The organism is Anaerospora hongkongensis, assembly GCF_004339805.1.
Taxonomy (GTDB): domain Bacteria; phylum Bacillota; class Negativicutes; order Sporomusales; family DSM-15969; genus Anaerospora; species Anaerospora hongkongensis.
In genome coordinates this window covers 288,358-346,028 of record NZ_SLUI01000003.1, presented here as the reverse complement: position 1 = coordinate 346,028, position 57,671 = coordinate 288,358, and the positions used below count along the sequence as shown (strand labels likewise).

The 57,671-nt window shown below is 45.2% G+C and carries 58 protein-coding genes, 1 tRNA gene and 3 pseudogenes (2 of these 62 only partly in view); 8 read left to right on the top strand and 54 right to left on the bottom strand.

The genetic code is table 11. The features are described from left to right. The 5 genes from EV210_RS06350 to EV210_RS06330 all read right to left on the bottom strand — a co-directional run. A protein-coding gene (locus EV210_RS06350; RefSeq protein ID WP_132077252.1) for an acetyl-CoA hydrolase/transferase family protein crosses the window boundary here: on the bottom strand, positions 1-1,330 show its 5' portion. The gene continues 8 nt to the left of window position 1, outside the view; only the first 1,330 of its 1,338 coding nucleotides appear in the window; its start codon is at positions 1,328-1,330; its stop codon lies beyond the left edge, outside the window. A gap of 92 nt (positions 1,331-1,422) precedes the next feature. Next, entirely contained in the window at positions 1,423-1,953 is a 531-nt protein-coding gene (locus tag EV210_RS06345; protein WP_132077249.1) for a 2-oxoacid:acceptor oxidoreductase family protein, read from the bottom strand. Position 1,954: 1 nt separating this feature from the next. Then, a complete protein-coding gene (locus EV210_RS06340) occupies positions 1,955-2,776 on the bottom strand; it encodes a 2-oxoacid:ferredoxin oxidoreductase subunit beta (RefSeq protein ID WP_132077402.1) in 822 nt (273 codons plus the stop codon). A 32-nt stretch (positions 2,777-2,808) separates the two neighbouring features. Next, a complete protein-coding gene (locus EV210_RS06335; RefSeq protein WP_132077246.1) occupies positions 2,809-3,942 on the bottom strand; it encodes a 2-oxoacid:acceptor oxidoreductase subunit alpha in 1,134 nt (377 codons plus the stop codon). A gap of 6 nt (positions 3,943-3,948) precedes the next feature. After that, positions 3,949-4,143 (bottom strand): 4Fe-4S binding protein, encoded by a 195-nt coding sequence (locus EV210_RS06330; RefSeq protein WP_132077243.1) that lies wholly within the window; start codon positions 4,141-4,143, stop codon positions 3,949-3,951. 169 nt (positions 4,144-4,312) lie between these two features. On the opposite strand from EV210_RS06330, the gene EV210_RS06325 reads away from it, so the two are divergent. Then, positions 4,313-5,101 (top strand): LysR family transcriptional regulator, encoded by a 789-nt coding sequence (locus EV210_RS06325; protein ID WP_243650454.1) that lies wholly within the window; start codon positions 4,313-4,315, stop codon positions 5,099-5,101. A gap of 877 nt (positions 5,102-5,978) precedes the next feature. Here EV210_RS06325 and gdhA read toward each other — a convergent pair. The 18 genes and pseudogenes from gdhA to EV210_RS06240 all read right to left on the bottom strand — a co-directional run bounded on the left by gdhA (position 5,979) and on the right by EV210_RS06240 (position 25,748). Then, positions 5,979-7,334: an NADP-specific glutamate dehydrogenase gene (gdhA, locus tag EV210_RS06320; protein ID WP_132077240.1), complete on the bottom strand. Its 1,356-nt coding sequence runs from the start codon at positions 7,332-7,334 to the stop codon at positions 5,979-5,981. A gap of 247 nt (positions 7,335-7,581) precedes the next feature. After that, entirely contained in the window at positions 7,582-8,034 is a 453-nt protein-coding gene (locus tag EV210_RS06315) for a fumarate hydratase C-terminal domain-containing protein (RefSeq protein ID WP_132077237.1), read from the bottom strand. A gap of 201 nt (positions 8,035-8,235) precedes the next feature. Beyond that, entirely contained in the window at positions 8,236-9,258 is a 1,023-nt protein-coding gene (locus EV210_RS06310) for a threonine aldolase family protein (protein WP_132077234.1), read from the bottom strand. A 48-nt stretch (positions 9,259-9,306) separates the two neighbouring features. Further along, positions 9,307-10,185: pseudogene (gene pdxS, locus EV210_RS06305) on the bottom strand (pyridoxal 5'-phosphate synthase lyase subunit PdxS). Between the two features lie 228 nt (positions 10,186-10,413). Next, positions 10,414-11,667 carry a C4-dicarboxylate transporter DcuC gene (dcuC, locus tag EV210_RS06300; RefSeq protein WP_132077231.1) on the bottom strand — a complete coding sequence of 418 codons (1,254 nt, stop codon included), beginning with the start codon at positions 11,665-11,667 and terminating at the stop codon, positions 10,414-10,416. A gap of 810 nt (positions 11,668-12,477) precedes the next feature. Continuing rightward, positions 12,478-13,614, bottom strand: coding sequence for an aminotransferase class V-fold PLP-dependent enzyme (locus EV210_RS06295; RefSeq protein WP_132077227.1), 1,137 nt, complete (start codon positions 13,612-13,614; stop codon positions 12,478-12,480). A gap of 224 nt (positions 13,615-13,838) precedes the next feature. Beyond that, positions 13,839-15,065, bottom strand: coding sequence for a dicarboxylate/amino acid:cation symporter (locus tag EV210_RS06290; RefSeq protein WP_132077224.1), 1,227 nt, complete (start codon positions 15,063-15,065; stop codon positions 13,839-13,841). Positions 15,066-15,916: 851 nt separating this feature from the next. Continuing rightward, positions 15,917-16,792: a LysR family transcriptional regulator gene (locus EV210_RS06285; protein WP_132077221.1), complete on the bottom strand. Its 876-nt coding sequence runs from the start codon at positions 16,790-16,792 to the stop codon at positions 15,917-15,919. 2,166 nt (positions 16,793-18,958) lie between these two features. Beyond that, on the bottom strand, positions 18,959-19,105 hold the full coding sequence (locus tag EV210_RS22540; RefSeq protein WP_165898813.1) for a hypothetical protein: 147 nt from the start codon (positions 19,103-19,105) through the stop codon (positions 18,959-18,961). Further along, positions 19,095-19,259 carry a hypothetical protein gene (locus EV210_RS23425; protein ID WP_165898812.1) on the bottom strand — a complete coding sequence of 55 codons (165 nt, stop codon included), beginning with the start codon at positions 19,257-19,259 and terminating at the stop codon, positions 19,095-19,097. The genes EV210_RS22540 and EV210_RS23425 overlap by 11 nt, the downstream gene beginning before the upstream one ends. Then, the gene (locus tag EV210_RS23420) at positions 19,253-19,372 is read right to left on the bottom strand and encodes a hypothetical protein (protein ID WP_132077218.1); all 120 of its coding nucleotides are present in this window, start codon (positions 19,370-19,372) and stop codon (positions 19,253-19,255) included. Before EV210_RS23420 ends, EV210_RS23425 begins: the two co-directional genes overlap by 7 nt. Positions 19,373-19,436: 64 nt before the next feature. Then, on the bottom strand, positions 19,437-19,595 hold the full coding sequence (locus tag EV210_RS06270) for a DUF2922 domain-containing protein (RefSeq protein WP_165898810.1): 159 nt from the start codon (positions 19,593-19,595) through the stop codon (positions 19,437-19,439). Between the two features lie 49 nt (positions 19,596-19,644). Then, positions 19,645-19,983 carry a DUF3870 domain-containing protein gene (locus tag EV210_RS06265; RefSeq protein WP_132077212.1) on the bottom strand — a complete coding sequence of 113 codons (339 nt, stop codon included), beginning with the start codon at positions 19,981-19,983 and terminating at the stop codon, positions 19,645-19,647. A gap of 146 nt (positions 19,984-20,129) precedes the next feature. Continuing rightward, positions 20,130-20,456 (bottom strand): annotated as a pseudogene (locus EV210_RS23415) (methyl-accepting chemotaxis protein); the annotation flags it as partial. 800 nt (positions 20,457-21,256) lie between these two features. After that, positions 21,257-22,603 (bottom strand): annotated as a pseudogene (locus tag EV210_RS06255) (pyruvate carboxylase subunit B). Continuing rightward, on the bottom strand, positions 22,578-23,156 hold the full coding sequence (locus tag EV210_RS06250; RefSeq protein ID WP_132077209.1) for an HPP family protein: 579 nt from the start codon (positions 23,154-23,156) through the stop codon (positions 22,578-22,580). Before EV210_RS06250 ends, EV210_RS06255 begins: the two are co-directional and overlap by 26 nt. Positions 23,157-23,235: 79 nt before the next feature. Beyond that, positions 23,236-24,303, bottom strand: a complete 1,068-nt coding sequence (locus tag EV210_RS06245) for a mandelate racemase/muconate lactonizing enzyme family protein (protein WP_132077206.1) — start codon at positions 24,301-24,303, stop codon at positions 23,236-23,238. 44 nt (positions 24,304-24,347) lie between these two features. Further along, positions 24,348-25,748, bottom strand: a complete 1,401-nt coding sequence (locus EV210_RS06240; protein ID WP_132077203.1) for an anion permease — start codon at positions 25,746-25,748, stop codon at positions 24,348-24,350. 163 nt (positions 25,749-25,911) lie between these two features. Here EV210_RS06240 and EV210_RS06235 point away from each other — a divergent pair, with 163 nt between their 5' ends. Beyond that, a complete protein-coding gene (locus EV210_RS06235; protein WP_132077200.1) occupies positions 25,912-26,808 on the top strand; it encodes a LysR family transcriptional regulator in 897 nt (298 codons plus the stop codon). Between the two features lie 384 nt (positions 26,809-27,192). Here the strand turns inward: EV210_RS06235 and EV210_RS06230 are convergent, their stop codons facing one another. The 9 genes from EV210_RS06230 to EV210_RS06190 form a co-directional block, all read right to left on the bottom strand. Then, positions 27,193-28,029 (bottom strand): SGNH/GDSL hydrolase family protein, encoded by an 837-nt coding sequence (locus tag EV210_RS06230; protein ID WP_132077197.1) that lies wholly within the window; start codon positions 28,027-28,029, stop codon positions 27,193-27,195. 186 nt (positions 28,030-28,215) lie between these two features. Beyond that, a complete protein-coding gene (locus EV210_RS06225; protein WP_132077194.1) occupies positions 28,216-28,632 on the bottom strand; it encodes a helix-turn-helix domain-containing protein in 417 nt (138 codons plus the stop codon). A gap of 153 nt (positions 28,633-28,785) precedes the next feature. Further along, positions 28,786-29,871, bottom strand: a complete 1,086-nt coding sequence (locus EV210_RS23285; RefSeq protein WP_132077191.1) for a methyl-accepting chemotaxis protein — start codon at positions 29,869-29,871, stop codon at positions 28,786-28,788. Between the two features lie 224 nt (positions 29,872-30,095). Continuing rightward, entirely contained in the window at positions 30,096-30,602 is a 507-nt protein-coding gene (locus EV210_RS06215; RefSeq protein ID WP_132077188.1) for a 3-isopropylmalate dehydratase small subunit, read from the bottom strand. 13 nt (positions 30,603-30,615) lie between these two features. Continuing rightward, positions 30,616-31,869, bottom strand: coding sequence for a 3-isopropylmalate dehydratase large subunit (locus tag EV210_RS06210; RefSeq protein WP_132077185.1), 1,254 nt, complete (start codon positions 31,867-31,869; stop codon positions 30,616-30,618). A gap of 50 nt (positions 31,870-31,919) precedes the next feature. Next, a complete protein-coding gene (locus EV210_RS06205) occupies positions 31,920-32,594 on the bottom strand; it encodes a haloacid dehalogenase type II (RefSeq protein ID WP_132077182.1) in 675 nt (224 codons plus the stop codon). A 58-nt stretch (positions 32,595-32,652) separates the two neighbouring features. Continuing rightward, complete coding sequence (locus tag EV210_RS06200; protein ID WP_132077179.1) at positions 32,653-34,038, bottom strand: class II fumarate hydratase; 1,386 nt, start codon at positions 34,036-34,038, stop codon at positions 32,653-32,655. Positions 34,039-34,082: 44 nt separating this feature from the next. Further along, positions 34,083-35,486, bottom strand: coding sequence for an anion permease (locus EV210_RS06195; protein ID WP_207900664.1), 1,404 nt, complete (start codon positions 35,484-35,486; stop codon positions 34,083-34,085). 37 nt (positions 35,487-35,523) lie between these two features. Then, positions 35,524-36,882 carry a pyruvate carboxylase subunit B gene (locus EV210_RS06190; RefSeq protein ID WP_132077177.1) on the bottom strand — a complete coding sequence of 453 codons (1,359 nt, stop codon included), beginning with the start codon at positions 36,880-36,882 and terminating at the stop codon, positions 35,524-35,526. Between the two features lie 210 nt (positions 36,883-37,092). On the opposite strand from EV210_RS06190, the gene EV210_RS06185 reads away from it, so the two are divergent. Beyond that, complete coding sequence (locus tag EV210_RS06185) at positions 37,093-38,958, top strand: sigma 54-interacting transcriptional regulator (RefSeq protein WP_132077175.1); 1,866 nt, start codon at positions 37,093-37,095, stop codon at positions 38,956-38,958. Between the two features lie 561 nt (positions 38,959-39,519). Here the strand turns inward: EV210_RS06185 and EV210_RS22530 are convergent. From EV210_RS22530 to EV210_RS06145, 9 genes are all read right to left on the bottom strand, one after another. Continuing rightward, on the bottom strand, positions 39,520-39,678 hold the full coding sequence (locus EV210_RS22530) for a hypothetical protein (protein ID WP_165898808.1): 159 nt from the start codon (positions 39,676-39,678) through the stop codon (positions 39,520-39,522). Further along, positions 39,675-39,833, bottom strand: a complete 159-nt coding sequence (locus EV210_RS06180; RefSeq protein WP_132077173.1) for a YvrJ family protein — start codon at positions 39,831-39,833, stop codon at positions 39,675-39,677. The genes EV210_RS22530 and EV210_RS06180 overlap by 4 nt, the downstream gene beginning before the upstream one ends. A gap of 17 nt (positions 39,834-39,850) precedes the next feature. Further along, positions 39,851-40,075: a DUF2922 domain-containing protein gene (locus tag EV210_RS06175; RefSeq protein WP_132077170.1), complete on the bottom strand. Its 225-nt coding sequence runs from the start codon at positions 40,073-40,075 to the stop codon at positions 39,851-39,853. Between the two features lie 38 nt (positions 40,076-40,113). Next, positions 40,114-40,335: a DUF1659 domain-containing protein gene (locus EV210_RS06170; RefSeq protein WP_132077167.1), complete on the bottom strand. Its 222-nt coding sequence runs from the start codon at positions 40,333-40,335 to the stop codon at positions 40,114-40,116. 193 nt (positions 40,336-40,528) lie between these two features. Continuing rightward, entirely contained in the window at positions 40,529-41,065 is a 537-nt protein-coding gene (locus EV210_RS06165; protein WP_132077164.1) for an N-acetylmuramoyl-L-alanine amidase family protein, read from the bottom strand. Between the two features lie 397 nt (positions 41,066-41,462). After that, the gene (locus tag EV210_RS06160; RefSeq protein ID WP_132077161.1) at positions 41,463-41,678 is read right to left on the bottom strand and encodes a hypothetical protein; all 216 of its coding nucleotides are present in this window, start codon (positions 41,676-41,678) and stop codon (positions 41,463-41,465) included. Positions 41,679-41,710: 32 nt separating this feature from the next. Next, on the bottom strand, positions 41,711-42,040 hold the full coding sequence (locus tag EV210_RS06155; RefSeq protein ID WP_165898807.1) for a single-stranded DNA-binding protein: 330 nt from the start codon (positions 42,038-42,040) through the stop codon (positions 41,711-41,713). Positions 42,041-42,190: 150 nt separating this feature from the next. Beyond that, positions 42,191-42,550: a helix-turn-helix domain-containing protein gene (locus EV210_RS06150; protein ID WP_132077155.1), complete on the bottom strand. Its 360-nt coding sequence runs from the start codon at positions 42,548-42,550 to the stop codon at positions 42,191-42,193. Positions 42,551-42,611: 61 nt separating this feature from the next. Further along, complete coding sequence (locus tag EV210_RS06145; RefSeq protein WP_132077152.1) at positions 42,612-42,833, bottom strand: helix-turn-helix domain-containing protein; 222 nt, start codon at positions 42,831-42,833, stop codon at positions 42,612-42,614. Positions 42,834-43,021: 188 nt separating this feature from the next. Between EV210_RS06145 and EV210_RS06140 the strand changes: the two genes are divergently transcribed. From EV210_RS06140 to EV210_RS06130, 3 genes are all read left to right on the top strand, one after another. Beyond that, positions 43,022-43,369, top strand: a complete 348-nt coding sequence (locus EV210_RS06140; protein WP_132077149.1) for a helix-turn-helix domain-containing protein — start codon at positions 43,022-43,024, stop codon at positions 43,367-43,369. A gap of 213 nt (positions 43,370-43,582) precedes the next feature. Next, on the top strand, positions 43,583-43,798 hold the full coding sequence (locus EV210_RS06135; RefSeq protein ID WP_132077146.1) for a hypothetical protein: 216 nt from the start codon (positions 43,583-43,585) through the stop codon (positions 43,796-43,798). A gap of 106 nt (positions 43,799-43,904) precedes the next feature. Next, positions 43,905-45,071 (top strand): tyrosine-type recombinase/integrase, encoded by a 1,167-nt coding sequence (locus tag EV210_RS06130; RefSeq protein ID WP_165898805.1) that lies wholly within the window; start codon positions 43,905-43,907, stop codon positions 45,069-45,071. A gap of 107 nt (positions 45,072-45,178) precedes the next feature. On the opposite strand, the gene EV210_RS06125 is transcribed toward EV210_RS06130, so the two are convergent. From EV210_RS06125 to EV210_RS06105, 5 genes are all read right to left on the bottom strand, one after another. Then, positions 45,179-45,255, bottom strand: a tRNA-Arg gene (locus EV210_RS06125). Positions 45,256-45,325: 70 nt separating this feature from the next. Next, a complete protein-coding gene (locus EV210_RS06120; protein ID WP_132077140.1) occupies positions 45,326-46,624 on the bottom strand; it encodes a polysaccharide deacetylase family protein in 1,299 nt (432 codons plus the stop codon). 63 nt (positions 46,625-46,687) lie between these two features. Then, on the bottom strand, positions 46,688-49,072 hold the full coding sequence (locus EV210_RS06115) for a heavy metal translocating P-type ATPase (RefSeq protein ID WP_132077137.1): 2,385 nt from the start codon (positions 49,070-49,072) through the stop codon (positions 46,688-46,690). A gap of 12 nt (positions 49,073-49,084) precedes the next feature. Continuing rightward, positions 49,085-49,354 carry a metal-sensitive transcriptional regulator gene (locus EV210_RS06110; RefSeq protein WP_132077134.1) on the bottom strand — a complete coding sequence of 90 codons (270 nt, stop codon included), beginning with the start codon at positions 49,352-49,354 and terminating at the stop codon, positions 49,085-49,087. 109 nt (positions 49,355-49,463) lie between these two features. Further along, on the bottom strand, positions 49,464-49,724 hold the full coding sequence (locus EV210_RS06105) for a hypothetical protein (RefSeq protein WP_132077131.1): 261 nt from the start codon (positions 49,722-49,724) through the stop codon (positions 49,464-49,466). A gap of 85 nt (positions 49,725-49,809) precedes the next feature. Between EV210_RS06105 and EV210_RS06100 the strand changes: the two genes are divergently transcribed. Continuing rightward, the gene (locus EV210_RS06100) at positions 49,810-50,463 is read left to right on the top strand and encodes a YigZ family protein (RefSeq protein ID WP_132077128.1); all 654 of its coding nucleotides are present in this window, start codon (positions 49,810-49,812) and stop codon (positions 50,461-50,463) included. Between the two features lie 12 nt (positions 50,464-50,475). Here the strand turns inward: EV210_RS06100 and EV210_RS06095 are convergent, their stop codons facing one another. From EV210_RS06095 to EV210_RS23280, 4 genes are all read right to left on the bottom strand, one after another. Beyond that, positions 50,476-52,125, bottom strand: coding sequence for a putative bifunctional diguanylate cyclase/phosphodiesterase (locus EV210_RS06095; protein WP_132077125.1), 1,650 nt, complete (start codon positions 52,123-52,125; stop codon positions 50,476-50,478). 305 nt (positions 52,126-52,430) lie between these two features. Beyond that, positions 52,431-52,664, bottom strand: coding sequence for a hypothetical protein (locus tag EV210_RS06090; protein WP_132077122.1), 234 nt, complete (start codon positions 52,662-52,664; stop codon positions 52,431-52,433). Between the two features lie 90 nt (positions 52,665-52,754). Continuing rightward, positions 52,755-53,615, bottom strand: coding sequence for a YitT family protein (locus EV210_RS06085; protein WP_132077119.1), 861 nt, complete (start codon positions 53,613-53,615; stop codon positions 52,755-52,757). Positions 53,616-53,985: 370 nt separating this feature from the next. Then, a complete protein-coding gene (locus tag EV210_RS23280; RefSeq protein WP_279388490.1) occupies positions 53,986-54,120 on the bottom strand; it encodes a hypothetical protein in 135 nt (44 codons plus the stop codon). 441 nt (positions 54,121-54,561) lie between these two features. Here EV210_RS23280 and EV210_RS06080 point away from each other — a divergent pair, with 441 nt between their 5' ends. Then, positions 54,562-55,011, top strand: a complete 450-nt coding sequence (locus EV210_RS06080) for a YmaF family protein (RefSeq protein WP_165898804.1) — start codon at positions 54,562-54,564, stop codon at positions 55,009-55,011. Positions 55,012-55,510: 499 nt separating this feature from the next. Here the strand turns inward: EV210_RS06080 and EV210_RS06075 are convergent, their stop codons facing one another. The 4 genes in view from EV210_RS06075 to EV210_RS06060 are tightly spaced (at most 41 nt apart) and all read right to left on the bottom strand, a layout consistent with a single transcriptional unit that may run on beyond the window. Next, positions 55,511-56,074, bottom strand: coding sequence for a hypothetical protein (locus EV210_RS06075; RefSeq protein ID WP_132077113.1), 564 nt, complete (start codon positions 56,072-56,074; stop codon positions 55,511-55,513). Beyond that, positions 56,067-56,507: a glycoside hydrolase family 73 protein gene (locus tag EV210_RS06070; RefSeq protein WP_132077110.1), complete on the bottom strand. Its 441-nt coding sequence runs from the start codon at positions 56,505-56,507 to the stop codon at positions 56,067-56,069. Before EV210_RS06070 ends, EV210_RS06075 begins: the two co-directional genes overlap by 8 nt. Next, positions 56,507-57,031 (bottom strand): phage holin family protein, encoded by a 525-nt coding sequence (locus tag EV210_RS06065; protein ID WP_132077107.1) that lies wholly within the window; start codon positions 57,029-57,031, stop codon positions 56,507-56,509. The genes EV210_RS06070 and EV210_RS06065 overlap by 1 nt, the downstream gene beginning before the upstream one ends. 41 nt (positions 57,032-57,072) lie before the next feature. Further along, on the bottom strand, positions 57,073-57,671 hold the final stretch of the coding sequence (locus EV210_RS06060) for a phage tail protein (protein ID WP_132077104.1). The gene runs 1,147 nt beyond the window's last position; only the last 599 of its 1,746 coding nucleotides appear in the window; its start codon lies beyond the right edge, outside the window — the gene reads right to left on this strand; its stop codon occupies positions 57,073-57,075.

The following is a 57,671-nucleotide window of genomic DNA, read 5'->3' as shown; positions in this document are numbered from 1 at the left end:
TATTACTATTCTTCCAGATTTTCATTGTCTCCGCTTGTTTGATTAAATCATCCCTAAAATTTGGATGAGCGATACTGATAATTCTCTCAGCCCGCTCCCAAGTGGAGCAACCGGCAAGGTTCACCTTTCCCCATTCGGTAACCAAAAAATGAATTTGGGTTCGAGGGTCAGTCACGATTCCGCCCACTGGCAGCGTTGGCACAACGCGGGAACAAACCTGCCCACTTTTTTTGTCAGTGAAGGACGATTGAAAACAGATAAAGCTTTTTCCGCCTCTTGCTAAATAACTCCCTGTAACAAAGTCGAGTTGTCCGCCTGTACCGCTAATGTGCCTCATTCCTGCAGTTTCGGATGAAACCTGCCCATATAAATCAACTTCCACACAATTATTCACAGATATAAAATTATCAATTTGTGCAATTATTGCCGGATCGTTTGTGTAATCAACAGGATAGGATGCTAACAACGGGTTACGCTCAACCCAATTATACAAATCCTTTGTACCGGCACAGAACGTCCAGGCGCCCTTATATTTATCCACTGATTTGCATTTATTTGTCAGCTTTCCTTTTTCGTACATTTTTAGATAGGCATCCACAAGCATCTCTGTGTGCATGCCGAGATCCTTAACATCAGATTCCGCAATCAAATTGCCCACTGCATTTGGCATAGCCCCTATACCCAACTGGATTGTTGCTCCATTAACAATCTCCTCGACAATTAGCCTTGCAACTCGTTCATCATTTTCGTCAGCATCCGTGATTGGCAGCTCGGGGATATTTATGCAGCCAGCTTCGACGATAAAGTCGACTTCTGATATATGGATACACTCCTCACGTCCGCCAAGTGAATACGGTAGTTGCTCGTTTACCTCCACAATCACAGTTTTTGCTTTTTCCAGTATAGCCCTGGTCGCGGAGTTAGATAGTGAAAAGTTAAAATATCCCTTCCCATCTATAGGGGCTACGGAGATCATAGCGACATCTACATCTAAATGATTTCGATAAAACCTGGGTTTGTTTCTATAAACCATAGGAATATAATTGCACAAGCCACGGTCATGCAACTTTCGCTCATATCCACTGAAATGCCAGCTTGAATAAGTGAAGGTCTCTCTTTCCGGGTCTGCCTCAACAACCTGCCGTGACGCCAATGCTAGAGCCCCGCGAATTTTTATATCTTGAAGGTCTTGCTTTCTGCGAGCTAATGCAGCATCTAATAACATAGGTTGTCCTAGTCCAAAACCATAGTCAATCCAATCCCCCGACTTTACAACTTCTACCGCATCACCTGCAGTAAGCAATTTCTCCTTATATTTGTTATAAAACATCGTAACATCCCTTCATTTTTTAAATACATCATTATTTTTTAGTAACAATCCCGCTAACGATTAACTTTAGCGGGATTGTCTATGGTTTAGGACTATTCTTTTATCAGTTCAATACCTAATTGAATGGCCTTTTGGTTTACTTCTTCCGTTCCTTTCGGAACACGGGCTAATACGGCTTTAGTTAGCGATTCTATGGATACCACACCCGTAATTTTGACGATAGCGCCCAGCGCAACGATGTTGGCAAACAGAGCCTTGCCCAGTCCCTCTTGGGCCGTTTGGGTGATCGGCAGTTCATACACCTTTTTATACTTTTTCTCTGGCACCTGTTGTACATACAGACTGTCTGTTATCAGTACGCCATCTTCCATAAGGTCTGTCGTATACTTCTTGCAGGCTTCCTGGCTCATCGCTAACACTACGTCCGGTTTCGTTATCTTGGGGTAATGTATCACCGTGTTTGAAATTAAAACTTCGGATTTACTTGAACCGCCGCGTGCTTCTGGCCCATAGGATTGGGATTGAACAGCCAGTTTTCCGTCCATTAATGCGGCCTCAGCCAAAATGATGCCCCCCAGGATTAACCCCTGACCGCCAGTTCCGGATAAACGAAGTTGCTGCATGTTATTTCGCTCCTTTCTGGGCTTTTGCTATTACTTTGTCATATTCCGCCGAGTACTCGGGAGCTAACTTCTTGTATAAAATACCGATAGGGAACTTGTCCACTTTTTGTTCCTCCGGTAGTTTATCATAGGCAGCAAGCATTACACCATGCTCCTTTTGCCATTTCATCATGTTAGGAGCCGAACCCATTTTATTCTGGCGCCCAAACGAAATCGGGCAGGCCGTTACGGCTTCGATAATACTAAAGCCTTCATGCTGTATACCTTGTGCGATGACATCCGACAACAGTTGGGTATGAAAGGTAGTCGCACGGGCAACAAAGGTTGCACCAGCGCCTCTGGCGAGTTCAGTTACATCAAAGGCACGATCTACCGTGCCATATTGAGCAGTTGTTGCTCTGGAATTGGTTGGAGTCAGCGGGGAATACTGTCCACCCGTCATTCCATAAATATTGTTATTATATAAAACTACGGTAATATCGATGTTGCGACGTGCTGCATGAATAAAGTGGTTACCACCAATTGCAGTAGCATCGCCGTCTCCGGTGACTACAATTACTTTGAGCCTTGGTTCGGCAAGCTTGATGCCAGTGGCAACCGGCAGTGCGCGTCCATGGGCTGAATGCACGGTATTGAAATCAAGATACCCGGAGGCGCGGCTTGAACAGCCTATGCCAGAAACTACCGCTATATTGTCTTTTTCAATGGCCAGCGTATCAACGGCCTTCACTATTGCACCTGTGACTATGCCATTTCCGCAGCCCGGACACCAAATATGGGGGAGCCGCCCTGCACGGAAATATTTATCAATCATTTGTTCCATTTCCATCTGCTGAATCATCCTCCTTACAAGCTTTATTTCAGTCCTTCAATCGTTGCCAAAAGTTCAGCCGGCGTAATGGCTTCGCTGTTATATTTAGCATGTAGCGTCACCGGCACTCGGCCTTGAACGGCGCGCTCGACTTCAATCACATACTGGCCGTAATTCATTTCCGCCACTATGATTTGTTTAACCTTACCAGCGATTTCTTGGATTTGTTTTGCCGGGAACGGCCACATGGTAATCGGGCGGAATAGGCCAGCCTTAATTCCCTTGGCTCGTGCTTCATCAATAGCAGCATAGGCTGTACGAGCAGTGCCCCCGTAGGCAACGATAGCTATCTCGGCATCTTCCATAAGGTAATTCTCATAAAGGACGATTTCATCCAGATTGTTATATATTTTGTCGTGTAAACGGTCAATGCACTTTTGAGTAGCGGCAGGCGATCCATCCGGGAAGCCGTACTCATCATGGACCAGGCCTGTTACGTGCCAGCGATAGCCTGTTCCAAACGGGGCCATCGGCGGAACCAGATTGGCATCGGGCTTGTAAGCCTTGTATTCTGAAGGTGAAACCTGGGGAAGTTTCCTCTGTGGCTTAACTACCGTATCATAGGAATCAGGAAGATCAATCTTCTCACGCATGTGTCCAACAACTTCGTCAAGCAGGAGAATGACGGGAGTACGATATTTCTCTGATAGTTCATAGGCCTTAATGGTCAGGTCAAAACATTCCGGGACACTACCGGGTGTAAGCGCTATAATGGAATGATCGCCGTGCGTTCCCCATCGCGCCTGCATAACATCGCCTTGCGCAGGTGAGGTGGGTTGACCGGTGGAAGGGCCCATACGCTGTACATTAACAATAACCATTGGAATTTCAGCGATACATGCATAGCCAATGAGCTCCTGTTTTAAAGAAAAACCGGGGCCACTGGTGGCGGTCATGACTTTCTTGCCTGTGAGGGAAGCTCCAATGATAACGCCAATACCGGCGATCTCATCTTCCATTTGAATAAACTTGCCTCCAACAGCGGGTAACATTTTCGAAAGGGCTTCCGCTACTTCAGTCGAAGGCGTGATTGGATATCCACCAAAGAATGTCACGCCAGCAGCAATAGCGCCTTCAGCGACAGCCTGGTTGCCCTGCATAAGTTTAACTCTAGACACTATGGTTCACTCCTTTGTTATTTGTGTACAAAATATGGCGAAGTCAGGGCAGCGCATCTCGCACTGGCGACACGCGATACAGTCTTTCTCACTTATAACTTCCACTTTCTCAACTTTGTTTACAGTCAATATTTTCTTGGGGCAAAACTCTACGCAAATACCGCAGCCCTTGCAGCGATTGGTATGTACTCTTAAGCTCATCTTGCTCACCTCACTTTATTATCTATATTGAAAATTATAACTGTTCTGTAACAATGCGTAAAATACCATATAACTCGGTTTATTATATCAAAAAAGTATAATACAATTGACTGGAATGTCTCTCATAGAGTATTATGCTACTTATAAAGAACCTGGGAGTGGATACGAAATGGATATCAAAGATATACAATACTTTTTGGCTATCACAGAAGAGGGCAATATATCAGCTGCGGCCAAACGGCTGCACATGGCGCAGCCGCCTCTCAGCCGACAGATCAAGCAGTTGGAAGGACAACTAGGCGTTCAGCTACTAGAACGAGGCAAACGCAAGGTAAAACTAACAGCTGCGGGACACTTATTTAGAACACGGGCCGAACAAATTACCGAACTTCTTAATACGACCACAAAAGAACTTCAAGATTTTGATAACGGAATACGTGGCGTTCTTTCCATTGGAGCGGTTACAGCTTCAGGAGCTACCTTATTGCCTAACCTTATTAAAACCTTTCGCAGTCTTTATCCTAATGTAACCTTTAGAATACGAGAGGGAGAAACCAGTCGCATAACCGAACTGCTAGACAGAGGAATTGTAGATTTAGGAATGGTTCGTCTTCCTTTTGATACGAATATTTACGAATCGATCAAACTCCCCAACGAACCACTAGTAATTCTTTACAGTCCTGAGCACCCTGGCATCACTAGTAAATCATCAGATACGATTAGCCTAGTCGACTTAAAGAACAAGCCGCTAATGATTCACCGTAAATTTGAAGAACAACTTGTTTATTACTGTCGTCAAGCCGGCTTTTCTCCCTATATTCTTTGTGAAAGTGATGATGTAATGCCCTTACTTGCTTGGGCTGATGCTAATATCGGCATTGCTGTTGTCCCACGGTCAGCAATTGGCTTGATTCCCCGAACAAATCTAATTGCCAAAGAGATTACAGATCCTCATTAGAAACGACCGCCGCGATCATATGGGTTCGAAACCGCTACATGCCAGCAACGGCTCTTCACTTTTTGAACTTGTTTACTGCAACGAATATCACTAACTCTACTTGCCGCTAGCGCCTCCGAATGCCTAGTATAACTAAAGGCTGTGGCAAACTTGAAATCTGTATGTTCCCATGTGATGTGTTGCATCGTCATCGAGTCTGATTGGCCTGGAAATACAAGGAGCGATGGCGATATTCGTGTTAACCTCAAAAGGATCGTAAAGCTGATGGGGCAATAAGGCGCCTCTTCAGTACACAAAAACCTTGAAAAGACGACCCTTCATTCCAAATAGGTGAATGAAGGGTCGTCTTTATTAATGTGCCTATTTCCAGCTACCTGTGAAGGCTATGTTTTTCAGCGGCCTCTCGAAAAGCTTTGGTGTTTTCTAGCCACGTTCAGGGAAACATACACCATTATTCCCACAGTCCGTGAACCCATGCCCCATCTGGTTTCACGGGCTGTGTTTTTTTCAGTAAAACGCAACACTCCACGTGATACGTCTGAGGAAATATATTCTTCAACGTACCGAATTCCAACTGCCCTGGCAGCGTCAACCATGGCTGAATTCCCCTGGCATACCATATATAGGATTGGGTCCACCGCTTTGATAGCATTAACTCTAGCGAAGTCAATGATTATTTCCGAGCCATACGGTGAATCAGGTCTCGCTTTTCTTCAATCTCACTCGCTATACCCTCTATTCGTACCACAGCCCCCCTCCTCATTCCTATCATGGTGCAGCCCCCTTGTGAGGGGGTGCCGCGTCAGTGTTTGTCGATACTTTTACATCAAAGGCCTCCATTAGAGATGTTTGATAAACTAATAGCCTTTTACTTTCTTTATACCGAACCTTGCGCCTTCATTGCCTCAGCGACTTTAATAAATCCGGCAATGTTAGCGCCGACAACCAGGTTGTCCTTGTAGCCATAATCTTCTGCTGCCTTGCTGGCGCTTCTATAGATATTGAGCATAATCGTTTTGAGTTTCACATCAACTTCTTCAAAAGACCAAGCCAGTCGCATGCTGTTCTGGGACATCTCGAGGCCCGAAACGGCCACACCACCAGCATTGGCAGCTTTAGACGGCCCAAGATATACGCCGTTCTCTATGAAATACTCAATTGCATCGTTTGTACAAGGCATATTTGCTCCTTCGCAAACAAATTTCACCCCGTTCGAAACAATTTTCTTGGCATCGTCAATAATGATCTCGTTTTGAGTAGCACAAGGGATAACGACGTCAACTTTAACTCCCCAAGGCTTTTCACCCGGATTGAACATCACACCGTATTGGTCAGCATAATCCTCAACCCTGTCACGGCAGGATGCTCTCATTTCTAGCAGATATTCAACTTTTTCCCCAGTGATACCGTCGGGATCATAGATATATCCGTCAGGGCCTGAAAGTGTAACTACCTTACCGCCTAATTCATTAATCTTTTTTACTGTACCCCAAGTTACATTCCCAAAACCGGATACAGCAACGGTTTTACCGTCAAAGGACGTTCCTTTGGATTTCATCATCTCCTGGCAGAAGTATGCGATCCCGTAGCCAGTAGCTTCCGGGCGGGCTAGGCTTCCGCCATAAGTAAGTCCTTTTCCCGTCAAAACGCCATTTTCATAACCGCCTTTTATTCTCTTATATTGCCCGAAAAGGTAGCCAATCTCCCTACCGCCAACGCCAAGATCACCGGCTGGCACATCTGTATTCGGGCCGATATATCGATACAGCTCCGTCATGTAACTCTGACAGAAACGCATCACTTCGGCATCAGATTTGCCTTTGGGATCGAAATCGGAGCCGCCTTTGCCACCGCCCATAGGCAAACTTGTCAGTGAATTCTTGAAGGTCTGTTCAAAACCAAGGAACTTGACGATGCTGACGTTAACTGACGGATGGAACCGCAAGCCGCCTTTGTAGGGACCGATTGCACTGTTAAACTGAACTCGGAACCCCCGGTTTACTCTTACCTTGCCCGTGTCATCCATCCAAGGTACTCGGAATATAAATTGTCGCTCCGGCTCCACGATCCGCTCAACGATTCCCAGTTCAATATATTCAGGATTCTTATCCAGAACAGGTACCAAAGAACTAAGTACTTCCTGCACTGTTTGGTGAAATTCCGGTTCGTTCGCATTTCGTTCGACAATTCGGCGATAGAGTTCGTTACAATACCTCTGTGCATTTGTAGCCATGTTACTATCCCTCTCCATTTTTATGTTTTCATTATTAGCCATTCTATTGTCATATTTGTTTGCTTACATAAAATGATGTCTGGGTGGTGTGTTTACGAGTTGACTCTTTATAGAAGCTAACTTGACCAGCTACTATATAACCTAGAGCTCTTAACTCTGGAGATTTAAAGGTATCATCGTAAAAGTGTTCGTTATTAGGAGCGCTTGTATATACCATATCGCGTCGCTATTACTCCTGCTAACTAATTTACAACCGAGTATATTGTTTTTGGCCCTCCTCGTAATAGTTGCGCCCTTCGCTATCTATAACGACAATAGCCGGTAAATCTTCGACCGTCATTTTAGCAATCGCCTCGGCCCCCAGGTCAGGATAAGCAATAACTTCATAGGTTTTTATCGTTTTGGCAATGAGTGCCGCCGCTCCGCCGGTGGCGGCAAAATAGACAGCATTGTGCTTCTTCATGGCTTCCACGACTTCCGGTGTCCGATATCCCTTGCCGATCATGCCTTTCAAACCTTGGTCGAGCATCCGGGGCGTATAGGCATCCATGCGGCCGCTGGTGGTCGGCCCCGCCGAGCCTATCGGCCGACCAGGCTTGGCCGGTGTCGGTCCCACGTAATAAACAATCTGCCCGGTAAAATCTACCGGCAGTGTTGCGCCCCATCCGTCATCCGGCCAGTCTGATAAATTACTAAACACAAGAGATTGCCCGAAAAATGGTTCTGGTGCACAAGTTCACAAAGTCAAAGGTACACCTATCTTTAGTAGAATATTAAGCTGCGATCTCCATAATTTTATTAAAGATTTTAACCTCAGCAATGGCAGATGGAAATACTTTGATTATGAGTTTATAATAGTATGCGCTCACTTATATCCTCTTGAAGCCTTATGTCCATCTCGTTACCGCGCCATTTCTATAATGCTTTCTGATGCACGAATGATGTCGTCTTTGGTCACATCATGATGTGTGACCATTCTAACTTTGTACTTTCCATATTCGCTCGCTCTAACTCCGCGTGAAACTAACCTTGCAACAAATTCGGCAGCGGTTAGCCCTAAGGGATATGTATCACACATTACAATATTGGTTTTCACTGTTTTCAGATCAATTTTAAGTCTCGTATTTTCAATAGCAATAGCGAGCATATATGCGTGTTCATGATCCTCATGTAATCGGTCAATCATTGTTTTCAATGCAACAATGCCTGCAGCAGCGATAATTCCAGCTTGCCGCATTCCGCCCCCCATAATGCGTCGATGTCTACGTGCGTTTTGGATGAATTCTTTACTGCCAACAAGTAATGATCCCACTGGTGCACAGAGTCCCTTAGAAAGACAAAACTGAACTGAGTCAGCATACTCGCATAACTCTTTAGTGTCCACATTTTGCGCAACAGCAGCGTTAAAAATCCGAGCACCATCCATATGTACAGGTAAAGAGTACTTATCTGCAACTTTCTTAATTTCTGCCAACTCAGCGACTGTATAAAAGGTGCCTCCAGCATGATTACATGTATTCTCAACTGTGATTAGAGCCGTACGTGGAGAATTAAGTTTTTTAGGTCGTATAGCATCTTCAATTTGTTCTGGCTTAAGTTTTCCAAATTCAGTAGTTAAAGGACGAGCTTGCGCACCGGAATGCGCGCTAATTCCTCCACCCTCTGATCCAAAAATATGGGCATTGGCGTCGCATATAACCTCATCACACTTTCCTACATGCGCACACACAGCTACTTGATTACCCAACGTCCCGCTCGTTACAAATAATGCAGCTTCTTTACCTGTGATTTCGGCCGCTAATTTTTCTAAGGCATTAACTGTGGGATCTTCACCATATCCATCATCTCCCACTTCTGCGTTATACATTGCTTCACGCATCTCTCTTGTAGGTTTTGTAACCGTGTCACTTCTCAGATCAATCATTTTTCTATTCTCCTAAAAATAACATAACTGTTTCTACTGATATATTAACTACCAACCTCGCTCCTGCATTCTCTCATTAGGCGCAATGGTCGAGATCTCAATGCCCACCATGGGCTCACCTAAATCTTTAGACACATCGGTCAAAACTTGGGGATCGTTATAATAGGTAGTAGCAGCAACGATGGCTTTAGCCCTCTTCATTGGATCGCCGGATTTAAAGATGCCCGAACCGACGAATATCCCATCGCAGCCCAATTGCATCATCATAGCGGCATCCGCAGGAGCGGCGATACCACCGGCGGCAAAGTTTACTACCGGCAGGCGTCCTAATGTCTTGGTCTCCAGAACCAGTTCGACGGGAGCGGCTATATTTTGGGCAAAAGCAGCTACTTCCTCGTCCGGCAGATTCTGTAGTTGACGAATTTCGCTCATCACCATGCGGATATGCTTAACCGCCTCCACAACATTACCGGTTCCCGGCTCACCTTGGTCCGGATCATAGCTGAACCCTCCCCTATGCGCCGATGGGCTTCCCCTAGGTTTTTTGCGCCACAAACAAATGGAACCTTGCTGAGATACTTATTAATGTGAAACTTATCATCTGCAGGTGTGAGAACTTCGCTTTCATCAATATAGTCAATTCCCAGGGCTTCTAGTATTTGAGCTTCAACAAAATGCCCAATCCGCGCCTTGGCCATGACAGGTATAGTTACGACCTCCATAATCCGCTGAATAATTGTAGGGTCAGCCATGCGGGCCACTCCTCCTGCGGCCCGGATATCAGCGGGTACCCGTTACAGAGCCATTACCGCGCAAGCGCCTGCCTCTTCGGCGATTTTTGCTTGTTCAGGTGTAGTAACGTCCATGATTCCCCGCCTTTAAGCATTTCTGCCAATCCAGCCGCACCCGATAAGTACCTTGTTTCATAATAATTCCTCCTGTCTACATCTCTTTTTATAGCCTATCTATTCAACATTTCTCATATATTCAGATCTAGCTTTGGCTTGAATTTTCTGTCCTAAATCCAGTCAAGCTTTTTTAGAAATTTCTAATCTCGTCAATTCAATCTTTCTTTTCGTACTGCCCCCTAGTCCATTACGCTGTGGTCCCTATTATAATTATTCTTTGTCCAATTTTCCCAGTTAGTTACACGAGCTAGAACAGCATAATCATTGCTACAATGGTGGCGATGACCATTCCTGGTGCATTTCTTTTTGCAAGATCAAACGGATTGACTCCGGCCAAACCTGCACATATAATTGTTGACCCTCCGATGGGAGACATTTTATGTCCTATTGCCCCAGCCAAAGTCGCAACACTGCCCATGTTAGCGATTTTTAAGCCGAATTGTTCAGCTTGTGGCGTGATAGCACCGTTAAATGCAAACCCAGCCGCATCGCCTGATCCCGCTAAAACTGCTAGCAAAAATGAACCGAATCCCGTTGCAACTTTTACGATGCTGGTCGAATGTGTAAGTATCTCTGTAAATTTATCCACCAGTCCTATCGCAGTCATTCCCGCTACGAAAACACCTGCCGAAATGATAATTCCAAGAATGCCTGAATAGGCGGAGCCCATACCGTCAAAAAAGGATTTGGATACTTCTGCCGGGTTTTTACGCGTCAATAATACGCCTATAACTGATCCAATGAGCATTGCCTGGGGGACTCCAACTTTAAAGCCTGGTATTAATTTGGCACTTGCAATTACTAATAATGTCAGGGGTAAAAGAGGCACCATTGCATATAGTGGATTTACGTGAAAACTTGATTGAGCTCCACTATTTTCTTCTAAAATATCGACTTTATCTTCTTTTAAGATTTTTGCGACAATCGTAAGGGCCAATGCTGCAGTAATTGCCGTTGTAATAACTGTAGTGTGGTGAATTGCTATAACATCCATTACGCCAATATTGGCAATTTTTGCAATAAACGGATTATGTGGATTCCCTGGATTTAACAAGCTCCCCCACAGACCAGATAATATGGCTGCTCCTGCTATAGCCGGATGTATTCCCGCTGAAATTAGAATAGGTATAAGAATTGCTCCAACGGCTGCTGCTGTTCCCGCTGCACTCGGAAGCGCCATGTTTACACAGAAAGTCGCAATCACAGCAGCCGGAATTAGAATGGGCCTTACACGAAGTAGAACTTTAGCCAATAAATGAATTAAATGCTTATCGCATTCTGTCAATTTCATAACGTAGGCAAACCCCATAACAGAACATATGGTTTCAATACTGCCGCTCATGATCATATTTTTGGCAAAGGCATCAAATCCCGCGAAGAATTTTCCTGATAAAATTGACATAAGGAATCCGGACGCGCATAATATCATTCGCGTTTCATATTGCTTTATAAGTAAATAAATAGTAACAATGACAATTATTAACCCAATGAAAATCAACATATTGCTTTCTCCTTTCATTCGCTTCCAGTTCATTGCTTCAGATTGACTTTAGGATATACCCACAAACCCAATTGATCTTCTACTTAGGGCCTGCTACCATTTCCTACGACGGAACCTAGAGTCATTGCTAGAAAAATCTTATTGGCCAATTTTATTTTTCGATACCAATCAATATTTTTGCCAATCCGATTTATGGACGAAACGAAATTCTTTGGCATCCAGCAACGGTTCATCCCGCACAGGGAACCCGAGAACAACGGGATGATCGAACGCTATTTCCGCACAATAAAAGAAAGTAGGTTTGGCAGCAGAACTTTGAAAGTTCGCTCAGGCTGAGTAGGCAATCACTGAGTGGATCAAATTTTACAACGCGGAGCGTATCCACTCCGCGTTGGTGTACAAGTCATCTATCAATTCAGGCAAACACTCCGGAGGTTTGTGACCTAAATCCGTCTTATTTGCCGGGGGCATTACGGCAACCTCTCACCCTGTTGCGCCGCTTCCCCTTCGCAATCTCTACTAACGCTTATGGCGATTTTTCAATTCGCCTACAATCTTCCCAGGCTAGCCTTACCAATTCTTGTGCCATTAACCTAGTCGGATCAATTGGCCCCATGCCGCCCATTATTCCTATTGTCAGCATTTTCTGTCGCCGATTCTTTCTTATTAACTCCATTTATCCAAACAGGCTATCCTCCATTCTGGAAAAACTCCGGAGTACAGCCTGCAAGGATATTTATGTTTTTGACTCACCTAATAAATACTAAAGTCGGAAAACAACCTACTAGGAAAAAACCGAACTTGATATGTTTATCTGATATCATCAATTGCCTTTAAGACATTTACCACATCGTCCATGTTGTTATATACATGGAATGACGCTCTGACAATATCACCCCGCAAAGACAACTTAATTTTTTTCTCAGTCATTTGTTCCCACACGTACTTTGGATTTTCCGGCATAAAACTTACTATGCCACCCCGCTCCGCCGTAGTGATAGGCGTAAGCACTCTATATCTTCTCTTAACCAATTCGTCGATTAATACGCCGCTTAATCCTAGAACCTTTTTTTCTATTTCATTGACACCGATGCTCATCAAAATATCCAGACAAGTATCCAAGATATAGAGACCCATATAGTTATAGTTGCCGATCTCAAACCGCCTAGCTCCTGTGGCGTAAATGATCCTATTCGGGTCCTCCTGTATAAACTCTCTCTTATCCTCTGCTGCCACGCTAAATTTTGCCAAAAAAACCGGGACAAGTTTTTCGGCAAACTCCTTCTTGCAGTACAGCACGCCCATACCATAGGTTCCCATCATGCCTTTTTGGATGCTGCCGGCCATGGCGTCGACGCCTAGTTCGGTCATATTCATGTCGATGATGCCGAGGGACTGAGCCGAATCGATGAGCAATGGCACGCCCTTCTTGTGCAGGATGTCGGCAATTTCTTTGATTTTGACTCGCGCCCCGGATCGGAACGAAATGGAGGATAAGCATACCAACCGTGTTTTCGCGTCCACTTGGGCGCATATTTCTGAGATATTGTAGTCGTATCCGGGCGAAGCGACATCGCGTATCTCTACACCCCTGGCCCGGAGATGGTTTAAGGCATACACCAGATTAGGATGCTCCAAGGCAGATATAAAGACGATATTGTCACCCGGTGCATAATCAAGCCCGTTGATAATGATGTTGAGTCCTTCCGAAATGTTCTTGGTAAAAGCGATCTCATCGGCTGTTGCCCCCACGAATGCCGCAAATTTAGCCCTGACCTGCTCCACCTTGGCGACCCATTCGTCCTTCCTCGCCCCCTCGTTCTGACAAACGCTGACAAACTCAGCGATCGTTGCCGCTACCGGATTGGACATCGGACAACGGCCTGACACATCGACATAGGTATAGTTTTTGCAGGCGGGAATTTCATTCCTTATTTTATCGATCATGGTTATACATCTCCTTTGTAATTAACTGATTACTCCGTCATGCGCTTAGACAAGCTAACATTTTCATATCTCAATTAGCCTTAAAGACAACGACTGCCCTACTACCTATTTTGACTTGTTGAGTTCGCCCTTTACTATTATTACTTTCACATCTACCATTCCACTACGTCCAATAGCATTGCCTTAGGCTCAGGAGAATGAGAATAATATACCAGCATGTTCAACTAACCCATGTTTGACAATGTTTCGGTATTCTTTTCGAATTTATCAACAATGATTACACCAGCTACATCTCCTATAACATTCAAAGCGGTAGTCCCCATATCGAATAATCTGTACAAGGAACCTACGATAGCTACAATTTCTAATGGTACATTAAACGCTTGTGCAACAATCATCAATTTGACCACGCCGGCTGCCGGTATCCCGCCACCTCCCATGGAAACCACGACCCCCAATAATACCATTTGGATCAAGTGTTCCGCAGTGAAGTCCATCCCTACCGCTTGCATACAGAAACCTATTACCACCGCGAGCATTATTGCGGATCCGTCATGATTTATCTGTGTGCCGAACGGTATCATGAAGTCAGCAGATACGTCTTTAACTTTGAATTCTTCTTTTGCGATCCTAATATTAATTGGAATGGCAGCCGTGCTGCTGCAAGCGCTGATCGCAAATACCAACGATTCGTTCATCCGTTTAAGGAATTCGATCGGGGACCAACTTGCGAACAACCAAACCGTGGGAATATAGACCGCAAATGCCTGGACTGCACACGCAACATAAAATGCTCCGATAAGTTTGGACATTGTCCCCATGAACCCTAAACCGTATGTCCCTAACGCCGATGCCATCAAGCAGAATATTCCTACCGGCGATATGTCCATTATTACGCCAACTACTGCCATGAACAATTGGCTCATAGAGTTAAACCATGCCCTAACTGGCTGTCCCTTTTCTCTAGGCATAAACACTATGGCGACACCGATCAATATTGCAATTACCAGTACCTGTAAGATATCTCCTTTTGTAAAGGAAGCAAACATGTTATCAGAAAACATCGCGAGAAAAAATGTCTTGAAATCTACTAACTTAGGTACTTCAGCTATTTTTCCGCCCTTTTCGAAGACAAAACCGAGACCCGGTTGCATAAATTTGGCTACGCCGACACCTACCAACACTGCTAAAGCCGTTGTAATTATATAATAACTTGTAACTCGAAACGCCATGCGGCCTAATGCTTTGGGACTCTCCATGCTGGTTATGCCTTGAACGACGGTAAAAATGACTATCGGCACAATAATCATCTTAAGCATATTCAGCCATATATCGCCGATCCATTTTAGCTGAACTGCAACTGGACCTGCTACCATTCCTACGACGGAGCCTAGTATCATTGCTAGAAAAATCTTATTGGCCAGTTTCATTTTTCGGTACCAATCAAACATAATCTATCACTCCTTCGTATTTCTGCTATCGGTTATGCTCTGCGCGCTGCTATCGGTCAAATCGATTTACGATTCCTTGGCGAACCATCTACATATGGTCGAGTACCGTCAGGGATTGTTCGAATGGAATTTTTCTCCGCTTTTGATAGGTCCCATCCATAAAAATATAAGAACCCGCTTGGACTGTTATATTTGTTTACTGGAAATCTTAGTATCGATATCGAATGACCATGCCTGACCAACTGGAAATTTATACCTTTATACCTACTCCGGCAACCGCTTTCACTCCTGTACAATAAGCTCCGAGGCCATCCGCCCTTGTTTTGTTCTTCCTCCCGTTCAATAACATTTTGAAGGGATCCTCTATACCCAAACACACCTTTTGATGTTGCGCACAAAAGCAGCGGTATCAAGTATCAGGGCAGGCGTAGGTAGCTGCTCAACTGTCAACCAAGATAATTATCGGCTCATTATCCCTCCTATTTCCGTTATATATCTATTTATTTCAAAAAGTTGGCCAACTTTTCGTTTGTGAATCCACTTAATTATGTTAGGGACCACTATTGAACTTTTCAATCCCTTGCAAAATTTGTTTATTGTATCACGTCAGATTATCGTGTACTCATTCTTTGCAAATATTTTGCTGACTGAATTGCAAGCCAAGATCGGAGTATAAGCTCCGGTACCTAAGCCAAGTGGTACGCTACTAAAATTATAGTAAATCACCAAAAATATTGATAATATGAAATGCTGATCCTCAGCATAAATAATTAAAATATTTGCATTTATTGGACAAAACAAAGACCTACTCACATTGGCCTTTGCGCCAACATGGTAGGTCTAGCACTTTCTCACAAACTTATAGACCGAATATCCAACCCCTTCACAAAATCAACGAATGTCTTCACCAACGTGATTTTCAAACTGTCTTCGTGGTAAAACATCCAAGTCGGACGCTTCAGTGGTTCCCCCTGTCTGTCAATCATCTTAATTTTATATGCCTTTTCAGTATAATCCAATACCCCTTCTGGCAGAAAACCATACCCCAATCCTTTCATAATCATTCTTATACAGGAATCCACCGTATTTACTTCCATTCCGACATGTGGCGGTTGGGAAAAGTTGTCCTTCCACCAGGTATCCAGCATATCCCAAATAGGCTTACTTGTTGTATAATTTATCCATGTGGTTTTCGGAAGATCTGCAACCCTAATTTCGTTCGTAGAAACAAGAAACATGTTCTCTTCAAGAAGCAAGTCCTCCATACCAGACCACTCAAATTTCCCGTGGACGAAACAGACATCAATATCATGATTAATTATAAGATCGACAATTTTCCTACTGTCATTGGTGACAACTTTAAATTCAACATCTGGGTACCTCGCCTGAAACTGCCGCAGCAATTCCGGTAGTTTATGCCCGGTAAAATAATTGGACGCACCTATTCTTAATAGCCCCTTAACTTCATTCCTCATTGTCCAAATCGCGCCTTCGATAATATGCATCTTCTGCGACATTTCTCGGGCGCGTTCGACCAGATACTTACCTTCCGGAGTAAAATGCACTCCCTTTCTACCGCGTATTACAATTTGCGCTGCGAATCTGTCCTCGATTTGCTTTATCCGTGCGGTTAATGCTGGTTGCGAAATGAATAATACCTCAGCCGCTTTCGTAATACTTTTCTCTTCATACAGCTTTAGCAATATAGCCCAATCTTGTTCGTCCACTTTCTCACCTCCATAACCTCAAACCCACTTCGAAATCCACAGTCAACACTATTGGCCTCCTCGATACTGCCTGCACGTCTTTGACAAATGATCTGAAATATCTGTCCGTAACGTATTTTGTGTATCATTGAGAATGTTCCTAGGTTTTGTTGATTTAGTTCTACGGTTTTTCAAAAGAAATTAGATTACTGGCTAGAGCAAGCCTCACCCCCACGTCGACAGCCCGTCAGGGGCGACAGTGCCGACGTAATCGGCCCATTTACTGGTAAAGGCGAACGATACAATAATTCCTTAACTGAGCGGCTTCACTATGTCCCGCTGTTGACATGAAGGTTAATCTTACAGCCAACCTCCATAATATTCATTGACCAAATCTGTTCTAAAAATACAAAAACACGCCAGATGAAGTAATCATCACCTTTTAACGAAAAACCTCCCCGAGATATAATTGCGCCTCCATCCGTCATTCCTCCATTCTGTTAAATCACTAAACACTTAACTGCCGGAACCATATTTGACAAGACAAGGAGACCTCTTCGCACCTGATTTGAAGTCGCATGGCACTTGACTACAGCCAAGAACGGCATTGTTCTACGATATGCTTTGTGTATCGGGTTAATAAGAAGGAATAAAATTGACTCAGTATGCCCATGAGGACTGCTCCTATAAGGCACTTGTTATTGAAATGAATAAGGGTTTTAGGTTCTTGGCTGCGAGAGCGATGATGGTTCGATATATTGTCCTGGCCCAATCTATCTGGACAAATGCGTTCATTTACAGACAGATTGCTTTTTCAATATCTTGATTACGGTAGTACGTCTACAGGCCCTAAACCGAAAAACTTTAAAACAGCTTTAATTGTAACAATGAATGTCAGTGATGAAATTTATGTTGAAAGAGGGTTTAAAAATACTTTAACTAATTTTGCGGGAATTATGGGCCGCCTTGGGTAGTTGTGAACTACTAACTTTAACAAATACCGTTCAATTTGACGATTATTCAAAGTACGTTTATCTGATGCCGGATAAAGAAGAAAAATCTAATCGTGTCGAAAAAATATCGGCTGACGATTTGCAAAAAGCATTTGAATTAGGAGTCAGACTTATTAAATCGTAATTAACAATCTCTATCAGGACCTTCAGAACAAAAGGTATTCATGAGAATCGGCAGCCTCTTTTACCCTTCTTGGTCGGATGAATTACAATTTCATCCGGCTTTTATGTTGCAAGGACGGCCATTTTATATGAATGATTGTGTATACCTATACGGAAAATAAAGTCACTGGCACTAACCGACCACCCCGTAAACATTATTTAATAAGTTAATCTAAAGGATTTTGCTGTATTATCAAGATAAACCACCACCATCAACATACAAATATAATTTTACGATCCAGAAATCACAGAATATGTTTTGTCAAATAACTATTCGATACCATTTCTTCTTCCCCTCCCGGTTTACCTACATGACGTGATACGTCTGCGGAAACCTATTCTGCTTAGACTTCAAAAGACCTGACTTTGTCTTTAAACACTCCCCAGTGTATTTGAGCTGCAGAAGCCTAGTAATAAATGAATTATTTTAAGCCGTCGCCTGATACAGAAAAAAGAAACGATCCGGAGCGGGTTCTTATCATAAAGCTCAGTTAGGTTATATTCAGATCTCAGCATCATTTTTTCGTAATCGCCATTCTTTCAACGTAATTAACACGTTTGGATAATTGCATTGGTAAGTTCAATAAGATCTTTTTTACTACATTTCTCATGTGTCATTTAATTAGGCATATTTCTTGCTTATATATTTAAAATAGGCGTTATTCTTCAAATTTGCCTTTCTGTTTCGTCAGAAGCCCGGCGCCCAGAAAACGAGGTGATATTAAAGTATACTCTACAACTCCTATTCACTTATATAACTAATATTCGAGCAGCTGTCGCGGTTACCAATGGAACGCGGTATTTTAAAGGTATACCCTGATGCGAAAACAAAATTTCTTTCGCCATACAAGGATCTCATTATAAAACTAATTCATAATAAGCGATGTATCTTTCTTAAGGAAGCTACAACCAGGCTATGACGAATACTTAGATCGGGCATGTTGAAACAATGGCGCGGCGAAACTGGATTAAATAATGAAAGCACCCCGTTTTTTCGGGCGTGCTTCATTATTCATAACGTATTCAATTTGCGAACTGTTAACACCAGTCCGAGAATATCTCGGATAAATTTCAACCGTTCGGGATGCTCTTTGTCGATGTCCTCCGGCAGAGCGTCCAACACCGCATCAATAGTGACCAGCAGTATGTCAAGATTCACGCTTGCCCAACTCCTTTCTTCCGGCGCTGGGCTTTGCTTCAGGCGCGGCAGCTGCTATCTCTTCTTCTTCCCGGATGCCGCTATCCATTTCCAGATCAGTAGCTTCAATCCTCTCCTCGTCAGCCGGCGGCGGGCCATAGACTGTTTTTAACATGACTTGTTCGCGACCTCCATCCTCTCTACGCAGTAGCACATTGTGTTTATACCGTCGGTAAAATCGGTCAAGCGTTTTTCTAACCTTACCAGAAGGAATAAAGCCACGATCATTGGGAAAACCGTAAGTCGCCGCCTGGCGCGCCATTTCTCCCATGTCGCGACCTCCTTTACTAAGCTAATTCGGTAATGCCAGTTGGCGGATTTGCGCCTCTTGGGCGACCACTAGATCACCGGTTGGTACTAGTAAAAGCGTTTTTAGCAAGCTGGTATTCATCACTGCATGTACTTTCGCTAAGGTGAGGCCATTTTTTTGTTCCTTCACGGCGACCGTCACCGACTTACTGCCCTGGTTTGAATACCATTCCAGTGTTTTCGTATTGGTATCAGCTAGCAGCCTCTTTTCTATTTTTGTGAAACACTACATACTTAGCGTAAATAGTGCGCAACGAGGTAATTATTGCCTTTCGAGCATCACCTTGGTAATATACACTAATACTGTTTACTATCTCCCCTATTCCATTCATTAAACTATTTCCAACAAGTAAACTTGCTATAAAATTTCTTGAGAGCTGGGTCAACACTGTGTACTCCACTTCAACGATTTCGCCCGATTGCATATCAATTAGGACAACTAGCGAAATATATTTATACTTTTTAAATGATGCCGTATCTACTGGCAATTTTGCTGATCCGGAAAACAGTACTATATTTTTGTTGAACATCTTATTATCCCTTTCATATAAAAATGGTACCAGCTAACGCTAGTACCAATACAATATAAAACCTTGACCAAGGATCACCGCTCGATTAACGTATAAAATTGACCTTTTAAGTAAGTGTGCCGTAATTTCTCCAAATATACTACTCGTTAGGTTCTCTTCACTAAACTTAGCATCTCCTCACTGATCTGTTGTAAATCGTTTATCATGTTTGTAATGGATTGAGTTGCAACAGCCTGTTCCATAGTAATTGTCGCCGTCTGCTGCGTATTTTGAATGACTAACCCCATAGATGATTTCATTTGATTTAACAGTTCACTTATGTTTTTAACCGATTCACTACTTTGCACCGATAACTTTCGGACTTCATCAGCGACTACAGCAAATCCTCTCCCTTGATCACCAGCCCTTGCTGCCTCAATGGCAGCGTTTAACCCTAGAAGATTTGTTTGACTGGCAATTTGTCGAATGGCATCCAATATTTGGTGAGAATTATTAACATCAAGAGAAGCTTGACCTGAGAGTTGCTTTACCTCCTGCATAGTTGATGCCAACTCTTCAAGCGAAGCATTGAGCTCTTCCACTGTGGCAGCTACAAGAGAAACCGAGTTGTTTATACGTTGGGCATTTGTTAATAGAATTTGGTTTAAATTTTGATTTTGAGCAAATGTAATGACTTTCTGTGCCATGCGGCTGATTGTCTCTGGCGTTCCTTCTCGGGGAGGGCTAGCTATTACTGTTACCTCATGCCTAAGCATCTCGCCATATTTTGTATATAAAGTCCTTCCCTCCGAAACATGCCCTTCATATCCAATGATATAGTCAGTGCTGGATATGTCTTCTTTGACTTGTTCTTCATTATCTTCCTCAAAGGCTGTAATCGTATATGTCACGTGAGTAAGCTGATATTCCTTCAAAAACTTCAGCATTACACCCGCACCATCATGATTATTGTTAAAGATTACGACCTTGTTACCAGCTGGTATTCGGGAAATCTGAATAAAGAAAGAAACCGGTGGACGCATCTCTAACGCGCAAACTCTATCCGCTCCGTATTGGCTCTCAAATTCTTTTTTGCGAGTGTTATAGCACACGTATATATCAGCAGTAAGTTTAGTATAGTTTTGTAAAGTAGCCTTCTTGCAGGTAACCATGTTTCCTAAAGTATTTACAACTACACTTTCAAGCTCTTGCGCAGCTATTTCATTGTTTCCAACTAAAACAAGTTCTATTGCCAAATTATATTTTCACTTCCTCCGGGTATCATCATGTATAGTCAGCACCTTCCAGCCTTTTGAAAATAAGCCATTGCCACTTCAGGAAACAGTGCATAGGATAAGACGTCCTCAATAGGCGGGCTTGTATATCCTTTGTCGATCAGTTGCGCTCTCAAAGCTTCCATCTGTGGTGCGATATCATCCGCAGGACGATGTGTGATTATTGTTTCATTACCAAGCATAGCTTGGCGTACTTCCTCCGATATCGGTGCCGGCGTACGCCCATACTTTCCTCTTGCTAAATCCTTCACTTCACGCGGAACAATCTTATATCTACCCAACATTTCATTAAAGGCAGATGCTGAGCCCACTATTTGGCTAGTCGGAGTAACCAGCGGCGGATAGCCTATTTCGGCCCGAACTCGCGGCATTTCTTCAATAAGCTCAGGGTACTTATCAGCCATTCCCTGTTCTTTCATCTGGCTGAGCAGGTTGGATAGCATGCCGCCGGGGATTTGGAAGGTGAGTACTTTCGTGTCGATATCGATGGCTGTATTAAGCTTAAATGTTCCAGCCAATTCTTTCTTAACGCCACGAAAATAATCGGCTATGGGATAGAGAGCTTCTTTTCTCAGGTCAGTGATGCAGGCATGGCCTTCCAGGGAAGCGACAATAGCTTCCGTAGCCGGCCGGGAGGTGCCAAGAGCAAATGGCGACAGGGCGCAATCTACAATGTCCACACCGGCTTCTATTGCCTTCAGATAAGTCATTGACGCCATGCCACTCGTGTAGTGAGTATGCAATTGAATTGGCACCGGGATCTCGGCTTTTAATGTTTTAACCAGCTCATATGCTGCATACGGTGCCAAAAGACCGTCCATGTCTTTAATGCATACGGAGTCGGCACCTAACTGTACAATATTTTTTACAACCTCTAAAAAGGTTTCATTAGTGTGAAACGGGCTGATAGTATAAACAAAACAACCTTGAACAAGAGCGCCTGCCTATTTTGCTGCACGCATTGCTACTTCCAGGTTGCGCACATCATTCAACGCGTCAAAGATGCGAGTGATACCAACACCATTCTACTGCTCTGTTTACAAATTCCCGCACGACATCATCGGCGTAATGGTTATATCCTAAGATATTTTGGCCTCTAAGCAGCATCTGAATCGGAGTCGTTTTTATATATTTCTTCAAGGTTCGAAGCCTCTCCCATGGATCTTCGTCTAAAAAGCGCAAGCAACTGTCAAAGGTAGCTCCCCCCAAGCCTCCAGTGAGGCGAATCCGATCTCATCAAGTCGTTCAAGAGCAGGTATCATTTGCTCTGTTCTCATTCGTGTCGCTGCTCAGGATTGATGCCCGTCTCGCAGTACGGTTTCAGTAATTTTTACGGGAATAAACATTTTGCAACTTACCTCTCTGTTGTCGTTTCGTTCTTGAAGCAGTTCGTATTTGCCACCAATACCTAGGGTACTTACGCCTTGCTATAAATCTGTGAAAAACATACGCAGTAACGACTAACACAATACACCCTGCTAGTAAAGGCTCTATAAGGAAGAACCACGAGTTTTCACCTTTCATTATAAGTAAAATTGGGTTTGACGCAGCCGGTGGATGGGTACAATGAGTAATTTGCATCATCAATATTGCAGTCCCAACTGCTATTGCGTATGACCACCAGACTTGGCCAAAGCAGACCAAGCATAATAAGCCAAACAAGCCTGAAATAAAGTGTCCAGCAATGATGTTGCGCGGTTGAGCATAGTCACTATCCCAACATGTAAATACCAGCAAGCACGTCGCTCCAAACGGAGCTATAAGCAGCGGCTGTTTGTTGGCTGAAGACAGGAAAGCAAGAATAGCCATTCCCCAAAAAGCTCCAAATGCCGGTTCTTTATAACAAAAAACTATCTTTCTGTTCATTGCTGCGAAAAAACATCTTGTATCTAACTCCATTGTGGCTCCAATTTACTCATGCTGTTTTCTACTAATTTGCACGTATATTTAATTCCATTCAATCTATATACTCACGCATTTATTCAAAGTGCTTTATCTTTTCCCAGTCCCAAATAATCCCGTGACCTGGGCGTTGAGGAGGCACTGCATAACCTGCTTCTATTGTCAGAGTCTCTCCAAGAATGTCATTAATCAAAGGAAAATGCTCAATTGAAACACAATTGACCGTAGATGCCGCTAAATGAACGTGGAGCTCAGGCAAAAAGTGAGGACTGACTACAACACCAAACCCCTCTGCAATAGTAGCGATTCGTCTCCACTCAGATATACCGCCTACCAACGGTGCATCGGGCTGACAAACAGTCGCAGCTCCTTTTTGCAGATATTGAACAAATTCAAATCTTCCTTGGAGATGCTCACCCACTGCAATGCTTAATTTTAACTGTTCAGCTAACCGACGATGCCCCTCTACATCGTCTGAGATGAGCGGCTCTTCCATCCAGTAAATGTCTAGTTGCTCCAGGTGTTTTCCAAACCACAAGGCATCCGTATAATTAAATCGTTCGTTACAGTCTATCATCATTTGGAGGCTAGGAACATGCTCACGGACTGCCTTGATTCTTGCGAGGTCGTTATTAATCCCCAGCGCTCCTGCTCGCAACTTGATAGCTTTATATCCTTCTTCCTGGTAAGAAATAGCTCCTTCGATTAATTGCTCAATACTCATTCCATGAGTTGCACGGCCACTTCCATAAATTTGGATTTTCTCTTTGTGTGCACCCAATAGCTCATACAAAGGCTTTCCTTGTTTTTTCCCCCGCAAGTCCCAAATTGCAATATCTAGGGCAGATAATGCAGGCAGAGCAACGCCTCTTCCTAATCGATGAGTTTTATCCCAAATTTGATACCATATCATTTCCCACCGTATTTCTTGTTGCCCAATTACCAAAGGTGCTAACATATCTTCGATGATTTTTTTTATTGCACTTCCCCCTCCGGTAAGGGCATAGCTAAATCCTGTTCCTACTATTCCGTCATTTGATACGATTTCCACTAGTATAACCTCTACTTGCGTAGCTCCTGAGCCACCTCTTCCTGCACCTAGCGGAATTGTAACTAGTCTCGCATTGATTGATGACAGTACCATTTTCACTCACCTTTTGTATTATTCTAAAACTTGTTTATTTGTCCTTACCATAGCCCAATCACTTTCCACCATGCAACGCCGATAGTTCCCCAAACCAAGATATGAACTACGGATAAAATAAATCCTAAGCGCCACCAAGTAGCTTGATCCAGATATCCCGCATTAAAGTATATGGGGGCCGGGCCGGTTGAGTAGTGGGTTAGAGTAGTAAACAAGCTGGACAAATAACCCATTGATAGCGCTGCCAAAAGACCGGGTGCCCCCGCTGCGACCGCAACTGCAATAAAAGCTGCGTACATAGCGGAAACATGCGCCGTAATGCTTGCAAAAATATAATGTGAAAAATTGTAAACCAAACATAGACCAACCAGCGCTAAAGTCCAGCTAATTCCGGTCATTGAAGCAGCAACCGTTTTGGCAAACCAGGGGATTAGGCCGAGTGAAGATAGGTTAGCTGCCAAAGCAGTGAGTCCCCCCATCCATATCATCGCATCCCATGCTCCTTTTTCTTCCGTAACATCCTGCCAAGTGATAATCCCCGTGACTATCATAAAACAAACACCTGTTAGTGCAACTGCCGTTGCATCCAAATTAGTAAGTTGAGCAGTACTCCACAATAAAAGAGCCCCTATGAATACAATACACATTAGCTTTTCTTCTCGACTGAGCGGCCCCATCTTTTCAAGTTCTTGAATCGCTAGTGCTTTGGCCTCTGGTGTCTTCGTAATTTCTGGCGGATAAAGCTTATAGATAACAATGGGCACCAGCATCAGCGAAATCAGACCCGGCACGATACCTGCCAGCGCCCACTGACCCCAGCTAATATTTACATTGATTGTCTTCTGAGCTAACAACACAATCAGTGGGTTAGCTGCCATTGAGGTTATAAACATAGCTGATGTTACGCAATTTCCCTGGAAACTTGTTTTCATTAAATACGCACCAATCCGTCTGGAAGTTTCTCCCGGCTCCGAGTTAAATGCAGAGCAAAGACTACGCACAATCGGGAACAGAACACCTCCACCCCTAGCGGTATTTGATGGCGTTGCCGGACTGATTATTAAATCACTAATCACTAACGCATAACCCAATTTCAACGAACTGTCACCAATTACTTTCATAATCATATAGGAAATTCTTCTACCTAATCCGGTTTTAATAAAACCCTTTGCAAACAGGAACGCCGATACGATTAACCAAATAGTAGTATTAGAAAAGCCGCTCAGTGCTTGAGCAGGGGTGATCACCCCAACTAACATAGGAAAGGTTAAACCAATTAATGCCATAGCGCCAATAGGCAACGGCTGAAGTATTAAGCCTGTAATAGTTGCAACAAATATGGAAAACAAATGCCAAGCCTGGATTTTAACTCCCTCAGGTGCAGGAATAAACCATAAAAAGGCGCCAAAGAAGACCACTATGAGCCCGCGAATCAACTTGCTCATTTTTTTACTCCCCTTTCAATGATATCAAACTGCCTTACTAAATCCTTGCCGGCAAACTTGTCTACTACGGATATCCATTTACAGTGTAGCTTTTAATCCTATAAATGAAAAATTCATATTCATAATGGTATAATGAATATAAACTATACAAGCTGGAGGTACTATGGATTTACGCCAGTTAGAATACTTTCATTCAGTTGCTAAGCTTAGTAGCATAACTAGGACTGCTGAACAGACCTATGTTTCACAATCTACCGTTACTGTAGCAATTCAAAAGCTTGAGGAAGAATTAGGTGTCGTATTACTTGACCGAAGTCAAAAACAGTTGTCTCTAACTAAGGAGGGTAAAGCATTCGACAATAAAATCACGGATGTTTTATCCCTATTACAGGATGCAGTCGCGGAAATTCAAAGTTACCGCGAATTCCAAAAAGGTTCACTTAAATTCGGAGTGCCTCCGATGCTTGGACCGTTTTTACTGCCAAAGATATTAGAAGGATTTACAAAACGCTACCCGGGGTTAGAATTATCTACGATTGAAGACGGCTCATTTAACCTCCGTCAATTACTTGAAAAGGGCGAGCTTGACCTTGGAATTGTCCTTTATCAACCCTCACCGTTACTTGAAATGCTCTTCATTTCTAAAGAACAATTCATGGTGTGCCTTCCTCCAACTCATCCTTTAGCAAGCTGCCCTACTATCTCACTTGACCAACTGCGTGACGATCCTTTTATTATGTTTAAAGAAAGCACCTACGTTCGCAAAGTAATCCTTGAAGATTGTCAAGAATACGGTTTTAGTCCAAAGATCCTACTGTCCTCAAACCAGCTAGAGACTATGAGAAGATTGGTGGCAAAGGGATCCGGTGTTTGTTTCCTGATTGAAGGAATCGCTCGTAAAAGCGAAGGGTTAGTGGCTATTCCCCTAAAAAACCCTCTGTACATCGAATTTGGTCTTGCATGGAAGAAAGATCGATATTTGTCATTGGCAACTCAAGCCTTTATCCGTTTCATTACCGAATTACTGGGCCAGCCTTCGTTTACCAGTGAGAAAAGCTAAAAGCAACCAAATCTACTAATAAAAAAAGCCTACCATTACGATAGGCGAATAAACTTCGTTCAAGCACTATTTATCTTAATTACTCTTGTAATTCAGCAATTATCTGACGTAGTCTTCCAATTTTTACTCATATACTTTTCGAAACTAAGTACTCCAGGACGTCGTGAAATCACTCTAGACACTCCTGCTTTAAGCTAGACCTCATTGTTAAAATCTGATTCTTTTGGTAATTAAGCACTCCGCGCCTTAATTTTCCCCAGCGTAGACAGCGTCAAATCCTTGGAAGTTTGTCGCTGTCTACGCTTTTTATCAAGAACCTGACTCGATCCCTAATATTTAAAACAGCATTGAATTGTGAGTGACTTAGCTGCAAGCACAAATTTATCAACGACTAAAATATTCTTGCACAGTGTCCCAAGCAATTTCTTGCAAATGTCTGGCTACAGATTCATCAAGCCCCCCACTATATTTAAGACCAACTGGGGATTTTTTAAATATAGTAGCATAGATCGTCGCTCCGGCGAGATAAGATCCTGCAACGCTGGGATGGCGTTTGTCAGGAGCCCACAGATTGATATCTGGTCTTAGAGTGATAGAGTTTGCAAAAGCCAAACCCGCCGGAATCACTAGTACGTTATTATCATTGCCAGCTTGTGTATAGGCAATTTCTAACTGTCGTGTCATTTCAGGCTTATCGGCATATGCCCAGGACATAAAAAGTACTGGGATAGTGCTATACCGGCGCACTGTATCACTATGTTTCTTGGCATATTCCTTGAACACATTTTCTAACTTAGGGTGAATTGGACCTTGGCTTGAATCAATCATGATGGCCACATCAAACAGTTTCTGATTAGGGTCATTAAAATTAAGATTATTGTTACTATCAAATGAGTATGTACCTATAGCGTTTGGTCTAAAGTAAGAATTGACATCATGCCAATCTAACCCAGAGCCACCAATGGTAACAAGGGTGGAACGTAATCGATGCCCAGGTATTCCTTCCTTTATCATTCCGTCAACAAATCTGTGTATGCCATTATTAAAGAAGAAGAAACTATTACCAATATAAATCATTGAAGCGGGACCCTGTGAGCCTATGTCTTTGATCTTTGGCGCAATACTATTTTCTTGAGCCAACGCTAGCCCGGACATAGCCCAAGTCAAGGTGAAGATGACCAGCAAACATACCAATAGTACCGACGAATTAGCTTTTCTCATGATTTGCCTCCTCGATTATTTAATACAAAAACAATGAGTTACATGAGGTTAGAAATACAAATCCTGCCTAAACAAACATGAGGATTGATAATACATTATCACCTATTTTATGACGCACTCTACCTCCTTTCCCTGAGGTTCGGCGATTAAACTATATCTAACGATTGGTCTTCCGACTTTTCGTATTCAATTTTTTTTACTCAATATGCTTTTAGAAACCAGGTAACGTCGTGCGTTCACTCTAGACACTTCTGCTTTAAGCGCAACCTCATTGGCGTAAAAACCTAATTCTTTTGGAAAACAATCAATCCTCGCCCTAATTGTTCCCAGGGTAGTTTCGCTCAAGCCTTTGGGAATTTGACATTGCAACGTCTTTTTATCGATAAAAAGATGTTGCAACTCATTATGCTGCAGCATGCAAGTCTGTTGCTCCATATTTAATTTCAAATATCTCTTGCTTTCCAGAATGCGAACAAGGAAAAGCACCTTATTCTGGGGCAGCGTCAGCCTGCTGCATAACTCGGATAATTCTAATTTCGTTCTATTTAAAGAAAGATACTCAAGTACGTCTAAGGCTCTCTCAACAGCCTGAGCGTTGTCCATACAATTCCCCTCTCTTACCAACACTCAGCTTTTATAATAAACCCGGCATTCACATTTCTCTAAAGAGTATCCATTGCTTGTTAAATCTGGCTAAACGGATCATCCTAGGTACAGAATATAGCGGATGCTCCTTAAATATTTAGTTAATTAGGTTCAATTTTTCGTGCTTGCCGCTAACGCCAATAAATTTTCTCCAACCCTCCGCAATCCATCAAGCATTTCAGCTATTTCTTGTGTAGCTTTTGCTTGTTCCTGAGTAATTACATTACTTTGTTCAACATTGCTTTGAACTTGTTCAACGGAATCCCTGAAGTTATTGAGCATCTGATTGATAACACCCGCCGATTTATTACTTTCGTCGGCTAGCTTGCGAACTTCCTCGGCCACGACCGCAAAACCCCGTCCATGGTCACCAGCCCGGGCCGCTTCAATTGCCGCATTTAGGCCCAGCAGATTAGTTTGTTGGGCCACGCGTCGAATAATCCCTAATATTTCTGAAGTCTTTTCTACTTCTTTCGCGGCATTTTTTGAAATACTAGCTGTCTCCTGACTTCTCGCTGCAAGTTCTTCTGATGAGGCAGTCAACTCTTGAATGGCGGCGACAGCTCTTTCTAGAGCAGTATAAATTTCAGTCACGTTTTTGTGGATCTGTTGGGTTTTATTTCTTTCTCGAACGCGCTCAACTTCCTGAGCTCTGGCTAATTTAACAGCCTCGTTAATCGACCTCTTTATTGATGCAGCCCCTGATTCGAATGCTTCAACGATCAACCCATACTCCTTGGCTATTTTCGCGCCGGTATTATCCCCGACAATCCCAGCAACCCCTGTCTGTGAAAGCTGCCCCATCAGTTGCCGAAGCTGCTCAGCATTTTTCCAAGGTCTTATAAAAATCTCAATATTCCCCACACGGAGATCTTGCTCGTTATCTTCAAGTACGCTATGGTTGGCAACGACCCCTACTTTGTTAATCCCATTAGCGGCTATCCGGTGAACAGGTTCCAAATAATCGCTTACTGCAGCTGAAATTTCAACCACCGTTTTTCCAGGAAGTTCCTTTAAAGCTTGAGCTATCCCTCCCCTACTGATATAAATCCCAATCTCGGGATAATTAAGGGCAATATTTTTTGCCTCATCCATCGTGCTTATTTCGATATATAAACTCACTCCCATTTCCTTAGCAACTAAAGAAGCCGCATCCGCTATCGCCTGAGAAGGTGCAACAAAAAGTATCGGATCCATTTACCCACTCCTCAACCGTTTAATACTTCCAGAACATTCTAAAAACAACTGCCGCCATGCTACGCGACTTAATAGCAAAAATAAACTCGAATATAAATGCTGTATTCGGTAGTAGATTTCTTATTGTGCTCTTTAGGAAACTACACACGGAAGGCTATCCACGCATGGATAACCCTCCACATGAAATATAAATTACATTTCTTAAATCATATGTCAAATCCCGTTTATGCCTGGCTCTCCAACTGTTTCTTGATCATCGGCTTTATCCCACCGCTGGCAAGTATATGCATTGTATAGTCTGAGAAAGGTTGCGCTTTGAGTGTTGCCCCTGTCGTTTCATTAGTTACCTTACCGGATAATATATCGACACTCAGAACGTCGCCCTTCTTTACAAGCTCACTTATGCCCGGGCAGACGATGACCGGTATCCCTAAATTAATTGCATTTCGGTAAAAAATGCGGCCAAAGGAATCCGCGAGAATTGCTCCAATACCTACCGATTTTAGCGTTACAACGGCATGTTCTCTGCTAGAGCCGCAGCCAAAGTTCGTTGAAGCAACAATAATGTCTCCCGTTTCAAACTCTTTAACGAAATTCGGATCAGCGCCTTCCATAGCATGTTTCGCGACATCTTCAGGATCAGTTAAATCTAAAAAGCGTCCTGGATAGATCTGATCGGTATCAATATTTGCACCAAATACGAAAGTCTTACCCTTAATTACTTTTTCCATCTTCAAGCACTCCTTAATCTAGATATTGCGAGGGATCAACAATTTTTCCTTCAAGCGCAGCAGCCGCTACAGCAGCCGGAGAACCTACATAAATCCCCGCCTTGCTGTGTCCCATACGCCCGGGGAAGTTTCTGCTTGAAGAAGTAATACAAGTTTCACCAGAAGCTAGCATACCTTGATGAGTACCGAGACATGCGGCACAACCCGGAGTGACGAAAGTGGCCCCGGCCTCAACAAGCGTCTGCATATATCCCTTAGCCATAGCTTCCAATAAAACATTCTTAGACGCAGGAACGACCAGGAAACGGGTACGCGGATTTATTTTCTTACCGGACAGTATCTTGGCCGCTATGGCTAAATCCTCCACACGCCCGCCTGTACAAGTCCCTAAAAAGGCCTGATTGATTGGTGTTCCAATAAACTCACTAATATCTGCTACATTGTCCACACTATAAGGTGCTGCGAGTTGCGGGTTTAGGTCAGACACGTCAAAAGTATGTTCGGCAGCATATTGGTAGCCAGGGTCCGTCGTAAAGATTTCATATTCGCGGGTAACTTTATCTTTTAAGAAATTCAAGGTAATTTCATCCGGCTGGATATAGCTTGTTTTTGCTCCCATTTCGGTGGTCATATTACAGAGAGCCATTCTTTCCGACACGCTTAACTCTTTAAGGACCGGACCTGTAAACTCTACTGCCTTGTATACCCCGTAATCTGCTCCTAGCTTACCAATTACGTGCAGAATAACATCTTTTGCAAAAACGCCGTGCGGAAGCTTTCCCTCAAGATTGATGCGAATAATTTCTGGCACCCGGAACCATAACTGTCCAGTAGCCATAATGATCGCCAGGTCGGTCGCCCCTACACCCGTGCCGAATGCACCAAAAGCCCCGTGGGTTGTAGTGTGAGAGTCGGTTACAACCAATACCTCACCAGGATAGGATAATCCCTTATCAGCCAATATTTGATGACAAACGCCTTGGTCAATGTCCATTAATAGATCGATGCCTTGATCCCAGCAAAACTCACGAAATTGCTTTTGATTATCTGCCTGAGTAATGGTGGAAGCCGGAGCATAATGGTCCAAAAAGACAATCACCTTGCTCGGATCATGTACCCTTTTACCACCCATTTCAAAGAAGGAACGTAACGTTTGTAGATACAAGTCATTGATACCAGCCATATCAACCTTACAATTTACGATTTCACCGGTAATAACAGTTTCTTTTCCTGCCGCTTTGGCCAATATTTTTTCTATTGCGTGCATGACAATCCTCCTAATATACTACTTCTATTCGTTTAGCAATAAACTGCAAATCATAGGACTTTTAATAATCCACTTAAATCGTTACATTCAAAATCGGGCTTATATATGGGATCTATCGGGAAATCGTGGAAGCGGTTTGACCATATACAAAGCAATCCTTCCGCCTTTGCTCCCATCATATCGAAAGGAGAGCCGGCAACATGCAAAACTTCTGCCCGTGCTAGTCCAAGTTTATCAAATGGAAGCTGATAAATTTTCGGGCTTGGTTTATACGCCTTTGCCTGCTCCGCACAAAAAATATAGTCAAAAACAATTCCTGTTGATCCCTCCAGACTTTTCAGCATCGCTTCATCACCATTCGATAATATAGCAATCGGATACCCCCTGCGTTTAATTTCTAAAAGGGTAGTTTGGGCCTCTGGCCATGCCGATAAATGCGACCAGGCATCGACTAGTTCCTCCCGGTTTGCCTCCGAACAGGTCAGGTCAAATTTTAGCAGCGTATAGTCCAGCGCGCATCTTGTTATATACCGGTAGCTAAGAAACCCTTTATTCATGGAACTGCTTAAGAGCACATAGTCCCATTGCCGTGTTCTCCACATTGCAAAAACAGCCGTCAGGTCTTTCCCACTCACATCAAAAACCTTTTCCAGGGCCGGTACCAAGCTACCTTTGATATCAAGTAACGCAGAATATGCATCGAAAGTTATGACTTTGTATTTCATTTACGTCCTCATCCCGTTTCAGTATTTCATATACCGCTTCAAGCTTGCACTCTGAATACTAGCGAGGAGAGATCATCCCGTTAGGATCCATGTGAAGATCATACTCCGCTTCAGTCACCCATCCGGTTGCCAACGCGGCCTCTTTTAGTGTTATTCCCTCATTCATAGCCGTTTTGATGATCTGGGTGGCTTTGTCATACCCAAGTAAAGGAACAAGCGCCGTCGAAACCATCATTGTCTGATTAAGGAAAAATTCGATTCTGTCTTTACGTGGGGTAATCCCTTGGGCGCAGTTTATATTGAACGATTGAATTGCATCTGCCAGTAGGCGTATGGACTGAATAAAGTTATAGGCTATAACAGGCATATATACATTCAATTGCAAAATACCCTGACTTGCTGCAAATCCTACCGTCACATCATTACCGAATATTTGTACGGCCACCATCGTCAGAGCCTCGCATTGCGTGGGGTTTACTTTTCCTGGCTGAATTACGCTTCCAGGCTCATTGACCGGGACTGCGATCTCACCGATTCCGCAACGCGGTCCACTGGCCAGCAGCCGGATATCATTCGCGATTTTCATCAAATCTGCTGCAAGTGTTCGTAGCATACCGTGCACTACCGTAATTTCGTCTTTGCTTGTTAATGAATGAAAGAAATTCTTGGCAGGCCGAAGTTTAAAGTTTGTCAGCAGGCTGAGTTCGTCAGCAACCATATCGGCAAATCCAACCTTGGTGGTAAGACCTGTACCTAGTACCATTCCACCAAGTGCGATGTCACGAAGGTATTCTACTCCCGACTCAATAAATTCAATGTTTCGCTCCAGCATTCTGGCCCAGGCGCTAATCTCCTGTCCTAAGGTTAAAGGAATGGCATCCATTAAGTGAGTTCTGCCAACTTTTACTATATCGGCGTATTCCTCGGATTTTTCAGTCAAAGTTATCTGCAGGGCTTTCATTGCCGGGAGAAGCTGATTGGTAATCATATCAATTCCCACCAGATGCATTGCAGTTGGAAATAAGTCGTTGGAACTCTGAGACAAATTGACATGGTCGTTCGCGTGAACGGATACGGTTTCGTTGTTTTCCTTAAGAATTTGGTTCGCCCTGAAGGCGACAACTTCACTAACATTTGAATTGAACTGGGTCCCGCTTCCTGTCTGCCATACAGCTAATGGAAAATTGCCCGTTAGTTTCCCCTGCTCAATCTCTTCACAAGCTTGTATGATTGCCCTGACCCTTGTTTCATCAATTAATCCTTGCTTAGCATTTACAGTGGTACAAGCTTTTTTCAGTGTAGCGAAAGCTCTTACCATTTCATCAGGGATCTTTTCGGTCCCAATCTTGAAATTTTCAATACTCCGCTGCGTGGACGCCCCCCACATTTTATCAGCAGGTACTTTCATTTCACCCATTGAGTCTTTTTCAACACGAAAGTCCATTCGTTTTCCTCCAGTGTAATTTTAATTTTGGGCATACGAATCGATTACCACAGTCCGAGAACTTTCCACCAAATAGCACCGCCACCAACCCAGATAATCATGTTGATTACTGAAACGATAAATCCAAGTTTCCACCATGTACCCTGTTCTACATACCCTGCTCCAAAGAGAATAGGAGCTGGACCGGCAGCATAGTGGGTAAGCGACATACAAAGGTTGGACATAAACGCTAACGCTAAAGCAGCCAGGTAAGGTGGTGTTCCCGCGGCAACAGCAACAGCTACAAATGCGGAATACATCGCGGTAATATGAGCTACCAAACTTGCAAATCCGTAATGCGCGTACATATAGACAATAAGCAATACCACGAAGGCCTGTAACCATGGCACTCCCGCCATATTGGCGCTGACAGCCTTGGCAAACCATGGAATAAATCCAAGCTTCGATAGGTAATCGGCTAAGCCAATTAAAGCTCCCATCCAGATCAGTGTATCCCAGGCGCCTTTTTCATCAAGAACATCTTTCCACTCGAGAACTTTGGTAATCATCATAACTGCAACCGCCAGCATTGCAACAACAGTTGCATCCAGCTTGGTATACTGCGATGTGCTCCATAAGACAAGTGCACCCACAAAAACAGCAGCTACGACTTTCTCCCCGAAAGACATTGTCCCCATCTTATCCAGTTCTTTCGCAGCAATTTCTTTGGCCTCAGGCGTATGAGTTATTTCTGGTGGATAAAACTTATATAAGAAATAAGGAACTATGACTAATGATATTAGACCGGGAACGATAGCTGCGAGGGCCCATTGCCCCCAGGTTATATTAATATTTAATGCTTTTGCCGCTAGCAAAGCAATGAGTGGATTACCTGCCATAGCCGTCATAAACATCGCTGAAGTTATGGTGTTTCCTTGATAGGCGGTTTGCATTAAGTAGGCACCAACACGACGCGCTGATGAGCCTGGCTCTGAATTAAAGGCAGAAGCAAGACTGCGTACAATGGGAAATAGAATGCCTCCTGCCCGGGCTGTATTGGAAGGGGTAGCAGGACTGATGATCAGGTCGCTAAGAACGATGGTATAGCCAAGCTTAAGCGTGCTGTCCCCCATTTTTCTAATGAGCACGTACGCAATCCGGCGACCTAAACCGGTTTTGATAAAACCTTTAGCAAATAAGAAAGCGGATACAATTAGCCAGATTGTACCATTACCAAAACCAGACAATGCTTCCGCTGGTTTTAGCACGCCCGACAGTGCACTGAATGTAACACTGATAAACGCAATAGAGCCAATTGGCAAAGGTTGCAGAATAAATCCTAAAATCGTAGCCACAAAAATAGCCAATAGCTGCCACGCTGCCGGTTTCAAACCGGAGGGAACGGGAAAAAACCAAATTGCAGCTCCAACTGCAAGAACGATAAGCCCCCGAAGCAAGTTACTATTCAACCTACTCAACCTCCCCTATTTATGTTTGAAAATTCCTCTACTGTTCTTTGCATTTTCCTATTTTACGAAAATACTTTAACGCGACATCTGGAAACAGCGCGTAAGATAAGATATCATCCATTGCAGGGTTCGAATACCCTTCAGCGACTAGATTTTCCCGCAGCGATTGTAGTTGTGGAGCAATGTCATCCGCGGGGCGGTGATCGATGATCGGTACATCACCTACAATCATCTTTCGGAATTCCGGATCAATCGGGGCCGGGGTGCGGCCATATTTGCCTCGCACTAAATCCTTGATTTCCCTCGGCACAATTTTATACCGTCCCATCATCACGTTGAACGCTGCCATAGAACCGGTAATCTGACTGGTAGGAGTTACTAGCGGCGGGTAGCCGAGTTCGGCCCGTACCCGAGGCATTTCCTCAAGTAGCTCGGGATATTTATCTGCCATTCCCTGCTCTTTCATTTGGTTGAGCAAATTAGAGAGCATACCGCCAGGAATTTGGAATGACAGCACTTTGGTATCGATATCAATTGCCGTGTTAAGCTTAAATGTCTCTGCCAACTCCTTTTTAACACTCCGGAAATGATCGGCAATGGGAAAAAGATCTTCTTTCCTGATAACCGTATCATAGTCAGTCCCTTCCAAGGCAGCGACGATAGCCTCGGTAGCAGGCTGTGAGGTACCCATCGCAAACGGGGAAAGAGCGCAATCAAGAATATCTACCCCAGCCTCTACCGCTTTAAGATATGTCATAGACGCCATACCGCTGGTGTAATGGGTATGGAGTTGAATAGGTAGACTAATTTCTGCCTTCAATGCCTTAACCAAGTCATACGCAGCATAAGGAGCTAACAGGCCGGACATATCCTTAATACATATGGAATCGGCGCCGAGCTGCACAAGTTCCCTCGCCACCTTCAAGAAACTTGCCTGATCATGATAAGGACTTATCGTATAAACAAATGCCCCCTGAACGTGCGCACCTGCAGTTTTTGCCGCCTGCATTGATACTTCCAGATTACGCACGTCGTTTAACGCGTCAAAAATACGAATAATACCGATGCCGTTGTCAACAGCCCGATTAACAAACTCTTGCACAACATCATCAGCGTAATGATTGTAGCCGAGAATGTTTTGGCCCCGTAAGAGCATTTGAATCGGTGTCTTCTTTAAATACTGCTTAAGGGTACGCAGGCGCTCCCAAGGATCCTCGTCCAAAAACCTTAGACAGCTGTCAAAGGTGGCTCCTCCCCACGCCTCAATCGCGTGAAACCCCACATTGTCGAGCTGTTCAAGCATTGGGATCATGTCTTTAGTGCGCATGCGTGTTGCGGCCAAAGACTGATGCCCGTCCCTGAGCACTGTTTCAGTTACTTTTACAGGTTTAGTCATAACGCTCTCCTTTCATTAATCCTTCGGCACTGAACTAAATTAACGAGCACCTCCTCATTCAATTTGCACAATTAAATTTATGCAAAAAGTGTGCCAACTCTCCAACCAGCCGCCTTGTCTATCACTGGGCGGCTTACCTGTTGCATTTTCATCAAAAACGTTCTATAATGGCAAAAGATCGTTTCATTTTGTTTCAAAGAAGGTGAAGGAGTGTCACTTATAGCATTTTTGGCTCCAGACTCAATCATGCTCGATCGCGCTCGCGAACTATTCAGGCATCAGCATAATGACATACATATTGAGAAAGGATTGCTCAGCGAGGGAGTAAAAATAGCCGCTTCCCTCGTCAACAAAGGTACGGAAATCATTATCTCTCGTGGTGGAACCGCATCTGCCATAAGGAGTGCAGGGATCAACGCAATAGTCGTCGAGATTCCCATTACTGGGTTTGATATCATTCGCACTATTGAAAAAGCAAAGTTGCACGGACGTTGCATAGGCGCTGTTTCTTTCCCATCCATCCTGCATGGAATGGAATTTTTAGGTCCCGTGTTAGGAGTAGATATTCGACACTACCCCATACATGCTGAGAACGAGGCTGAAGGCCAGGTCCAACAAGCTATCAAGGACGGTGCCGACGTAGTAATCGGCGGTTTCATCACAGGTAAAGCAGCTGAAAAGTATAACCATCCTTTTGAATTAATTGACAGCGGCGCGGAAGGCATTCTCCAAGCTGCCCAAGAAGCCAAGCGAATAGCATTGGCACGTAATCTTGAAAAAACAAAGACCAGTCTGTTTCGGGCGGTCCTAAACTACGCTTACGAGGGGATTGTTTCAGTTGATAGCGATTACCGGATCACCTTTTTTAATCCAATCGCAGAGCGTATCACAGGTATTGACGGCAGTAAAGCCACCGGCAAACATATTACCAGTATTTGGCCAGAGCTTAACCTAGAAAAAGTCATGCTTACAGGAAAAGATGACATTGGTCACATGCTAAGAATTAACGAAGTTGATGTCCTTTGCAATAAAATCGCGATTATTGTAAACAACAATGCCGTAGGTGTTGTAGTGACATTTCAGGATGTTACCCAAATCCAGCAAATGGAAGCTCGTGTTAGACGTCGCATTTACTCTTCCGGACATGTCGCAAGTTTTCGCTTTGATGATATTATCGGCACAAGCAAGGTGCTGAACCAAACAATAGGAATGGCTAAAGAATACGCCTTGACCCGTTCCTCTATAGTAATTCTTGGAGAAACAGGATCCGGCAAGGAAGTATTCGCCCAAAGCATTCATAACTATAGCGAGCGCCGCCAAGGTCCTTTTGTAGCCATAAACTGCGCCGCTTTACCCAGCCAGATACTGGAAAGCGAACTATTCGGGTACGTGGGCGGGGCTTTTACCGGCGCCAACCAAAAAGGGAAACCGGGACTATTCGAAATAGCCCACGGCGGAACCATTTTCTTAGATGAAATCGGTGAGATCGAATATGTTACTCAGGGTAAACTCTTGCGAGTTTTGCAGGAAAAAAAAGTTATGCGCCTAGGTAGTGACAGTGTTATTCCAATTGAGGTCCGCGTTATTGCAGCTTCAAATAAAAATTTATGGACACTGGTAAATGAAAATAAATTCCGGTCTGATCTATACTACCGTTTAAACGTCCTGCAGCTTCGAATTCCTACTCTCAGGGATCGAAAAGATGACATTCCTTTATTAGCTGAATTTTTTTTAAAGGAAAACACCGGCATCATAAAACGCCACCTGAAATTGGCGCCATCCGCCGTTCAAGCACTCACCTTATATTCTTGGCCAGGCAACATAAGGGAATTGCGAAATGTTATTGAACGGGTAATAGCTGTTCACAAACACGAAAGTATTGATGCAGATATAATCAACCTGATGATCGGCGATCAACCTGATATCGGCATCAATGCCAATATAATACCTGATGAACTAGAAGAAATACGCAAAGCTCTTTCTTTAACAAAAGGAAAGTATGCTGAAGCCGCAAATATGCTTGGCATAAGCCGCTCTACCCTATGGCGCAAGCTAAAACGCTTTGGTGTAAAATAAAGCATTTTTTACAAAAACCTCTTAGACGTTCCCGCTGGAACCTTTGTAATAAGAGTTGTAGTTCTGTGATAAAATTACATCCATTAAAGTATTTTTACTATACTGAAAAGCCCCTACTGTCTTGTAAAACTGGCAATAGGGGCTTTTTGTCTAAAACGCTACCCGCAAATATATTTTTGGCATATTTCTTGCATTAGGTGTTCTTAATATCCGCTCTATTCTTCAAAAAAATCACGGGTTATAGTAAAACATTTGAGAAATTTGCCTATTTCAGTCTAACGGCGTTTTGAAGGGAGGATATTAATGTAAACTTTCCGCTAAATCAAGAGCTAGTTTAAACAATAATTGAATTGGCATACAGACAATAGCATCAGAAGGAGGAAGTAGCGAAAGCACACCGCTTCGGTGTGCTTCCATCCTTTATCCGTATGCAGTTTGCGAATTGTAATCACAGTCCAAGGACATCCCTAACAGCTTTCAATCGTTCTGGGTGCTCTTTGTCGATATCATCCGGCAGAGCGTCCAAAACCGCGTCAATAGTGACCAGCAATGTGTCAAGATTCACGCTAGCCCAACTCCTTTCTTCCGGCGCTGGGCTTTAGCTCCAGGCATAGTTTCTGCTGTCGCTTTCTCTTCCCGAATACTGATATCTATTTCCAGGTTAGTAGCTTCAATCCGCTCCTCGTCAGCCGGCGGCGGACCATAAACCGTTTTTATCATGATTTTTTCGTGACCTCCATCCTTTCTACGCAATAGCACATTTTATTTATAGCGTCGGTAAGGTCGGTCAAACGCTTCTCCAGCCTTACCAGAAGGAATAAGGCCACGACCATGGGAAAACCATAGGTCGCCGCCATGCGGGCCATTTCTTCCATGTCGTGACCTCCTCTTACTATGCTAATTCAGTAATCGCCGTCTGGCGGATTTGCGCTTCCACAGTGGAAACTAAATCGCCACCGGTGGTAGCGAAAATATTCTTGGCAATGATGGTATCCATCACCGCTTGTACTTCCGCCAATGTCAGTCCGTCTTTCGGCTCCTTCACCGACACGGTTACCGACTTACCAACCTGGTTTTGGAACACCATTTCCAGTGTTCGTGTAAGGGTATCAGCCATGTGCTAACCTCCTTTCCTGTTTTCTCTGCGCTCTTTTGTTACGCGTTGAGCATGTCGGCAGTGTCAATCCTTTGAATAGTACTGACCGCATACTTCTGCAGTCCGCCCAAGGCGACAGCCACATCAAAGATGTCCTGATCCGTGGTGGCCGGTTTGCAGGGGTAGTTTCGGGTCGCATAAACGGAGCTACCAGTGGCGCTAATGCCCGTCTGCACCTTAATCGCAATATTGCTTTCCTGGGGAACTTTTTGTACAGCCATAGTTATCCTCCTCCTTTCCTCGTTTGTTGCCAACGCAAAAGGCACACCCCGGGGAGGTGTGCCTTCTACGCCTGGAACGGTTTATGACAAGCGCGGCCTATGGCCACGCGGGTCACCAGTTGTTTGCCCGTTCCAGGAGCAAATATTTCATTATGCACTTATTATATATTCATTACGTAATATTTGTAAAGTATTAATTATCAAAATAATCTTGAATGCCGGCGACAATAGCCGTAGCTGCCGCTAATTGGCCCACATAACACATAAGCAGTCTACGCTCCTCTTCATTGGACAAAAAAGCAATCTCCACCAACGCCGCCGGGCAATCTGTTTCCCTCAGCACCTGGAAATTGGCATCCTTCACGCCCCGGTCGGTGGTTTTGAGCTCTGCCACCAGCCTGTCCTGAATGCAGACAGCCAATCTTTGGCCACGCACGCTCCCCGGATAATAGTATACTTCCGTGCCATGTGCGGCGGGATTAACAACACTGTTAGTATGAATGCTGACAAAAACGTCCGCCTGGTTGGCATTAGCCAATTCCGCCCGGAAAGCAAGATCATCTGTCTCAATATCGCCGGCCCGAGTCAATAAGACCTCGTGACCTTGCTCATATAAGCACTCCGCCAGTATTTGGCCAATTGATAATACGATATCACACTCTTGGATGCTACCGGCGCATGCTCCCGGTTCTATTGGTCCGGAGTGGCCGGGATCTATGACAATTTTCATTTTCCTTGCTCCTCTCTCTTGTGATGTGATTACACCTTATTTGCTAACTGACACATAGGCAAGGCCGCTCCGCTCAATGCCAACCAGTACTCCTAAAACGGATACCGCTCTATGCCCGGTCGTCCGCTGCTTGCGGCGTTCCGCTAACGCTGCACTCTCCTCATCCGCTCCCGTCCAGCCACCGCTAGCGCTTAGAACCGTATCCTGCCTGGCTATTATTCACCAGTCTGGCAGGGGAGCAGGCCAGGACACTCCCTTTACGCGCGCCCAGACCTGCTGCACAAGCGGTACCGGCCGCCTCCAAAAAACAGAAATAAGGTTGGCGGCCTGATTGTATCACCCATCCCTGCCCCTTCCCATCAAGGGAAGAGAAGCGCAGCCATCCGATAATATTGCCTTATGTCACCAGGGCCGCGAGGCGAAACACCTTAGCAGCGCAGCCGCAGGTCATTCGCTTATCCCGCCACCCTGCCGCCCTGTATCGGTCACCGCCTCCGCCAATATCCCCGCTGCAGCCGCGCCCGGCACACGGCTGTGACATAAGGACATTATCCGACGTCTGCGCACCGCTTGCGCGGCAGCGTCGCCCTGGCTCCTTATCCACCGTGCCCACCCCTGCCCCTCCCGTGAACCGGGAGGGAAATATTACCAACCAGGTCTGGCCAATCCCGGCTTGTCCAAAAACTCAATATCCCGGACCACCACTTCGGTTACCTTCTTTCGCTTCCCATCCGCTCCCTCAAACTGCCGCGTATGTAAGCGTCCCTCAATTGCTACCCTTCGGCCAATTTTTCCCTCCTGACCAATGAGCTCTGCCAGCGTATCCCAGGCCACGCAATCAATTGCATCCGTTTCCTCCCGCACCTTGGTTTTAAAAGCCACCGTGAGCGAAAAGAAGCAAACCGCTTTGCCACTTACGGTATACCGCATGTCCGGGTCCGGAGATAAACTTCCCACCAGAAAGACCTTATTCATGCCAACCCTCTCCCTTGTTATGTACATTGTCACATGCTCTACTACTATTATTGGTTTACGTTTAGAATCGAGTTTACGTTTAAATAATGTATTCAACTTGCCAATCATAATGATTGGCAAATCCGGTTTTGCCATTCCGCTTGTCATTCATTATGATTGGCAAAATGGTTTCACCAATGCCAGGCGTGGCTTATCCACAGGGTTATTAACAGTTTTATCCACAGGCTTAGTATTCATGGGCTGCAGTTCATAATATGGCGCTAACCGGCCAGGGCGGGGCGTATGAGTGAGCAGTCCGGCCGTTATCAGTTCTGTCCGTGCCCGAGACAACGTAGCATAGCTATAGCCCAAAAGCCCTAGCAGTGTGCTGGCAGCTACCGTTAACTGAGGCGGCCAACCGGCCCGGTTAAAAAGATGCATGAGCACTCCCCACAAGGCCTGGGCTTCACTCGATAACGGCCGTACCAGCAGACGGGCGTAAAAATAATTGAGCTCGGCAATGTAATTCACGGCCCCGCCCACCTCCACCGGTCAAAGACAACTTTTTCTTGTTTATCCCGGCGTCCCGGGTTCATGGCAGGATGCGCTTTAAACTGGCCGTATCCACGCCCACCTTGGCGCTGGTTCGACGCCGCAGCCACTCATTGGCGGCTTCTACATGGATTAAAAAACGGTTACCTTCTTTGGATGCCGGAAAATCCGGCAAATAGCAAAACTCCCGTACTCGGTTCTGACCGATGCCGGTCATGGCCGCAAATTCCTTGACCGAAACTACCAGTTTGGTGTTTGTCATAGAAGATCCCTCCCATAAAATAAATTAATGCAATACAATCATTGCATTATGTACTAATTATAGGAGATGTTTTTCCATTTATCAATACATTTTGTACTTTTATATTTACAAATCGCACTTTTAGATTTACAATGTGGGTAGTAACCCTTTTACAGATGTGTGCAAATTATTGAAATGGTGTGTGAAATATGGGTAATAAAGAAATAGGCAAACGCATCCGCGCCGCCCGCCAGCAGCTCCATATGTCCCAGGATGATCTGGCCAAGGCGATTGGCGCTGGCAACCAGTCCACAGTGGCCAGTTGGGAGCGTGGCCGTACGGAACCGGACGGTGACACACTGGCCCGTTTGGCTGGCCTTCTCAAAGTCTCGACCGATCATCTGCTTGGCGTCGACTCGGACGTATTGTCCTTGCCGGCTGACGTGACCGACCTGGCCAAAGACATTGCTAACCTGTCACCGGCTGACCGTGCCGTCATTGAAAAGTTTGTGGCGGCCTTGAAAGCGGATGATAAATCGAAAGTTGTCCCTGGTTAACCGGTGGATTCGTAATTATTGGTATCCCGGCGGTAAGAGCCGGAAATAGAAAAGCGGCCGAGTGGCGGCCGCTGATGTAACTGCTGGATGAAAAAGACTAAAGGACGGTGTGTGAACATGGTGCATGAGGTCAAATGCCTGCGTGCCTCCGGAACGCCGCCTTAATGCGGCGATATGCCCCGGACCAATCATGACCAAAGGAGGTGTGTGAACATGAAAAAAGGCAATTATGGCAATGGCAGTATCTATCGTCGTCAGGACGGCCGCTGGGTGGCTGCCGTCTGCAGCCGCGACCCCGCGACCGGGAAATCCATCCGTCGCTATGGCTACGGTAAAACCAAACTGGAAGCGCTGCAGAAGAAAATGGAGCTTCTCGTCATGAGAGAAGAACCTCTCGTCACTTCCGGCCTGATCGTCCGATTAATCTAGGCTGTGCCAGTAATTCGTTGCAACCCGCATGCGGTGGCAACGGGTTATACAACAACTGCGCGCAGCGGCCCTTGCCACCGACAATACTGTAAGGTGGTGTGTGCTCATGGCTAAACGGGCCAATGGCGAAGGAACGATTTGTAAACGTAAAGACGGTCTGTGGATGACAGCCGTCGTGCTCGGTCGCGATGCCGAAACCGGTAAACTGATCCGTAAATATTGCTACGGCAAAACCAAAGGAGAAGTGCAACTAAAAAAAGAGGCCCTGCTCGAACAGAGCAAAGGACCTGTCTTTGTCGATGCCGACAAGATCACGGTCGGCCAGTGGGTGGAAAAATGGCTGAACATCTATGCCAAGGCCAGCGTCAGGGCCAATACCTTCATTGGTTACCGGTCTGTGGTAAAAAACCATATCCTGCCCCATCTTGGCACTATTAAACTGCAAAAGCTCAAAGGCATCGATATTCAGAATATGGTCAATGAGATCAAGGCCAACGGCGGCGGACCACGCCTGGCCGAACTGGCCTTCACCGTACTACGCATTGCTCTCAACAAAGCCTTTAATGAGGAAATTTTGCACCGGCTGCCATTTAAAACGGTAGCCCTGCCGAAAAAGCGTAAGAAAGAATTTAAACCACTGACGGAAAAGCAGTGGGCTCGCCTCTTCTACGAGGCCCGAGCAGACGCGGAAATGTATACCGCCCTATTGCTGGAATGGGCCACCGGTATCAGTATCTCCGAACTATTGGGCCTACAGTGGCCAGACTTCAATTACATGGCTGATAGCGTCAGAATTCAACGAGCTGCTATTATCACCGATAACGGACCGGCCATCGACGACACAAAAACGGCTGCCCGCCGGCGCGTCTTGCCGCTGCCGGAAGTCGCCATCCTGCAAGTGAAGCAGCACCAGGCACAGCAAACCGCTACTATTCAAGCTAGCAGCCTGCCCTGGGAAGATAACGACCTGGTATTCCCCAATCCCTATGGTAAATTGCAGGACCCGCGTAGCTGGTCCAAAAAGTTCAAGCGCGTCGCCAAAGCGGCGGGCATTGAAATTACCTTCCATAAACTCCGGCATGACCATGCCAGCCGTCTATCAGAAAACGGCGTCAGCATCAAGGACGCCCAATATCGCCTCGGTCACAGTACCACACAAATGCTTCTCAATGTCTACACCCACAGGATGTCCGGCGGACAGGAAAAAATCGCCTCATGGCTCAATACCTCCTTTCCTGCCGCAACGATTGAACAGGAAGCACCACTTAATTAGTGTTTTAAAAAATGCAGTTTCCGCCGCGTTGTTGTACGGTTGTTGTAAAACTGCTATGAAAACGAAAAAAAGAGCTTTACGAATGATCGTAAAACCCTTTACATAATTGGCGACCCCGGCAGGATTCGAACCTGCGACCTTTTGATTCGTAGTCAAACGCTCTATCCAGCTGAGCTACGGAGTCATTTATTATGTTGTCTCGCTCGGTACTCATTTAGTATACAACTATATCACTACTATGTCAACTAGGTTTTTTAAGTTTTTTTCAAAATATCACTGATCGTTACACATTGATACCCTTGCGCCTGTAATTGAGGTATCAACTGTCCTAATGCAGCTACGGTATTTGCGCCATGCAAATGAAAAAGCACAATCGAACCGTTCGTTATATTCCGCATAATGCTTTCCACCATTTGTGAACTCCCGACTCCTGTCCAGTCGCGGCTGTCAACATTCCAGAGTACCATCGCCTGATAGCCCCGCTCTTTGAGCACATCACTTGTGGTACTGTTAAAATCGCCATAAGGCGGACGAAAATAAGGTTTCATTGGTTGTCCGGTGCTTTGCTGCAGTGCCTCTTCACATGTCTGGATTTGCTGTTCGACTTCACCTCTGGTCATCCGGGTCAATTGGGGGTGACTGTAGGAGTGGTTGCCGATTTCATGCCCTTCATCGATGATCCGCTTTGCCAGTTGTGGATTGGCTTCCATCCAGTTCCCTAATAAAAAGAAGGTGCTTTTCACGTTGTACTCACGTAATACTGCCAGCAGGGCAGTAACCTGTGCTGTGTTTCCGCCGTCATCAAAAGTAAGCGCTACTGCTGGCCGCGGAAGTGCCCGGAAATACAGGATCTGATAAGGAAGCACCTGTACTTTGGGCGGTACCGGCTCCTCCTTTTTTACTTTGCTTAACATTTCGCTGACTGTCACAAACCGGTAACCGGCATTTTTCAGCTCACCGATGATCGCAGGCAGGGCTGCAACAGCTGCTCTGGCCTGCATGTTGACATTAATAATGCTGCCATTGCCTGCTGAGCTGAGCACCCGCTCCAGAACAGCCTGCGGCGTAGTCAGCATCCAGTCGCCTGTATCAATGCCCCGCACAACAGTTGCTTCCGGCTGATAATCAGCTGCTGCTCGAAGAAAATTGTCTTCATAATAACCGAAAGGCGGTCGGATCAGCTGCGGCTTACCCCCCAGTTTCGCAATACTGTCGCCTGCGCTGATTAACTGCCGCTTAATTTCGGCCTCTGGGCTATCCCCCCAGTATAGGGGCTCTAAACCATAATTGCCGAGTTCATTGCCTGCTCCCATTAGGGTACGCACTAAGGTCTCATTTTCTATTGCAGTCTTGGCGGGAATAAAAAAAGTCGCCCTGGCCCCCTGCTCTTGCAATATCCGAGAGGCCTGGGCGACTGTATCCTGTTCCTGCGCATTTTCAATCGTCAAGGCAATCAGCTTTTCACTGGTCGGAATTTGATCCACTACTGCTCCGGCAAATACAGGACTGCAAAACCATAATAGATAAATAACGCTGATAACCACTAGTCTCACGCTGCCATCTCCCTTGAGGAATTTGTCCTTTCCAGTTTATGGCACGCGTCTTTAAAATAGACCTTAGATTTTTATCCGTTTCAGTCTGAGCGCATTGGTTACAACCGAGACAGAGCTGAACGCCATCGCTGCCCCGGCCAGCACGGGCGATAAGAAGCCGGCTGCGGCAACCGGTATTCCCAAGGTGTTGTAGAACAACGCCCAGAATAGATTTTGCTTAATATTCGCCATTGTTTTGCGGCTCAGTCGTATAGCCGAAACAATCCCGTTCAGGTCGCCCCGCATTAAGGTAATATCGGCCGCCTCAATGGCAATATCCGTTCCCGTGCCGATAGCAAAGCCCACATCAGCGGTCGCCAGAGCAGGAGCATCATTAATACCGTCCCCCACCATTGCCACAATTTTGCCCTCGCGCTGCAGGGCGGCCACCTTATCTGCCTTGTGCTCCGGCAGCACTTCCGGCAGTACATGTTCAATACCTACCTGAGCAGCGATATAGCGGGCCGTCCGTTCATTATCACCGGTAATCATCCACACTTCCAAGCCCATTTTTTGCAGTTCTGCCACTGCCTGAGCGGAGGTTTCCTTCACCGTATCGGCAACTGCCAGCAATGCGGTCAGCAAACCGTCAACCGCCATGAGCATCACCGTTTTCCCCTGTGCTTCCAGCTTGTTCATCACTTCACCGTGTTCCTCATAGGCCACGTTGCGTTCCATCATTAGCTTGCGGGTACCGATCAGCAATTGCCGGCCTTTCACCACAGCTTCCACACCGTGTCCGGGAATTGATGCAAACTGCTCCGGTTCTTCCAGCTTGATCCCCGTATTTTTACCATAGTTGACTACGGCCTGGCCCAGCGGATGTTCGGAATTTTTCTCGGCCGCCGCTGCCACCTGCAGCAGTTCTGCTTCTGTCATGGTACTGACCGCAATAATATCGGTGACTTCCGGTTCGCCTTTGGTTATTGTACCGGTTTTATCGAGTACAATAGCGGTCAGCTTATGCGTATTTTCGAGGTGCTCAGCGCCTTTGATCAGAATACCGTTTTCTGCCCCTTTTCCTGTTCCAACCATGATGGAGGTAGGCGTGGCCAGCCCCAGCGCACACGGGCAGGCAATGACCATAACTGCCGTAAAGTTAATCAATGCCCGGGAGAAATTGCCCGGATCGAGAATAAAGTACCATGCCAAAAATGTGACCGCAGCAATAGCAACTACGGTTGGCACAAAATAGCCGGAGACAATATCCGCAAACCGCTGAATAGGTGCCTTAGAGCCTTGCGCCGCCTCAACCACGCGGATAATCTGCGCCAGGGCCGTATCTCTGCCCACTTTTGTAGCAGAAAACTTAAACGTGCCAAATTTGTTGATCGTTGCTCCTATGACACTGTCGCCTGCTTTTTTATCTACCGGCAGGCTTTCCCCTGTCAGCATCGATTCATCCACTGCCGACATCCCTTCGGTAATAACGCCGTCGACGGGAATCTTCTCGCCAGGCCGTACAATGATAATATCGCCTGCCAGAACTTCCTCTACCAGAATATCCAGCTCCTGCTCTCCGCGGACTACTCTTGCCGTTTTGGGCTGCAGTCCAATCAGCTTTTTGATTGCTTCTGAAGTTCGTCCTTTGGCAACAGCCTCCAGCATTTTTCCAAAGATAATGAGGGTGATCAGAATTGCCGAGGCCTCAAAATACAGCTCATGCACGCCGCGCAGCAAATTGGCTACGCTGTAAAAATACGCTGCCGAGGTACCTAATGCAACCAGCACATCCATATTGGAACTGCCGTTTTTCAGCGCCAGGAAGGCCCCCCGGTAAAACTGCCAGCCTGCACCAAACTGGACGGGAGTAGCTAATGCCAGCTCCACATAAGGATTCAGCATGCCTGTAAGGTTGGCCGAATGCAGCAGCATTGCCGCCAGCAGGGGAAAGGATAGCAGCGCTGAAAAGATCAGCCAGAACCGCTGCTTCTTTACCTCCTGCTCACGCGTCTTCTGCTCCTGATCCTGTTCGGCCCGGCTGGCGACATTGTGCGCACCAAAGCCAATTTTTTCAATAGCAGCCTTAATCTCAGCCGGCGTCACTTCCGCGCGGTTATACAGGACAACCGCTTTTTCCGTAGCCAGATTTACCGTTGCCTGCACAACGCCCGGCAGCTTTTGCACGACCCGTTCAATCCGGCCTGAGCAGGCGGCACAATGCATCCCGGTAATAGCAAATTCGGCCTTATCGGTAATGGCCGAAAAGCCTAATGCTTCTATTTTTTCAATAATAGCGGCAGTTTGCACTTTGGCCGGATCAAAGGAAACCGTCACTTTCTCTGCGGCAAAATTAACCGCCGCACTGTCCACGCCGTCCAGCTTCGCCAATGATTTTTCAATACGGTTGGCACAAGCAGCGCAGCTCATACCGCTTACCTTCAGCGTTGTTGTTTGTTGCTTGCTCATAATCCCCCCACCTTATTTCGAAAATTTACGGACCACATCGATCAGCTCGCCAATCGCATCATCCGCCCGATCCTCTTTAATCGCATTTACAACACAGCTTTTCGTATGACTTTCCAGAATCAGCAGGGAAACCTGATTCATAGCCGCTCTGGCTGCCGTCAATTGCTGCAGAATATCCACACAGTACCGGCCATCATCAATCATTTTGTCTATTCCATTTATTTGACCGCTGATTTTTTTCAACCGCAGCTTTAATTCCTGTTTTTCTTTCTTATTGAGCATAAAAACCCGCCTCTCATTCTATACTGGGGTATAGTACCATAGTAATTCTATCACTCTGATTTGTCAACTCTTCAGCAAAAAAAGAACTGTCCGTAAACCGGACAGTCTCCTAGCCTTGCTTATGGGGGCAGCCGCAGGAGCCGCCTTTATTCTTGCCGCAGCTGCAGCCGCAGGACTTTCTGCCGGTCTGGGCCTTAGCCCATTCCTCGGCTTCTTCAGCACTGGCAAATAAGCCGCGGCCTTCCTGGGCCCGTAATTTTTCCGCAGTCTCGGGCCGGTATTGAGTCAAGTCTATCTGATCCACATGGTAATCGGCAAAGGAACCGTCTTCATTGACGGCAAAGCTTACCATCCATTTCCATTCAGCCATACTTACACGCTCCTTGCAGCATATTGTTATTCCTATTGTGTTCGAACTGGTGTTAATGTATCATAAAATCTGAGGTGTCAAGAAAATGGTAACGATCTATCATACTGTCCGCGGCTACGGCCAAGCGGAGCTGGAGATTAATAAGTCACGGTTTATTGCTTATGTGGACCGTGTAACAACTGAAGAAGCTGCTCTGGCTTTCATCGAAAAAATCCGCAAGCAGCATTGGGATGCAACCCACAATTGCGCCGCCTATATCACCGGCGAAAACGACCGCCAGCAGAAAGCCGACGATGACGGCGAACCATCCGGCACTGCCGGCAGGCCCATTCTGGAGGTCATAAAAAAATCAGCACTGAGTAATACGGTAGTGGTCATTACCCGCTATTTCGGCGGGATTAAGCTAGGTGCAGGCGGTTTGGTACGCGCCTATGGCAAGAGTACTACCCAAGGCCTGGCGAAAGCCGGGATTGTGCAATGCCAGCTGCATACCCGCATGGCCGCAAGCTTTGATTATGCCTTGCTTGGTACAGTGGAGAATAACCTGCGCAATCAGCAGGTTCAAATTGCCGACAAGCTTTTTACCGAACAAGTTACCCTGATCATTCTGGCTGCAGCCGGTGAGGAAGATCAATTAGCAGCAAAATTGAATGACTGGACAAGCGGCCGGGTGAAAATCGAGCAAACCGGTAATGAATACGTGGAAACAAATGTATGTCTTCCTGGCCTGAACGGCTAGGAAGACCTTTTTTTACAACCATTTAATTTCATCCGGCAATACCGGACGGCCAAACAAATAGCCCTGCATTTCAATACACTGCTGCTGCTTAAGAAAAGACGCCTGGTCCTGAAGCTCAACACCTTCTGCCACAACTTTTAATTTTAGATTCTGCGCCAGAAAAGCAATGGTGGTGACAATGGCTGCCGCATCAGGGTCAGAAGTAATATCGCGAGTAAAAGACCGGTCAATTTTCAGCTTAGACACAGGAAAATACTTTAAATATCCAAGAGAGCAAAAGCCGGTGCCGAAGTCATCAAGGGCAAAGCGAATGCCCATCTCCGTCAGTTCCTGCAGTGTTTTAATGGTAAATTCCACGTTCTGCATCGCAATGCTCTCGGTAATTTCTAATTCAAGCCAGGCTGCATCCAGCCCGGTTTCTGCCAAAATCCGTTTGATGTCTGCAACTAATGTCGGCTGCTGGAACTGCCTGGCGCTTAAGTTCACCGCCATGGTTACTGGTTCCAAACCTTGTTCCTGCCATTTTTTGTTTTGCCTGCAGGCAGTATACAGAGTCCATTCGCCTATCGGCACTATCAGGCCGGTCTCCTCGGCTATGGGAATAAACTCATTCGGATATATCAGGCCTTTTTCGGGGTGATTCCAGCGCAATAAAGCCTCTACGCCAATCACCTTGCCTGTGCAAATATTGACTTGCGGCTGGTAGTGAAGCACAAACTGGTTTTCGGCCAGGGCCTGGCGCAGGTTCGCCTCCGTCTCCAGGCGGTACAGTGCGTCAGCATACATCGCCGGAGCATAAAATTGGTAAGAATGTGTCCCTTTCTCTTCGGCCCGGTGCATGGCAGTGTAGGCATTTTTGAGCAGTTTTTCCGCATCATCCCCATGATCAGGGTACATAGCACTGCCAATAGTCCCGCTGATATACAAATGATGTCCGATCACCACCCATGGCTGGCGCAACTTGTCCAAAATCTGTTCGGCAATTTGGGCAACTGCATCAGCAGTAATGTCGGTCAGCAGCAAGGCAAATTCATTTCCCCCGACCCGGGCAAGAACATCCTGTGCCCGCAGGTTCTCTTTCAAGCGGTCCGCCACTGTATGCAGCAATTGATCGCCCACATTATGGCCATAAGTATCATTTATGTTTTTCAACCTATCCAAATGCAGGTAAAGCACGGCTACCATTTGTGATTTATGCCGGGCCTGGGCAATCGCCAGGCGCAGATGATTGAGGAAAAAAGTGTGATTAGGCAGGCCGGTCAGCAAGTCGTAAAACAGCAGCTGCTGCACCCGCTCACCGAGAACCCTCTTTTCCGTAATATCACGAAGGGAGATTAACTGGGCATCTTCTCCCTCCCAGGCAGAGCCGGTTACCCTGAGTTCCGCCACTCTTGCCTGTCCGTTGGCAAGCTGAATTTCGGCTTCCGTCACGCCCCCCTGATGAACCACGTAGGTAAAAGGATTACCAATCAGTTCTTCCCGTAGTTTCCCTAGAATAGCTTCTGCTGCAGGATTTAAATACCGGATGATTCCTGCACGGTCAATTACGACGATTCCATCGGCGTTATTCTCAATAATATTAAAAAAACGGGCTTCACTGCGTACAAGCTCATAGGTACGTTTTTCTAATAATTTTTCAACCGCCGTTTTCCTTTTTAGCATACATCCGCTCTCCTGTCAGCAAAGGTTTTTGTTGATGCAGCAATACTCCACTTATCGATCTATAAGCCTGCATTGTAAAACACCATTGGCTTCAACCTTGCTGGCAGCAGCAGTACAACAACAGCTACTGCCTGATAGAGATTTGCATTAACCCGTATATCCTAACACCGCATTACCGGCATATTATTCTATATTGTAACTTCTCCTCAGGTGGTTGTAATTCCTGCACTGCATTTTCCCGCAATCGAAATAAAAGAAAACTCCATAGCCAAGCATCGCCATGGAGTTTTTTACCAATTTTTTCTTTATTTGTGGGTACCGCCCAGCATGGAGGGGCCGATGACGACTCTGTCTACCATGCGAAACCGTGTATCCTCCAGAGCTTGCAGCGCTTCTTTCAGCAAGCGCAGCTCTTCTTCCAATACACCTTGCGTATAACCGTATCCACTGAGCTTATGAATGGCTTGCTCAAGCTCATTAATCTTTGCATTAAACTCTTTATGCTGCCGTACGATCTCCAGACCTGATTTAATATCCATAACGTTCACGATCCTCCCACGCCATGTACTAAATCTAATGTGGTTGACTTACGGCATTCTTATACACTAATATCGATCTTTCTAGCCATATTAGTGAATTGCTCTCTTTTTCACTCTGCCGCCCAGGACATCATGCACTTCATTGATTGTCACAAAGGCATGCTCATCTTTTTCATAGATAATGGCCTTTAACTTCGCTACTTCCAGCCGGGTGATCACCGAATACAGCACCTTCTTCGGTTCCCGGGAATAGCCGCCCTCACCATGCAGAATGGTAACGCCCCGCCCCAGACGGGCCATTAATGCATCCGCTATTTCCTCAGGGTTATCAGTAACAATCATGACTCCCTTTGATTCATCAAGACCTTCAATGGTAATATCAATAACCTTGAAGGCAATAAAGTAAGCCACCAGGGAATACATGGCTTTGTTCCAGCCAAATACCAGCCCTGCGCTGCCAAGAATAAACAGGTTGAAGAACATAATAATTTCACCGACAGAAAAGCCGGTTTTTTTATCGAAAATAATTGCCACAATTTCCGTTCCGTCCAACGATCCGCCGTAACGGATAATGAGTCCTACTCCCACACCGATTGTGATCCCGCCGAATACGGCTGCCAGAAACAGATCATTCGTCATCTGCGTTACCGGCCGCAGCACCGCCACCCAGTAGGCTAAGGAAATAACAGAAAACAAAGTCGCTATGGTAAAGCTTTTGCCGATCTGCATATACCCCAGGTATAAAAACGGCAGGTTTAAGACAATCAAAAAGGCACTGAGCGAAAAACCGGTAATATGGCTCAGCATAATAGAAATACCGACGATTCCGCCGTCAATGATTTGATTGGGCACCAAAAATTCTTCTACGCCAACAGCAGCTAAAATAGATCCTAAAAACAGCATTACATATTTGCTGATAAGCATGGTAACCTTATTGCGTTTCTGTGGCATAACATCGCCTCCTCCTCCAAAGTTATATTATTTGCACCACCTCTGCTCAAGCAGTCATGGATAATATAAGTTGCGCAGCCAAATTAAAGCTGCCTTCAAGAGTGGTTTTATGAAAAAGCGTAACATATATGCGAAGAGAAGCTATTGGGCTCAAAAATAAAGAAAAGAGCTGCCGCATGCAACTCTTTTCTGTGAAACTTCACTACTTTTTTCTAACGTGTCTGACCACAGTCATTACCAGTACAAGAATCACCAAGCCGTCCAGAGTAAGCTGAGACCACTCTCCCGTTCCCTCTCGTACCAAAAAGTAAAGTAAAGCCATGCATACAAACAATATATCTGACATATTCTTTTGAACCTCAGTCCATCATTACTTGCCCCGTCCACTCTTTCTCATCGGCATTTTATTATTGGACGTCGTTTTCATTTTGCCTGCTTTGGCAAAGTTTTGTTTATTATTTTCATTCGCTTTTTTCTTCTTCTCCAGCAGTTGCGCTAAATCCACCTGGTATTCCTCCTTTTAGCTTTACAAACACTATGGGTCGTGTACATTATTTCGCCGTTTCTGTATTTCTATCCTGCAATTCGTTCCTGCACTTTCGCACAAATCATAAAAAAATATAATTTACCATAAAGACAACCGGCATGGTAAAATTATTCTTTGGACAATCACCAAAATCCCCTCGTGCTACATACCATACAGTAGTTAGATATGAAGGAGGTTATTGTGATGAGGTTTGGCGGTTGTGGAGGAAACAATGGCAGTTGGGTAATTATTGTGATCATCATCATTATCCTGCTGCTCGGTTTTGGCGAAGACGATACCACTTTCGATTAATAGATACGACAAAACATATACATGCAAAAGCACTGCCGGTTTAACGCAGTGCTTTCGCTTTTTAAAGCGTCACACCCTTTACTGCCCTTGAATAGGATAGAGGAGGAGGTGATTACCATTAGTGAAGCAAGACCGAAAAAACATCCCAAGCCCACCCCGGAACGAGAAAGTAACAGCCACGTGCACATGTTTATTACCATGACAGATGTCACGTTAAAACACCAGCACACGGTTGTCGGCACAACCGGGCCAGCTTTAAAGTACCGTGATTCCCATGTGCACCGCATTAAAGTCCGGACATCTTCCGCGCCTGAGAGCTACAACTGCCACTGGCATTATGTTGAAGATACGACCGGTCCGGCTATGGAAACCCCGGACGGTAAACACACGCATTATTTTAGCGGTGAAACCAGCCGCAATGACGGGCATAAGCATTGCTACAGCACGGTAACGGATACTTCGCCGGACTGTGAGGACTGCGAAGAAGACTATGACGACAATGAGCATGACTGTGATTGCGAGTGTGACTGCGACTGTGATAAACACCACCATCGCTAACAGCAGCCAAAACCCCTTAAGACCACGGGCCTTAAGGGGTTTATTAGTTGCATTTATTTAGTTCAATAGAGAAAATACCGAATGACCAATACTATAAATAGTTAAAATTGCCGCGATCAATACGATCGGGTATTGGAGCACATTTTTCACACGAAACACCTCAAATAATGTTATTGCACCAGAGACATAAACAAGCACTGTATCTATATTGTGGATTTATTTGTAAACTTGTTGGCTTTATTATAACTTAACCACAGTAGTTTGTAAATATATTTTAATACTCAATTGTAATTTTTATTCATATATGGAAAATATTTGAATATACTTATGTATAATAACAGATTTTACGCAGTAGCGTCAATCTTTTCTTTGTAAAAAGCACAGCTGAGCAAAACTGACTGGGGCATAATACTTACTATATGCTGCAAATTGAGAATATGACTCATTTTTTCGTTAAAAATGCAAAAAGAGGGTATGAGCAAACGCTCATACCCTGCTTTTATTTGAACCGGATACCGAAACCGGCTCCGTAATGTTCGCCATTCGTTGTGCTGCCAATATAGCCGGTAAGTGTATTGGTAAAATTCCTCTTAAGCCGTATTTCGCTGCCATGGTTGGACCAGCCTAGCTCCAGTTCATTGGGCTTATCCAGGTTCGCTTTCTCCACTGCCCATTTCAGGCGCTCCTTCTCCAGCTCAGCGTTCAAGCGCTGGTTGAACAACTCCGTCAGGTCTACCTTTGCCTGCACTTCCTGCGTAACCTGGACAGTGCCGTTTTGCCCCAGCGTGACTTGCGATGTGCCCGAACCTTTCAGTTCATATTCCTGGCTGTTGACGACTACATAGACCTTGTTATCCCGGTTGACCAGCCGGGTAACCTCACCGGGCTGCTCCGGTTCTACCAGAGAATATTCGGCTTGATTTTTCGTTTCGCTTTTCACCTCAAGCGGCGGCAGCTGTTCATAGGTTACTTTTGTCTCAATACGGGGAAAGAAGCAATAAATCAAGCTGGCCCCTGCCACACAGCCCAGTATAAAGCAACTAAGCACTCGCCAGTTAATCATCATACTGCTCCAATTCATTGGCAGCAATTGTTGCGCTAATATCCCTGGCATAGCGGGGATTAGTCGCATAAATGGGCGCCATGGTTTCGACAAAAGCCTCTCTTGAGGAACAGTCTACATTATTGACATACACCGGCTCTTCCGTCAGCAAGATGCACCAGTCCTCAATGGCTTCCTCCAACGAGTTATATAATTTAAATTTATCGACAATCGTGACCAATTCATCATCGTAATATTCTTCCGTGACTACTTCGGTGAACAAGTCACCATCAACTGCTTTCCTGCCAAAAATATTATAGTCACCGATCGTATAGCGGCCCCAGCCGCTTTCGATGGCCGCCTGAGCAATGCAAACACTGGCATACAGCCGGTAGCGGCTGCAGATTGTCTGCGCCGCCGGTGCCAGCCAACTGACAAATTCTTCTGGTGTCATTATTTCAACCCTCCCAGCTTGGACCGGATGAAGACAAGCAGCGGCTCCAAGCTCTGTACGCCGGAGTCGCGCAGGTTCTCGATAATACTGACTGCCTCGGTGGCAGCAAGGTAATACCAGGCTGCCTTCAGAAAAATTCCCTCGCCGCCTACCATAACATCCACATGGACGACGGCGGCAACTAAAATCATATACAAAATGATTTTCCCGGCAAACTTCGTTTTCATCATCTCCGACGTGATGTATTTATGATTAAAGGCATTAGTCATACTCCGGGCGCATTGCCAGAGACCGGCCTGTGCCTCACATACTCCCTGATCGAGCAAGTAACGGTAGGACAACGCCAGCCACTTTGTTGCCAGATCAATCAGAATCAGTACCACAAACGCCATCAGCGCGGTGCCGTGACTGCTGAAAATAACGGCCAACAAACCTGCCACAGATATTTTTGCCAATGCCACATCGACAAGTGAGTGTGCAGCTCCCTTAGCTGCTTTGAAAACGCTTTCTGCTATTTCTCCCAAAAATATCCCTCCCAATAAAAATAGAGCCCCGAGGGCCCTATTTAATACCAGACTCTAAAAACATACGCCCATTTAGCAACTGTCAATACCGCTATTGTCCCCGTTGCTTTATTAAAGGCTCTAATACCCCCATTGTTTATTTGTATTGTTGATGTTCCCAGGGCAGGGGTAAGCGGGGCATAAGCCTCAGAACCTGATCCTAATGTACATATATTTATTGCATAATCGCCTACAGAATAGCCAGCTTCCGCATTTATGCATTTTAAAAGCACATCACACCTGCATTTTAAAGGGTCTATTGCCAAACCATGACTAACTATCATTGATGTATTAACTACAGGTGTATACTCTCCTGATACCCACACCTTAGTACCATATCCACTATCTGCTTTATCAATTTTGGTATTTATCTGGTTTGCTAACGCAGTAACATCAACTGCGCCTTGGTTAGTTGCGACACCAAATGCTTTTACACAATAGAGCATAGCTACGCTTTTAGGCCGAGTCTCATCTGCAGTTCTTGCAGCACGCGAAAGATCAAATCCTATTAGTTCGGGACCAGGAGCACTATGATCGGATGAACCGCCACTGTTTGGAACAATTGCATAGAATGGACCTGTTGGTGTATTATCACCAGCTG

Bases quoted from the DNA above. Each gene is read 5' to 3' on its own strand.
- EV210_RS06345 (WP_132077249.1), bottom strand. From the start codon at position 1,953: ATGCAGCAACTTCGTTTATCCGGAACTGGCGGTCAGGGGTTAATCCTG.
- EV210_RS06340 (WP_132077402.1), bottom strand. From the start codon at position 2,776: ATGGAACAAATGATTGATAAATATTTCCGTGCAGGGCGGCTCCCCCAT.
- EV210_RS06330 (WP_132077243.1), bottom strand. From the start codon at position 4,143: ATGAGCTTAAGAGTACATACCAATCGCTGCAAGGGCTGCGGTATTTGC.
- EV210_RS06325 (WP_243650454.1), top strand. From the start codon at position 4,313: ATGGATATCAAAGATATACAATACTTTTTGGCTATCACAGAAGAGGGC.
- gdhA (WP_132077240.1), bottom strand. From the start codon at position 7,334: ATGGCTACAAATGCACAGAGGTATTGTAACGAACTCTATCGCCGAATT.
- EV210_RS06310 (WP_132077234.1), bottom strand. From the start codon at position 9,258: ATGATTGATCTGAGAAGTGACACGGTTACAAAACCTACAAGAGAGATG.
- dcuC (WP_132077231.1), bottom strand. From the start codon at position 11,667: ATGTTGATTTTCATTGGGTTAATAATTGTCATTGTTACTATTTATTTA.
- EV210_RS06295 (WP_132077227.1), bottom strand. From the start codon at position 13,614: ATGATCGATAAAATAAGGAATGAAATTCCCGCCTGCAAAAACTATACC.
- EV210_RS06290 (WP_132077224.1), bottom strand. From the start codon at position 15,065: ATGTTTGATTGGTACCGAAAAATGAAACTGGCCAATAAGATTTTTCTA.
- EV210_RS23425 (WP_165898812.1), bottom strand. From the start codon at position 19,259: ATGTTAAAAACAGTCTATGGCCCGCCGCCGGCTGACGAGGAGAGGATT.
- EV210_RS23420 (WP_132077218.1), bottom strand. From the start codon at position 19,372: ATGATCGTGGCTTTATTCCTTCTGGTAAGGTTAGAAAAACGCTTGACC.
- EV210_RS06265 (WP_132077212.1), bottom strand. From the start codon at position 19,983: ATGTTCAACAAAAATATAGTACTGTTTTCCGGATCAGCAAAATTGCCA.
- EV210_RS06250 (WP_132077209.1), bottom strand. From the start codon at position 23,156: ATGGAGTTAGATACAAGATGTTTTTTCGCAGCAATGAACAGAAAGATA.
- EV210_RS06245 (WP_132077206.1), bottom strand. From the start codon at position 24,303: ATGGTACTGTCATCAATCAATGCGAGACTAGTTACAATTCCGCTAGGT.
- EV210_RS06240 (WP_132077203.1), bottom strand. From the start codon at position 25,748: ATGAGCAAGTTGATTCGCGGGCTCATAGTGGTCTTCTTTGGCGCCTTT.
- EV210_RS06235 (WP_132077200.1), top strand. From the start codon at position 25,912: ATGGATTTACGCCAGTTAGAATACTTTCATTCAGTTGCTAAGCTTAGT.
- EV210_RS06230 (WP_132077197.1), bottom strand. From the start codon at position 28,029: ATGAGAAAAGCTAATTCGTCGGTACTATTGGTATGTTTGCTGGTCATC.
- EV210_RS06225 (WP_132077194.1), bottom strand. From the start codon at position 28,632: ATGGACAACGCTCAGGCTGTTGAGAGAGCCTTAGACGTACTTGAGTAT.
- EV210_RS23285 (WP_132077191.1), bottom strand. From the start codon at position 29,871: ATGGATCCGATACTTTTTGTTGCACCTTCTCAGGCGATAGCGGATGCG.
- EV210_RS06215 (WP_132077188.1), bottom strand. From the start codon at position 30,602: ATGGAAAAAGTAATTAAGGGTAAGACTTTCGTATTTGGTGCAAATATT.
- EV210_RS06210 (WP_132077185.1), bottom strand. From the start codon at position 31,869: ATGCACGCAATAGAAAAAATATTGGCCAAAGCGGCAGGAAAAGAAACT.
- EV210_RS06205 (WP_132077182.1), bottom strand. From the start codon at position 32,594: ATGAAATACAAAGTCATAACTTTCGATGCATATTCTGCGTTACTTGAT.
- EV210_RS06200 (WP_132077179.1), bottom strand. From the start codon at position 34,038: ATGGACTTTCGTGTTGAAAAAGACTCAATGGGTGAAATGAAAGTACCT.
- EV210_RS06190 (WP_132077177.1), bottom strand. From the start codon at position 36,882: ATGACTAAACCTGTAAAAGTAACTGAAACAGTGCTCAGGGACGGGCAT.
- EV210_RS22530 (WP_165898808.1), bottom strand. From the start codon at position 39,678: ATGATAAAAACGGTTTATGGTCCGCCGCCGGCTGACGAGGAGCGGATT.
- EV210_RS06180 (WP_132077173.1), bottom strand. From the start codon at position 39,833: ATGGAAGAAATGGCCCGCATGGCGGCGACCTATGGTTTTCCCATGGTC.
- EV210_RS06175 (WP_132077170.1), bottom strand. From the start codon at position 40,075: ATGGCTGATACCCTTACACGAACACTGGAAATGGTGTTCCAAAACCAG.
- EV210_RS06170 (WP_132077167.1), bottom strand. From the start codon at position 40,335: ATGGCTGTACAAAAAGTTCCCCAGGAAAGCAATATTGCGATTAAGGTG.
- EV210_RS06165 (WP_132077164.1), bottom strand. From the start codon at position 41,065: ATGAAAATTGTCATAGATCCCGGCCACTCCGGACCAATAGAACCGGGA.
- EV210_RS06155 (WP_165898807.1), bottom strand. From the start codon at position 42,040: ATGAATAAGGTCTTTCTGGTGGGAAGTTTATCTCCGGACCCGGACATG.
- EV210_RS06145 (WP_132077152.1), bottom strand. From the start codon at position 42,833: ATGACAAACACCAAACTGGTAGTTTCGGTCAAGGAATTTGCGGCCATG.
- EV210_RS06140 (WP_132077149.1), top strand. From the start codon at position 43,022: ATGGGTAATAAAGAAATAGGCAAACGCATCCGCGCCGCCCGCCAGCAG.
- EV210_RS06135 (WP_132077146.1), top strand. From the start codon at position 43,583: ATGAAAAAAGGCAATTATGGCAATGGCAGTATCTATCGTCGTCAGGAC.
- EV210_RS06130 (WP_165898805.1), top strand. From the start codon at position 43,905: ATGGCTAAACGGGCCAATGGCGAAGGAACGATTTGTAAACGTAAAGAC.
- EV210_RS06115 (WP_132077137.1), bottom strand. From the start codon at position 49,072: ATGAGCAAGCAACAAACAACAACGCTGAAGGTAAGCGGTATGAGCTGC.
- EV210_RS06110 (WP_132077134.1), bottom strand. From the start codon at position 49,354: ATGCTCAATAAGAAAGAAAAACAGGAATTAAAGCTGCGGTTGAAAAAA.
- EV210_RS06105 (WP_132077131.1), bottom strand. From the start codon at position 49,724: ATGGCTGAATGGAAATGGATGGTAAGCTTTGCCGTCAATGAAGACGGT.
- EV210_RS06100 (WP_132077128.1), top strand. From the start codon at position 49,810: ATGGTAACGATCTATCATACTGTCCGCGGCTACGGCCAAGCGGAGCTG.
- EV210_RS06095 (WP_132077125.1), bottom strand. From the start codon at position 52,125: ATGCTAAAAAGGAAAACGGCGGTTGAAAAATTATTAGAAAAACGTACC.
- EV210_RS06090 (WP_132077122.1), bottom strand. From the start codon at position 52,664: ATGGATATTAAATCAGGTCTGGAGATCGTACGGCAGCATAAAGAGTTT.
- EV210_RS06085 (WP_132077119.1), bottom strand. From the start codon at position 53,615: ATGCCACAGAAACGCAATAAGGTTACCATGCTTATCAGCAAATATGTA.
- EV210_RS06075 (WP_132077113.1), bottom strand. From the start codon at position 56,074: ATGATTAACTGGCGAGTGCTTAGTTGCTTTATACTGGGCTGTGTGGCA.
- EV210_RS06070 (WP_132077110.1), bottom strand. From the start codon at position 56,507: ATGACACCAGAAGAATTTGTCAGTTGGCTGGCACCGGCGGCGCAGACA.